The organism is Rubritalea sp. (assembly GCF_051252225.1).
Lineage (GTDB): Bacteria > Verrucomicrobiota > Verrucomicrobiia > Verrucomicrobiales > Akkermansiaceae > Rubritalea.
This window is the reverse complement of record NZ_JBPOGE010000018.1, coordinates 1-57,020: the sequence shown is the minus strand read 5'-3', so window position 1 is coordinate 57,020 and position 57,020 is coordinate 1. Positions and strand designations below refer to the sequence as shown.

Sequence of the window (57,020 nt, the reverse complement as noted above, 5' to 3'; positions counted from 1 at the left end):
CTCAAAAGAATTTTCTAAAAACGCACGAGTCTCGAGCATGGCTCAGTACAAGCGCATGTACGCCGAGTCTATTGAGAAACCACACCTCTTTTGGGCTCGTGAAGCCAAGGAACTTAAGTGGCAAAAAAAGTGGGACAAAGTCCTCGAATGGGAAGCTCCTTATGCGGAGTGGTTTAAAGGCGCTAAACTCAATGTTTGTGAAAATGCTGTCGACCGACACGTAGAAGAAGGCAAAGGAAATAAAGCCGCAATCATTTGGGAAGGTGAACCCGGCGACAAACGCATCATCACCTACCAGCAGCTTCAACGCGAAGTCTGCCGCATGGCTAACGTCCTGATCGCCCAAGGAGTCAAATCTAAAGACTGCGTGCTCATCTATATGCCAATGGTACCTGAAGCTACTATTGCTATGCTCGCATGTGCACGCATAGGAGCAGTTCACACCATCGTGTTCGGTGGATTTTCCTCAGAATCGATCAAAGACCGCTTAGAAGACTCCAAAGCTGTGGCAGTGATTACTGCTGATGGTTCATGGCGCCGTGGAGGTGTAGTCCCGCTCAAGGACAACATGGATGAAGCACTGAAGCACAACAAAGAAGTCAAATCCGTTATCGTTCTTAAACGTTGTGATAACGAAATAGTGATGAAGAAAGGGCGCGATTTCTGGTGGCATAATGAAACAGCTAAAGCTCCTGCGACTCACAAGGCCAAAGGCTTCAAAGCGGAGCACCCACTCTTCATTCTCTACACATCAGGTTCCACTGGTAAGCCAAAAGGAATCCTCCATACATCCGCTGGCTACATGGTCGGCACCTACAGCACCTGTAAATACATCTTCGATATGAAAGATGACGATGTCTACTGGTGCACTGCTGATGTAGGCTGGATCACTGGCCATTCCTACATCACCTATGGCCCTCTCCTCAATGGAGTGACCCAGGTCATGTACGAAGGCGGCCCGAACTTCCCAGACTGGAGCCGCTTCTGGAGTATCATCGAAGAATACGGTGTGACCATTTTCTACACAGCCCCTACAGCTATCCGTGCATTTATCAAAGCTGGCGACGAATTTGTCGATAAGCACGACCTATCTTCACTCCGCTTGTTAGGAACTGTTGGAGAACCTATCAACCCCGCTGCCTGGGCATGGTACTACAATAAAATTGGTGGAGGTCGTTGTCCAATCGTTGACACATGGTGGCAAACAGAAACAGGAGCCATCATGGTTTCCCCACTCCCTGGCTGCACTCCTATCAAGCCTGGTACAGCGACACTTCCATTCTTCGGCGTCGACGCAGCTATTCTCGATGAAGAAGGCAATGAGTGTAAAACAGACCAGCCTGGTCGCCTCGTGATTCGCAAGCCATGGCCATCCATGCTCCGCACTATTTACGGTGATAAAAAGCGCTATAAAGACACTTATTGGAGTGACTACGATGGCATGTACACCGCTGGTGATGGAGCCAAGAAAGACAAGAAGGGCAACATCTACATCATCGGTCGTCTCGACGATGTGCTTAACGTCTCAGGCCACCGTCTTGGCACCGCTGAAATCGAGTCAGCTCTCGTAGCGCACCCAGCAGTCGCTGAAGCCGCTGTTATCGGTAAGCCACATGAAATCAAAGGTGAATCCATCGTCTGCTTCGTCACTCTCAAAGGTGACTATAAGGAGACTGACGCCCTTAAAGTTGAACTCCGTAACCACGTCGGCACTGTCATCGGTGCCATTGCTAAACCTGACGCCATTCACTTCGCACCAGCCGGACTACCTAAGACCCGTTCAGGTAAGATCATGCGCCGACTCCTCAAAGAACTCGTCAATACAGGCAAAGTCACTGGCAATGTGACCACTCTAGAAGACAGCAAAGTCATCGACGCACTTGAGAAGTCCTTGAAAGGCTAATCACTTTCACTATTCTCCAAAGCGGAGGCCAGTGAGGCCTCCGCTTTTTTATTTACACGCACATGTCCACACCGCGATACATCATCGATCTAGCAGCACTGAAAAAGAACCTAGAGATTCTTAGCCAGGTGAAGCAGCTAGCGGACTGTAACATTGTCCTCGCTCTCAAGGGCTTTTCCTTATGGAAAACTTTCCCCCTCATTGCAGAATATCTCGATGGTTGCTGTGCTAGTGGACTCTGGGAAGCGCAGCTTTCTCATCAGGAAATGGGCAAGCACACGCTCACCTATTCACCAGCCTACAAGGAAGCCGAAATTAAAGAACTCGTAGAGATATCAAACCACCTCGATTTCAACTCCCCCAGCCAATGGCTTCGCTTTCGCGAAATGGTCACCAGCCACCCACGCTTCCTCTCCGGAGAACTTAAGTGCGGGATTCGCATCAACCCTGAGCACTCCACTGGAAGCACGCCTATCTATGATCCATGTGCCGCTGGCTCACGACTCGGAGCTACAGCCCAGTCACTCGAAGGAGTAGACCTCACAGGAATCACCGGCCTCCACTTTCACACCCTTTGCGAACAAAACTCTGATGACTTAGAAACGACTCTCGAAGCCATCGACCAAAAGTTTGGCACACTCCTAAATCGACCTGAAATCACTTGGCTCAACATGGGTGGCGGCCACTGGATCACCAAGCCAGATTATGACGTTGATCGCCTCATCCGCCTCATTCAACAAACCCGCGAACGCTACAATCTAGACCAAATATGGCTCGAACCCGGTGAAGCCATCGCCATCCACACCGGCGTTCTCGAGGCATCAGTCGTCGACATTGTCGAAAATGCGGGCCAACAGATTGCCATCCTCGACGTCTCAGCCACCTGCCACATGCCTGACGTGTTAGAAATGCCCTACCGCCCGGATCTTTTTGGTCCAGATGGCACACTCGCTACTGAGAGCGGGCCACACCTCTACCGACTAGGAGGACCAAGTTGTCTCGCTGGCGACATCATTGGCGACTACACCTTTAGCAAAGCACTACAAATTGGCGACACCCTCACCTTCGATGACATGGCCCACTACACCATGGTCAAAACTACTACCTTCAACGGAGTCCCCCACCCAGCCATAGCCCTCAAAAACGAAGATGGAAGCCTCGAAACCATCCGAGAATTCACCTACGAGGATTTCCGAAACAGACTTTGCTAAAAATCCACACCCTGTGCTCTATATCGGCATGACTCAGACTAACCCTTTACCACTCTTTTCTTCTCCATCGTTGAGATGGCCAATTCAGGATTGATACGAGCAACAGCATCGTATTGAGTGAGGTGTACTTCACCTGTTAGCTCCTCTAAGAAATGTGTACCTAACAACCGATCCATCACCGGCCCCTTGACTTCAGCTAGATGTAAATTGACGTCACCTTCCTTCAGTCTTTGGTTGATTGCCTCCAAACTCTCGAGACCAGAGGAGTCGATGGTATTCACTGCTGGACACTCCAAGATGACGTGACGGATTTTAGAATTGGCAGCGACAGCGTCGTTGACCATCTCTTCGATAAATCGTGCGTTAGGGAAGTACAGGCTGGCATCAATACGTAATGAAAGGATTGCGGGATCAGTCACCACCCCATGACGTAGTGTGTTCCGGAAATTCATCGTGCCCGGGAGTTGCCCGACAACGGCAACATGTGGCTTCGATGTCTTGTAAAGATGAAGGAAAATGGAAAGCCCCACTCCGGTAATCAACCCTAGCTCCACGCCTTCAATCAAGGTTAGCAGGATGGTCGCAGCCATAGCTGCGCCGTCAGCTTTCGAATAACGCCACGTGTGTTTTACCGCTCCAAGATCGACCAACGATAATACTGCAACAATGATCGTCGCCGCCAATGTCGCGTTGGGTAGAAAGTACAATAATGGTGTAAGAAAGAGAGTAGCTATAGCGATTCCGATTGCAGTGAATGCTCCAGCAGCTGGAGTTTCAGCCCCGGCATCGAAGTTCACTATTGAACGTGAAAAACCTCCTGTCACAGGAAATCCTCCAGAGACAGCGGAGCCAACATTGGACATTCCTAAGGCGATTAGTTCCTGGTCAGGATCGATACGTTGACGGCGTTTGGCGGCGAGAGTGAGAGCTACCGAAATAGACTCCACGTAGCCAACGATGGATATCAGCAACGCTGGAACGAGAATCTTCAGCCAGAGATCCATCTCAAACGAAGGCATAGCAAGAGTCGGCAAGCCCTTGGGCACAGTGCCCACTACCTTGACACCTTGGTCAGCCAATCCGAAGCTCCAGACTGAAACAGTGGTCAAGCCAATGGCCACAATTGGCCCCAACTTGGCTAGCATTCCGGCACTGCGCTCGCCCATCCCAATTTTTTGTAACAGTGGTTTGAGCCCACTACGTACCCAAAAAAGAAAGACCAGAGATGTGATACCTACCGCAGCAGTTGCTGGATTCACGTCTCCGAGATGTGGCAGCATCGATTGCACCACGTCAAAAAAGCTTTCGCCATGACCCTTGATGCCAATGAGGGGGGCTACCTGGCCCATCGCAATCTGAAGACCTGAAGCAGTGATGAATCCAGAAATCACCGGATGACTTAGAAAATTGGCTAGAAAACCAAGGCGTAACATGCCCATACCAACCAATAACAACCCTGAAACCATAGCCATCGCGATAGCTGCTCCGAGATATTCAGGAGCCCCTTGAGATGCTATTGTCCCAGCCGCGGCAGCCGTCATCAGACTGGCCACAGCCACTGGACCGACAGCAAGTGTGCGCGAGGTGCCGAATATCGCATACATTAACAAAGGTGCCATGGATGCATAGAGGCCGACCTGAGGCGGCAAGCCAGCCAACATGGCGTAAGCCAATGACTGCGGGATCAGCATCACAGTAACAATACATGCCACGATCAAGTCGTTGACCATCGTTTGACGGTTGTATTCGGCTCCCCAAGTGAGGATTGGTAAATATTTTCGAAATAGCTTCATGAATACATTGAGTGAGAGATCAGTGGCCTATCCCTGACTCTTTTGCTTTTTAAATAGACGGCCAGCGAGACGTAAGACGGGACCGCGAACGAGGAAATAGGGTACGATGGCACAAGTGGTGGCAACCAGAAGGAGCTCACCAACGTAAAATGTGTGGAGCACCATAAGCTGATAGATCGTGTCGAGCACACAGGCGAAGATGAACACACGTCCAAAATCCTTAAGGCCTGAGACCAACAGACGTCGACGCTCACGCTTATCCAATAGGAATGCTCCCAAGAATGTGGGGTTGCCCATCTTCACATCCTTCATATGAGCCCGAAATGCCAACGTACTCACAACCAGAGGCATGATAAATAGACGGAAGTTTAGAGGTCCACTTAATCGATCAATAAGGTTTCCACCCCGTGTGGTGAGCATTTCTAGAATCGTATCTATCATCAGTATGATTCTACTTTGTGAGTGAGATCGATTGCATTCATGGAACCGCGAATGTTAGTCTGAAGTAGGGAGAAGCATCCGTTCTGGTGTTAACTTTTTGGTCCATGGGCAATCCGAGTTTTTCCAGCCACCCTGAGGTGTGCTTTCGGAGCTCCCATTACTATCTCCTTCGATACCGTCGACGATACTGTAGACATTGGTAAAGCCAGCCTTAGCTAATAGATTGCACGCGATGGCACTACGTCCACCAGATCGACAAGTGGCCAAAATGAGGTCACCAGGCTGTGCTACTTCACTGACTCGTGAAACGAAATCGGGTAACATTTTCATTGGAAACTGACTTTTCTCAGCATCCCATTCGTATGTTTGGGCAATGACAGGGATTTTCCACGCCATTGTTGGATAGCCAACAAAGAGGAATTCCTCTGGAGTGCGCACATCGAGGATTATCACCTTTTCTGGATCAGCCTGCCACATTTTGAAGGCCTCATCTGCGGTTACATAAAGCCCGAGAGCTGTTTGTTTCCCCTTGGGTAAAGTGCTATTAGAATCAGACATATTAGAGTGCCACATGGGCGGTTAGGTTAAATGCGGAGTCGATCTCATGAGGTCGACTCCGCAAAGTCTGGTTGGTCTTAGCCCAGCATTCCACCGTCAGAGAGCGGTGCTGCGACATCTGGAAGTTTGGCTGTAGTACGTTTCGCCCATTCTTCTTCGAGCAGCTCACGTGCGGCTTGTTCAAGGAACTTAGGTTCGGCCCACTCCTGTACATCGAAGTCATTTTTGATGTAGCCGTTCTTAAACATGAAGTCCTTGCCAATTTCTACAGAAGCCAGGTTCTGAGGTGAAAGGTTTGGAACCATATCGATTTTTTTGATTCCCTCGCAGGTATCGTCCACATCGAGGTAGAATGTTTGCTTATCAAGAATGGCAGCAGCGGCATGCTGATGCTCGTTTGACCAGCGTCCGACCTTGATCATCCCCTTGAGGAAGGCGATGACAAGTTCTGGATGCTCCTCAGCCATGACTCTTGTACAAGTGATCGTGGCGGGGATGTTAGCGACTTGCAGGGTCCAGTCCGGATGTTTGGACAGATCTTCGATCGCCTTCATTTTACCGGTCGCCTCTTGTAGTTTCTGGAAGACGTGGCTTTGGCTGTAGATGGCATCGACTTTACCCTCTAGCAGCGCTGTCTCCAACGGGCGGAATGCAAGATCGCGCTTGTGGTCGCGCTTGAGCCAGAGCTCGGAGGCATTGTCCATAGGGGCTAGCATTTCCTCCTTGTCATACCAATCATCTGGATAAGGAAATTCAACGATCTCCACGTCGTCCATGGTCATGCCATTGATGCGTAGCATGAGCTCGATCTGCATGTGCTCTTGGATGCGCCACCAGTCGTTCTTGATGGTATTGAGGCTCTTGGATAGGCCTATTTTCTTACCTTTGAGTTCGCTCATGCTGTAGATATCATCGCGTGAGCGCACCATCATGCAGCCGCCCTCTTTTGGGGCGTGGGTGACACCTAACAGCACTGTATCACGGAGGTCAGCCTTGACGTGAACCGGCGGAAACAGCCCACCAAAGCGAATCAAGTTATCCATATTATGGATGTAGTGTGGGTACCAATTGTTGCCACGCTCTGAGCGAAGGAAGGCATACTTCACTCCGATTTTCTTGTATTCTTCACGGGTCCATCCGAGTTCTTGGTCCACATTACTCGCGGAAACTAGTGGGCAGTTGGTGTAATAAACTTCGTTCCAGTCCAAAGGAACCGTATCGGATTTTTTTTCTGTAGTGTTCATGGTTTCAGTTAGTTTAGAGAGATCTCCGATGGCACAGCCGCATACTGGAACATCGATTTTATTTTCATTCATAGTTGCTAAAAATTGGGGGTTTCTAGGAGACGACCCTGTATTTAAACTTACTATAATCAGTGCTCATTTGATCGTCTACAGCCCCTTAGGGCAGGTTGTCTCGGGTGGTGGTGACTGCCCCCTTGATAAGATTGATAATCTCTTTTCCTGAGTCTGTTTTCCCAAAATATCCTAAACAGCCAGATACGATTGCCTCTTCTTTCACTTCTGGGCTATCGTGCGCAGTAATGAAGATGACCGGCGTCTTGTCATTGGCGGCAGACAGTTTGTGTTTCAGTTCAAGACCTGAAATGCCTGCCATCTGTATATCCAACAACAGGCAGTCAAATGGCGGACGTTCAGAGTCTGCCAGAAACGCTTCGGCTGAGCTGTAGCTCACAGGAGAGAACCCAACAGCCTTCAGCAAACGACTGAACGAGCGACAGATACTGTCGTCGTCGTCCACAATTGCCACGTAGCGGTTGGGTTTGATATCCATGAGATTGGATAATAAATAACACCCCATCCTCAACTTCGTCTACAGCCCCTTAGGGCAGGAGACTCAGGAGTCTGAGCAAATAATGCTAAATCAAAGTTCTCTAGCTTCCAGAACCAATCGAGTCAGCTCCGCGACAGAAAACACTTGAAGCTTTTTCGTTAGATTGGTGCGATGGAGCTTCACCGTTCTCTCATGGATCCCCAAGTCTGAGGCAATCTGCTTGTTCAGCTTCCCCTCTACCACGTGCATTAACACCTCGCGCTCACGTCCAGAAAGTGAGTCCAAACTCTGCCGAATGGCTTGCAACCGGGCATGCTTTGCATGATCTCGTTGATTGTTAGCCAACGCCCTTTTCATGGCATCTAGAAGATCTTCCATAGGAGATGCTTGAAACTCGAAGTAGACGTGAGAGTGAGCGTAACTGAACTCAGAGGAAATGAAACTGTTAGCCTATGTGGGATCATGATTCTTCAACCACTCCAAATGCCTAAAACGTAAATTCATACCCAAGTACCACGCCGTGATTGATCACGTCGTAAGCGAAGTCTCCATCACTGTAATCAGTGCCGATTCCACGGTAGCCGAGCAATACAGAACCACAGTCGTTGACCCGATAACCAAAGGCGGCCATAGCCTGCCAGGTGAAATCAGAAGCGATGCTAAAGCCGCCGACATCACCCACAGCACGGAATAAAAACTTATCTGAAAATTCATACTGGTAGCGCACACCGATGATAGGATCCACCCAAGTGTTACTGTCGTCAGCACGAAGTGAACCCACTCTCTGAGTCTCTACCTCTACTTCAAGATCCAGTGAGTTAACACGGCCACCAAGATAAATATCAAAATTTGTCGGCTCAGTATCAATCAGGTTTTACGTGACAACAAAATTTCCGATGAACTGGCTGAGATCGACTTTAGTAGTGGTGCGTAGGCCGTTCTTACTGCCACTGAGATCCGCGTAACTCATGTCCGCTAGGAAACTCCAGCGATCATAGCCTACTTCCACAGCGCCCATCACGGCGAAGTCGAGGTTGTCCAAGATATCGTCAAGTCCGAGGTCCACATCGACATCATGCCCGCGCAAACTCACGTCTCCTTCGAGGTTCTCACCCCAAGCATACAGGGCTGCTTTGTAATGCCATCCTGAGTCAGTTGTTGTTTCTTGAATGGTAATCGGAGCCACACTGCTACCAGCAATGGCGGGGATGGAGGATAATAAGATGGCGGATAAGGCGATGGTTTTCACTTTCGTAGTCATGGTCATTATTGGTAGGATTCGATGTCTATCGGAGGAATCTAGCAATAAACTGATGAGCAAAGGACGTCTACAGCCCCTTAGAGAAGGTCAGACGGACTTCATTATCTACACGGAAGTTATGGTTCTCTAGCTTCCAGAACCAATCGAGTCAGCTCCGCGACAGAAAACACTTGAAGCTTTTTCGTTAGATTGGTGCGATGGAGCTTCACCGTTCTCTCATGGATCCCCAAGTCTGAGGCAATCTGCTTGTTCAGCTTCCCCTCTACCACGTGCATTAACACCTCGCGCTCACGTCCAGAAAGTGAGTCCAAACTCTGCCGAATGGCTTGCAACCGGGCATGCTTTGCATGATCTCGTTGATTGTTAGCCAACGCCCTTTTCACCGCATCTAGAAGGTCCTCCTTAGGAGATGTTTTTGTGAGGAAATCTTCAGCCCCTCTTCGCATCGCCTTAACAGAAGTAGGTATGTCACCATGACCTGAGAGAAAGACGACTGGCAATGAGCATCCAGCCTGACCTAACGCTTGCTGAAGCTCTAGGCCGTTCATCCCAGGCATCATTAGGTCGGTAATCACACAACCACGCATAGCATTATGCAGTGTCCCCAAAAAATCGCTCGCGGAATCGTGGATCACAACCTGAAAGCCAGAAACTCGAAGCAGACGCGAGAGTGAGCGTAAGAATGAAACATCATCATCAATCAGATAGATGGTCTCTTCTGGTAAAGTCTCATCACTAAACTGGTCGGCACTGGAAATACTAGAATTCATCGTCATTAACTAAGGCTAGAGTCATCAACTGCCACCGGCAGAGTAAAGCAGAAACAAGCACCACCCTCCGGTCGATTTTCAGCCCAAAGCTTCCCTTGGTGCGCTTCGATGATTGTACGAGACACGGGTAGTCCTACACCCATGCCATTCGGCTTGGAGGTGAAAAATGGCTCGAACAACTTCTCTAGCGAATCGGCTGGAATCCCCACTCCAGCGTCACAGATCCGGACTTCTACGCATTCTAAATTCGGTAGACACACGCTAATCTCCACCCTCCGGTGGTCGAGGGAGCACTGATTCATCGCGTCCATTGCATTGACAATCAAATTAAGCAAAACCTGCTGGAGGTGAATCCTGTCAGCTAATACATTCGGCAAATCTGCTGAAATCGAAGTAGTGATTGTTGTACTTCTATCCACCGCATCGGCTTGCACCAGTGTCAGCACTTCGGTGATCACCTCTGGCATAGAAACAGCTTGGGTATCAATACTGCGTCGCTTGAGAAGCGAGCGAAGTCGGGCGATTACTTGACCCGCTCTTTCATCATCTCTTAAGATATCATCAATGATGGCTCGGAGTTCAATCAAGTCTGGAGCTTCGCTCTTGAGCATGATCTCGGCAGCTTCAGCATTCCGAAGGATAGCGCCCAGTGGTTGGCTAAGTTCATGAGCCAAAGCTGATGCCAACTGCCCCAGCAGAGTCACCCGTCCAGAGTGAGCTAAGTTAGTACGTAACTCCTGCGTTTCTATTTCTGTGCGGCGCTGCTCAGTGATATCTTCTTTGATTCCAATGAAATGCGTGACTTTGCCTTTGGCGTTAATCATAGGAGAGATGATTGCTCGCTCCCAGTAGAGCTCCCCGTTTTTCTTGCGGTTGTGAAACTCTCCGCTCCAGACTTCCCCCTGCAAAATGCTAGCCCATAATTCCTTATACGCTTTGGTCGCATAATCCCCAGACTTCAAAATACGAGGCGTCTTGCCGATACATTCGTCGAGAGAGTATCCTGTGACCTCGGTGAATTTTTGGTTCGCATAAACAATGATCCCAGACACATCGGTGATAACTACCAATACGGGGCTTTGATCTACCACCAGCGACATTTGATGCAGTTGAGATTCAGCCCTCTTTCGATGAGTGATGTCCATAGACAGGCCCAGAATTCGCTCCACTTTACCCTCCGAAGTTAAACAGGGACGCCCCTTAGAGATGACCCAGTGTTCTTCACCATCAGCATGTCGTATCCGGTATTCCACGTTGATGGGGAGCCCTGATTTCACTGCGCCGCTAATGCTCTTTTCCACGGTCGGCCAGTCTTCAGGATGAACCGACGCTTCAAATTTTCTCATTGTTGCCAGCTCATTAGGGGTATAGCCAAAAATAGTCTGCGACTTCTCATTGAGAAAAAAAGTTTGTGAATCCAAGTCAAGTTCCCAGAGTCCGGCGTCTGCTGAGTCCATCGCTAGATTCAAGCGCATGTTACTTTCCTTTTTTTGCTCATCAGATCGTTTACGAGCAAGTGCGTTGGCGAAAATCTGAGCCAGCAACTGCATGCGTTTGACCAATGGATCTGGCCAAGCCCGTTCTCTACGAGTTGTGTTTAAGGTAAGAACCCCCAAAGATTTTTCCCCTCCAACGGAGAGCGGAAGAGTTAGATTTGATTTAATGCCAGCCTGACTAGCAGACTCTCGGTCTTTGGCCCCCTCTTCGGGAATCTCATCTAATGAACGAAGCAAAATAGAGCGCCCAGCAAGAGCCTCAGATCGAACCCAAGGATACGCATCATCACTCCTTTCAAAGGTTGGCTGAACTCCGTCCTGTAGGCTATAGGAATGCGTAGCAATAAATGATCCTGTATTTTTATCAGACCATTGCCAAAGCACCATGAAGTCAATATCTAGCAACTCACAAAGACGACGCTGGGCCTCTGTTATGGCACAATCAACCTCGCAAGACGGCAGGTGCACAAACTTTGACGAGATCTCTACCAATAAAGCGGTTTCACTCTCTTCATGTCGATGTTTACGGCGGTTTAAAAAGAAAGCTACGCCCAAGTAGACTTGGATCAAGACGATGGCTCCAACGACGACTAGCATAGGGAGGGTAATTTCAATTTTTTCAAGTACTGACCCGATAGACATGAGAATGGAGATCATTGTTTATTATTACCTAACGCGCATTGCTACAAGAGATAGCCTTGTTCCTAGCATGCTAGGCTATTGCTCGTTGGCTAGTGCTGGTGGAGCTAAACCTAACTGCTATAATGTATTTAACGACTGTAAAACGAAACCCGCAATCTTTTCTCTTTTGTAAAAATCTGCTCATCTATAAGGCGACTATGCTGAGAGCACAAAATACAAGTCCATCAGAACACTCAAACTAACACCACTTTAGAGTGGTCACTTAATCCCTCAATATGCTTTCTAGACACATGACCGTGACTCAATCATCCGTCGACCTAACGACAAGCACTGGAACCATGCGCTGTAGCGTGATCCGGCCCACCCTTGATGGCGCATTCCCCACTGTCATTTTCTATTCGGAAATTTTCCAAATCACCGAACCCATCGCCCGCACCGCCGCCTATCTCGCAGGTCACGGCTATGTCGTAGTCGTCCCAGAAGTTTTCCATGAACTCAACCCCATCGGCACCGTGCTCGCCTACGATGATGCGGGCAAAGACAAAGGCAACGACGACAAGTTCACCAAGCCGCTCACCGACCACGACACCGACACCGCGGCCATCGTCCAATGGCTAGACGAACAAGAATTCTGCAACGGAACCCTCGGAAGCTTTGGCGTCTGCCTCGGCGGCCACCTCGCCTGCCGCGCCGCTCTCCACCCACGCGTCCAAGCCGCAGCCTGCCTCTACGCCACCGACATCCATTCCTCCACCATGCCGGCCGGCGACCAGCCACAAACCATCGAACAACTCTCCAGCATCGCGGGCGAACTCATGTTCGTCTGGGGCCGACAAGACCCACACGTCCCACTCGATGGACGCAAGCTGCTCTACTCCACCCTCAACGACGCTGAAAACAACTTCACCTGGCACGAACTCAACGGCCAACACGCCTTCATGCGCGACGAAGGCGACCGCTACGACCCAGAGCTAGCCACCCTCTGCCACCGCCTCATCCTCGACCTCTTCCACCGCACCCTCAGGTAACCCCCTCCTCAAACCTCAAAAAGGCAGGGACGATTCCCCAAATCGTCCAGCTCAATACGGAGATCAGAAAGCTCTAAGCTAATGACTCCCGTGAAGCACCTTGATGGGCACCCCCCATGGTAAAGATCGCGACAAGATCCTTACACCGCCGGACGATTTGGAAAATCGTCCCTGCCGAGCCAAACGCCAATCCACGCGCCTAACCAATTCGTGAGATTAGAGAGATCCAAGTTTCATCGTACTGGCATTTTTCGAACCTTTCGCTGTAAAACACCCCCTTTCGGCAAAGCCGAAATTCAAACCAGCCTACTGTGTAGAGCGAAGCTCAAACGGTAGGTCCCCCCCCGAAAAAAACCTTCCCCTTGGCTAAAATCCAAGCTCATAAAGAGCACGTCTTGCCGAAACTTAAGTAACACCGCAGCCCCCCTTCCAACTGGCTACGCCTCTATCCTCAAGAATCCCAACGGGCTTCAGTCTCCAAGCCCAACGGTTGAGCCGCAGGCGATACCTTGAGTCCCTCACCCACCAACATAAAACAACGCTGTAAGTGTTGAGGCAAAACGAGCACACAAGCCCCCGCGACCAAGTCGCCCCGACTTTACAAAACGGCAGCCATTTTCCCATCGCGATATCTCACTGACGGGATTATTGTCTTCACCATGGAAACACTTTCACTCCTAGGTGTAGCGCTGGGATTCGCCACACTCTCCGGTATCAACCTCTATCTGACCACTTTTCTGGCCGGTATGGCTATCCGTTTCAACTGGGTCAATCTGGCTGATAAATACGAAAGCCTGACCATCTTGGAAAACCCGTGGATCATCGGGGTCGCTGGTGTACTTTTCCTTGTAGAATTTTTCGCCGACAAAATCCCGTGGCTGGACAGCGGCTGGGACGCAGTCCACACCTTCATCCGTCCCATCGGCGGCAGCCTGCTTGCTCTGGCCGCACTTGGCGAAATGGATCCCGCCGTCTCCGTAATCGCCGCCCTGCTCGGAGGTGGAGCCGCCCTAGTCACCCACGCCACCAAAGCCGGCGGCAGATTACTCATCAATATGTCACCAGAGCCAGTCTCTAACACTGTAGCCAGTCTTGGTGAAGACGGCCTGGTGTTAGGAGGGCTCGGTCTGATGGCTGGCGCACCCGCAGTGGCATTCTTCGTATTCCTCGCCATCGTCATCTTTGCCGCTTGGCTATTCAGACGCACCTGGGCTGTCATCCGCGAAGGCTGGAAAGCGCGCCAAAACCGCAAAAATAAATCCCAAGCCTGAGGCTTGGCCTTCCCATTATCAGACAGTTTTAGCATCTGCTCCCATCTGCCACAGACCCGACCTTGGCCCACACTTCCGCCAAAATACAACAACTCTGCAGTCGCCCTAGCTAAACGCCCCCCTAACCCATTCGTGAGATCCGAGACACCCATGGTAAAAGCTCCACCATGCTGGCCATTTTCGAACCTTTCACATCTTTCGCGGTAAAACTTCCCCCCCCTTTCGGCAAAGCCGAAATTCAAACCAGCCTACCGTGTAGAGCGAAGCTCAAACGGTACCAGCATCTCCCCTTGGCTGAAAGCCAAGCTCATAAAGCCGCCAGCCGCGTTGAGGCATAAAGAGAAACTACCGCAATAGACACCCCAGCTGTCAAAGGTCTCAAGGTCCAAGGTCGAATCATCATCGCGTGGTCGCGATTTCCTTTTTAAGACCGGAGTCACCAGACTCCGCAAAAGTGACTTTCGACATGCGACCTTCGACACTCAGCACAACCAAAACACGCTACCACATCATTCGCAGTAAAAAGCTTCATCTCCCACCCCGATTCGTGAAATCCGAGGTAAAACTTCCATCGTGCTGGCATTTTCGAACCTTTCGCCTATTTCGCGGTAAAAAATTCCATCGTTCTTCCCCCTATCGCCCACTTGACAAAATCCGTCATAAATGGCGACTTATAATAACTAAATCACACTTATTCGCAACAAAGGGCGACTTAACACAATAAAACAAACCTAACTCATTGCATCTCGTCACTAATTACGATTTAATATACTCAAACCCCATTAGTCGCAACCCATGACGAATAATAACACACTCACCAACGAAACCCTACTCCGCGAACTCGGAACACGAGTCGAGCAATTACGGATTCGTAAAAACCTCACTCAAGCCCAACTCGCCAAAGAAGCCGGCATAGGCAAGCGCACGCTCGAACGTTTCGAAAAAGGCCAAACCGTGCAGCTCACCACATTCGTCGCCATCCTCCGAGTGCTCGATCTTCTCGATCACTTTATTGATCTCGTCCCAGATCAAAGCCAAAGCCCCATGCAGCAGTTGCTCCAAGAAAAGAAAACCCGCTACCGTGCCACCCCCAAAGCCGTCCAAAAGACCGACGACACCTGGACCTGGAACGACTAAGTCATGCTCGCACAAATCAAACTCTGGGGCCGTACCATCGGCGCAGCCAGTCTCGACAACAATGGCATCTGCAGATTCGAGTACGAAACCACCTTCACCCACAGTGGTATCGAAGTCTCACCACTTACCATGCCTCTGTCCTCGGAAATTTATACCTTTCCCAATCTCAGCCCCCAAACCTTCCACGGCCTCCCCGGATTACTGGCCGATTCCCTACCGGACAAATTCGGTAACGCTCTCATCGATGCTTGGCTCGCCACTCAGGGCCGCCCCCCACAGAGTCTCAATGCTATCGAACGTCTCTGTTACACAGGCACCCGCGGCATGGGCGCTCTCGAGTTCGAACCGTCCACGAACACCACGCCAAGCAAGGCGGAAACGCTCGAAATCTCCCACCTAGTCGAACTCGCCAGCAGCGTGCTAAGCCACCGCAGCGAACTCCACACCCACTTCGGAAAAAACGATGCCGCCGCCCTCACAGACATCCTCCGCGTCGGCACCTCCGCTGGCGGAGCGCGCGCCAAGGCCGTCATCGCATGGAACCCCACCAGCCACGAAGTCCGCTCCGCCCAAGCAGACACTGCCAACGGCTTTGAACACTGGCTTCTCAAATTCGATGGCGTCAGCTCGAACAAAGACAAAGAGCTCGATGACCCCAAAGGCTACAGCGCCCTCGAATACGCCTACTACCTCATGGCCACCCACGCTGGAATCGAGATGATGCCCAGCCGCCTCCTCGAAGAAAATGGCCGCCGCCACTTCATGACTCAGCGCTTCGACCGCACACCCAGTGGGAAAAAGCTCCACATGCAGAGCCTCTGCGCCCTCGCCCACTTCGACTTCAACCTAGCCGGCGCCTATTCCTACGAACAAGCCTTCCTCACCATCCGCCAGCTCGGACTCGGCATCGACAGCATCGAGCAGCAGTTCCGCCGCATGGCCTTTAACATCGTCGCACGCAACCAGGACGACCACGTCAAAAACATCGCCTTCCTGATGGATAAGACAGGTAAATGGGCGCTCTCGCCAGCCTTCGATATCACCTACAGCTACAATCCCGATGGCGATTGGACCTCCAGCCACCAAATGACCCTCAACGGAAAACGCGACAACTTCACCCTCGATGACTTCATCACCTGCGGAAAAACCATCGGCTTAAAACGCGGCCGCGCTAAAACCATCCTCAGCGAAGTCATCGACTCCGTCAGCCAATGGACAACATTCGCCCAAGAAGCCAACATCGACAAAAGCTGGGCCAGCGAAATAGCAACAAAGCATCGGCTCAGCCTTTCCAAAACATAGCAGACACTTCCAGTCTACAAGTCCATTCATGCACTCTCCATATACGTGGGATTTTCTAAAACCAGACCCGTAGCAAGTGGCGGGCAGCCTGTAACTAGAACGCACGCTTTCACCTCAAAAAGGCAGTAACTCTGTTTTAAAATTAATTCAGCAAGTTTGTCTCACCCGATGACTGGGAGTATGAAGACCTTTACAATCGCTAAAATGCGTCTGGACCAGCAAGTACTACAAACGCTTAAAACCATCTATTTCCCAATGACATAATTGGGCTCTTAGGCTGACTATCTGAACAACAAAAACTTTTGTTCTTTGCTGAATTCCTGACTATGGGCCCTTTATAAGTTTTTCATTCATTGCCCACCTTATATATTAGGCTGGCATACTATGAAAACTCTATGGTATTTACCCCTCAGTTAAGAATACTTAATTACATTTTATTGTGCCTGTAGCCGTCAAGAAAAAGACAACGCCTTCCACCCAACAAGATCTAGATGATAAAATTGCTACTTCGTATGCTTTTACAGTCATTGACCTCTTTGCGGGCGCTGGTGGATTTTCACTAGCGGCTAAGCAGTCTGGAGCTAAGCTGTTAGCAGCTATCGAATTCGACAAGTGGGCACAGGAGACGTATAAAAGAAACTTCATTGCTTCTCCTAATGGTGAGCACAAGCCCATACTTTATGGGGACATTTGGGGCGTAGCCCCTGGAGACCTCCTGAAAGACACGTCCCTTCAGACAAAAGAACTAGATCTCCTCGTTGGCGGTCCTCCCTGCCAAGGCTTCTCTTCTCACCGGTTAGGTAATGCAGGTGTTGACGACCCACGTAACAGCCTACTCATTCGCTACTTTGATTTCGTAAAAGTTTTAAAACCTAAAGTTTTCCTAGTAGAAAACGTCTCAGGAATGCTTTGGAAGAAACATGCTGACTATGTTCAGAAATTCAAAAACCTAGCTAAGCGACATGGGTACAAGATCGTCACAGGCGACCCGCAAATCATCAATTCCCGTGACTTTGGTGTACCTCAAAGTCGTAAGCGAGTATTCATTCTAGGAGTACGAAGCGATCTTGAACTGCCAACTGATTTCACCTGGCCTCCTGAGCCTACCCATTTCCCTCCTACGTCAAATGAAGTAACAAAGGAGAACCAACCAGCATGGATTCCTGCATCCACTGTATTCAAGAAACGGATCAAAAAATCTGACCCGAACAACATCCATATGCAACCAGGAGCTCCGATGCTTGAACGATTCAAAAAAACCCCTCTCAATGGAGGAAGCCGGCTCGATAGTGGTTTCACCCTCCCTTGTCATGAGATCCACAAAGGCCATAAAGATGTATACGGCCGTATAGACCCAAGCAAGCCAGGTCCGACTATGACTGCTGGCTGCGTCAATCCTTCTAAAGGACGATTCGTCCACCCCACCGAGCATAACGGCATCACAGCGCGACACGCTGCACGTTTTCAAACCTTCCCTGATACTTTCATTTTTGAAGGTGGCCTCGGTGTCACAGGTAAGCAGATTGGCAATGCCGTGCCTGTCGCACTGGGGGTCCACATCATTTCCGAAATCCTCAAAAGTATCCTGAAATATGATTGATGCAATCCCATTCAAAACAAGAGCTCGGACGATCGACCACCTCGGTCGTGAACAAATTGCCGACTGCCCAACAGCCATTTCTGAACTCTGGAAAAATGCCTATGATGCCTATGCCCGTAATGTCAGACTAGATATCTTTAATGGCCCTGAACCTGTCACCGTTATCAGCGATGATGGCCATGGAATGAGTCTCGAAGAAATTCGAGAAAAGTGGCTAGTCGTAGGGACTGAGTCAAAAACCTCCAAACTAAGTACTCCTTCGAAAGACAGAAACGGATTGGCTATTAGACCTAGACAAGGTCAAAAAGGCATAGGCCGGCTTTCGTGTGGATACCTTGGATCATTGTTACTTTTGGTCTCCAAGCGCAAAAATTTCGATTACTCAGTGGTTCTTGTCGATTGGCGCCTTTTTGAAAACCCGTTTCTACTACTTCAGGACATCCAAATCCCCATCGCAACCTTTACGAAAAAAGAAGATATTCTTCCAGCCCTCGATAAAATGCGTGATCACCTGATGAGCAACATTTGGGGGAATAATGACGATGAAACGCGCTCTCTACGTATCCAGGAAGCATGGGCCCAGTTCACACAACTCGAAGAAAGCGATGACAACTCTAAAAAGTTAGGATTCAAAACGACACAACAAGAGCTAGAGGAAACTATTATCTCCAATTCATTTAGTGAACATCATTTCAAGAAGTTCCCAGTATGGAACGGGCGGCACTCATCTGGTACAGCCCTTTTGGTCTCAGCATTAGACGACAGTCTTGAAAATATCCTCCGAAGAGACGAAGACAGTATCAGTAAGCAGACGCACAAGATCTTTTTTGAGACACTTACTGGCTTCGCGGACCCCTTCGTTAAGAAGAATAACGCAGAAGACCAAAAGTTGACTGAATTTAACTATTCCGCCTCATCCTGGGATGGAGAGACACAAGACATATTAGTTGGCCCAAGAAAAGAGTTTTCTCTAGAAGACCTTTTACATCTTGAACATATCATCGATGGAAGGGTCGACGCCAATGGCGTCTTTCGAGGCCGTGTAAAATCATTTGGCAACTGGCTGGAAGGCGAAATCACGATAGATCTCCAAGAGAAAAACATATTGGGAAAGAGAATCGACACTCGATTGGGGCCATTTGATATATTTATTGCAACTGCTGAGTGGGAACTCATGAGCACAACCCACACCAAGGAGGAATTAGGCAAGATACAATCAATGGCTAAACTCTACGCTGGCTTTATGATCTACCGTGATAGCCTTCGGGTGATGCCTTATGGACGACCTGATAATGATTTCTTCGAAATCGAACAACGCCGATCAAAGCGCGCAGGAACAGAATTCTGGAATCATCGACGGATGTTTGGAAAAGTTGCCATTTCTAAATCCCTAAACCCTAATTTACGTGATAAAGCTGGCCGAGAGGGACTGGTCGATAATCGAGCAGCAAAGACCCTTAAGGACATCGTTACTAACATACTAATGGAATCAGCCAGGCGCTTTTTTGGCTCATCATCAGATATCAGGAAAGCAACACTCCCCCTGCTGCAGAAGGCCCATAAAGAAGTACGACTAGCCGAGCAAAACAAAAAACTACGTGCTCAACAGAGAAAGAAGTTCAACGCGAATCTAGGGCGGTTCCTTCGGGACATTTCTAGAGATTATGAAGACCTTCGCGTCTTGGAGGATAAAATAGCTACCCCTCCAGAACTAAACACAACAGAAATAGTAGACGAGTACCGTGAACACCTTCAAGGAATTCGAAACAGGCTAGGAAAATATACCTTAGGCTCTGCTCCCAAAAAGCTTGGCACCAAAGAAGAAGACTATAAAGACTTTCGATATTTGAAGTCCAAATGCCAAAATATAAGTTCAGAATTAACCGTAATTCTAAACACTGCTGTAGAAAAATTGAATCCAAAAAGTGGTAAAGAGATTGCCTACTCAGATTTGCAACGTCAGGCTCGTTTCATCCATCAAAGGACTGGCTTGTGGAACAAAAAAATACAAAAACTCCTTGAACACGAGTCCTCCCGAATTAGTGAATTTGTGAGTGAGCGCAATAAAGCCTTACATAAAGAATTTCTACCTGTTTTAGATGACGTCGAGTCAGGTCGAATAGAACTAGCTAAAGCTCTTGCTCAGATTGAAGATAGGCGTGAAAAACTAGATTGGGAAAACGAAGAGATCTTCGACCCATACATCTCCACCCTCGAATGTTTGCAGGAACGGATAGATTTATCAGGGGTTGCGGTATCAGCGGCCGAAGAAGCTGCTGACCTTCTCAGTCAGCTCAACAATCTTAATGAACTAGCCCAACTCGGCATCACGGTAGAGCTTGTCGGCCACGAGTTAGAAACATTTGATACCACTATTGGAGATGGCCTCAATCGCCTAGATGAAAAGTCTAAAAGCTCAAGTGCATACTCTCAGATAAAACATAGTTACGAGGGGCTAAGTGACCGCCTACGCTTTCTATCACCACTGAAGCTCTCAGGAGACCGGAACCGAACATGGCTATCAGGAAAGGAAATATACAGTTATGTGGAAGATTTTTTCAGCACAGCTTTAAAAGGTTACAATATCAATCTCACAGCTACGTCATCATTCCTGAACTTTAAAGTTTACGATCTCCCGTCGAGAATACTCCCTGTTTTTCTCAACCTCGTAAACAATTCAATCTATTGGGTGAATCAAACCGAAGAAAACCGGCGAATAACACTTGGAGTTTGCGAAGATAAAATCGTTATCGGTGATTCAGGCCCCGGTGTTCACGAAACCGACCAACCAAGACTTTTTACCCTCTTCTTCTCAAAAAAAATCAGAGATGGTCGAGGTGTAGGACTTTACTTATGCCGCGCCAATCTAGCAGCCAGCGGACACAGAATTGAATATATCACCAATAAAAAATCTTCTATCGAAGAAGGTGCAAATTTCGCAATCACATTCAAAGGAGGAATTTATGGAGACCTCTAGCCAACAGAAACCTTATTCCGATTTCATTAATGAAGTTTTCATCACCCCCATCCGTTCGGTACTAATCATTGACGACCAATACCCCACACTTGAAGAGCAATTAAATTCTCACCTAGATCCAGCCGAAAACAAGAATAGTCCAACAAAAAACTGGAGGAAACAATCACGCGATATTTCAGAAATAATACAGCACTTCCGAAAGCGCAAGTGGCTGATAGATATTCACGACGGATCCAATCTCGTTGATCCCGACTGGAAAGACGTATGCGGTCATCTTCACCAGTCTGACCTTCTAATCCTTGACTACCAACTAGACGGCAACCACTCAGGAGGAGATAAATGTATCAAAGTAATTAGACATTTATCAGAGAACGAACAATTTAACTTAACTGTAGTTCACACTGAGCACGAAAGCACGACGGAAGTCTTCAACAACATACTTCTTAGTCTCTTAGTTCCCTGCCCACTTCTAGCTAAGACTAATGCTAAACTTCAACAAAACATTGAAAACTGGGAACTAGAAGACCCTCTCATCGTGGGAAAACTGGTCGAATCAATTGATGATAGTATTTATATCGAATTCCGTGATAAAAAACGCAAGTTAATGAGTGAGTTCAATACTCATGAGGGTGGTCAATTTAGTCAACTTTCTACTTTATTCGACAACAAACCAACTACACTGAAAATTAATAAAACTTCGCTATTACTATGGGTTCTCCGACAATACGAAGTAAAAATAGCAAATAAATTCTCAACCGCTGTGGACTCATCCATACCAACATGGCAGAGAGATGGTGATGAAATAAATTGGATTAGAACTGATAAACTATTCGTAACAGTTAACTCTAAACGTGTGACTAAGGATTTACCAGATGCCTTATTAAAAGCTTTAATTCTATGGGCTCCCAATCCTCCGAGACTTGTCTTATCAAAACTGCGTAGCCAACTTGCTAGCATGGGTGTCGCAGCTGAAGATTCTTTCCTAGGAAACACTGAATTACAGCTTGCCTGGTATCATAAACTTCTTGAGAGCTCTTCTGATGCTCGACGATCGCGTATACAAGAGACCATAATTAACTATTGGAATGGAATTTCACATGGGTTAGAGGGAAACTTAATAGAATTTACTACAGAGCTTCTCTCGAACATCGACGATGCAAGTCTGGATTCTACTACAACCGTTGAGCGACACTTTTCTACTTCGCCATCGCAAATGGCAACACTTCAGCTCAACGCACACAACTGTAGTACGAAACCTACAGGGTTCCATCTAGCTCCAGGACACATCATAAAGAGAAAAGATACTTTTTGGCTTTGCCTCTCTCCTTCCTGCGACTTGGTGCCAGGCCAAAAAGAAGGAGGCCGGTTTGGCAGACTGAAATCAGCAATACCGTTCAAAGCTGTACAGCTAACCAAATGGGCTAACCCAGTTGACGCTCTATCTAAAGTTAACGATAATTGTCAAATTTTTATTGAATTGGACAACAAGATAATTGCTTTCCGCTACCTCCCTGCCGCTAAAGAAAATTCACAAGAAGATAGTATCGCTCCAAACCCCGCTTGGGACGAACTATACGCAAAGAATAAGGGTAAGTTCCCGACGGATGGATCGATGGTTCTCGAGCTTGGACAATTAGAGTGGAACGATAAGGGGGAAGGGAATGTATCTGCAATCTGGGAACAAGGTATAGTCGTAGGGCAACTTCGATACGAGTACGCTATAAATTTAATGCAACGTTTGGGGTATACTCTTTCGCGAGTCGGTTTAGATTTCACGAATTAAGCCACTATGCCTAAGATAATATTCACATCCGGCGTCACTCCTCAATATGACGACATACCCGAAGTCAGATGTGAATTTCCAAAGCGGTACTTAAAAGCGGTAACCGAGGCTATTGGCGACTGGGTAATTTATTACGAACCCAGAAAGAATGGTGGGCGGATGTCCTACTTCGCCTCAGCTCGTGTTCAAAATGTGATCGAGCACCCGACCAAGGCTGAGCATTACTACATGTGTGTTACCGATTACTTGGACTTTCATAAAGCGGTAAAATTCCGAGATGGTCATTCCTATCTTGAGCAAGCTCTCCGCCGTGAGGACGGATTACCTAACCAAGGAATGTTAGGATGGTCAGTACGTCGCCTCCCAGAACATGAGTTTACAGCCATTTTGCAAGCTGGATTTAGCCAACTAACTAAGACCACATTAAGCCCTCGGGCCCTGGCAGAGGAGCCCGCCACATATAACCGTCCAACCATTCAGCAACTCGTCAGTCGCTCCTTTCGTGATAAAGCTTTCCGAGATAACATTCACGATGCTTATGATGAGACCTGTTCCTTCACAGGGCTAAGGTTAAGCAACGGAAAAGGTCGCTATGAGGTCGAAGCTGCACATATTCGTGCTGTAAACAAACAAGGGCCAGACTCTTCGAGAAATGGTTTAGCACTCAACCGCACGATACATTGGTTATTTGATAGAGGTCTTTTGTCTCTCGAAGATGATGGAAAAATTCTACAGGTAAAAGAACTCATTCCCACAAATATTTCAATGTTATTGCATGCAGATAGCTACGCCCGTTTTCCTGAAGAACCTCACCTTAAGCCTCATTCGCAATTCCTCAGATATCACAGAGAAAACTGCTTTGTTGGCTGAGTTATAAAATTAAAAATTGTTCTAAATTAGAACCTTTCAGAAACGGAATTAGACTAGAATGTTCCGATGATTACTCAAAACACAATAGAACTTAGTAAGGAAGAAATCGAAGATCTCCTCTCTGAGACCCAAGTAAAAATCACCTATAATCCAAGATCTAACAAGTGGAGGTATGAAGCTCAATTCAACCACCTTCACATACCTTTTCTAGAAGGTGAATGGCGGCAAGAATATGAAGCAGCCTTATTAGATGGCTACACCTACTACCAAGCAACCTCTTAACACCCACACGACTACATAAGCATTTAAAACACTTAACATTAGGAGTTAAAACACTAATACCTCGAGCTAGATCCCCCAAATCGTCCAGCTGAATACGGAGATCGGAAAGTTGTAAGCCAGTGACATCCGTGAAGCACCTTGAGGGATAATCCCCATGATCAAAACCGAGACAAACCCCTTGCACCGCCGGACGGTTTGGAAAACCGTCCCTGCCGAACCAAACCCACGCCCCTTGCCCATTCGTGAGATTAGAGAGATTCGTGGTAAAACATCCACCGTACTGGCATTTTCCGAACCTTTCGCCTCTTTCGCGGTAGAAAGTTCCATCTCGCACCCCATTCGTGAGATTAGAGCAATTCGTGGTAAAACATCCATCGTGCTGGCCCTTTTCGAACCTTTTGCCTCTTTCGCGGTAGAAAATTCCATCTAGCCCCCCATTCGTGAGATCCGAGAGATTCGTGGTAAAAGCTCCATCGTGCTGGCATTTTCGAACCTTTCGCCTCTTTCGCGGTTCAAAAAAAACTTACATCAATGGCACGCCAAATTTCTTCAGCACCAAGTGCAGCAAGACAAACAAGATAATCGTACCCACACAGTAGGCGCCCATTGCCCAGCCGAAGTGGATTCCTTTTTTGAGCATCCATGGAATCACTAAAAACATCGGAAGTGTCGGAAGGACGTACCAAAATGTGTACCATGCGTGATTGCCAATTTTATCCACCTGTGCGTCACCTTTAAGTTCCACAAACATCCAGATCATCGCTAGAGTCGTTACTAAGGGTAACGATGCAATCAACGCGCCTACTTTATCACTCCGTTTTGCTATTTCAGACACCAGCACTACGAGTCCAGCAGTGATCAGATATTTAAGAAAAATGGGCATGGTGGTTAGATTATTAAATTAGAAATTGTGCATCTATTTCTAACTCCTACATTCTCGATACTCAATTCTAAATAAGTTTATGAAGATTTTCGCTCTGCTCTCCCTCACCATTTTAGGTATTTGCTCTTGTTCCCCTACTCAGGCCACGACACCCGTTCTAGTGAATACCTCTAACACCTCAAACCTCAGCCAAGCGCAGAAAAATAAGATCGGTAAGAAGATCTGGCAAAATGAATGCGCTGGCTCCATCGATGGCCTCACTACTTGGAACAAAGGTGAAGAATTCCCATCCATGGGCATTGGTCACTTCATCTGGTACCCTAAAGGCTTCAATGGTCGCTGGACCGAGTCATTCCCTTCCTTCATCAAGTTCGCCCAAGCTTCAGGCAGAAACGATATCCCCCAGTGGATTCTCGCATCACCAGATTGTCCATGGAACTCCAAAGCTGAATTTCAAGCGGCCTTCCGCGGTCCAGAACTGACAAGCCTCCGTACCTTCCTATCTAACAGTGTAACATTACAGACCGAGTTCATCATTCAGAAATCTCAGGCAGCTCTCCCTAAAATGCTCAAAGCTGCTCCTGCTGCCGAACGCCAGCGCATACAGACAAACTATAATCTCGTAGCTACGACAACTAACGGCACTTACGCCCTCATCGACTACGTAAACTTTAAAGGGGAAGGAATCAGCCCCAGTGAACGCTATAATGGTCAAGGCTGGGGATTACTCCAGGTCCTCTCTAACATGCGCGCTAGCTCTGGCGGCCAAGACTCCGCACGCGCATTTGCAGACAGCGCGAAACGAACTCTCGACCAGCGAATCTCTAATTCTCCATCTGCGCGAGGAGAAAGCCGCTGGCGTGCTGGTTGGCACAATCGCTGCGAAACCTATGCAATGTCGTTTTAGGTTTTACGTTTACTCATTTACGTCTAATAGTGCCGCACCGCTCACGTAAAACGTAAGCCATAATCACGTAAAAAGAATCAATGCACCCTTACGAGACCATCCCACTCAACATCGCAGGCTTCATCGTTGCTGCTTGGTTGATTCTATCCCATCTTTGGATGTTACTGAAATCTGACGATGCCATTGCTTTCCTGCAGAAATTTCCTCGGAATGGCAAAGCGGGCACTATCTTGATGGCTATTGGTATGCTCTGGTTTTGGCTGCTCGTTGTCCCTTTCAAGTCCCCCATTGCGATGGACCTCGGTGAATTCAATGGTGCCAAAAATATTCTCTTAGCTGCGGTACCTGTAGTCGCCTTTCTCATGATCACCCACGTTCGTGAATTCCTCGCAGTTCGTGGACTCGGTGTTGTCTGCCTCATGGCCGCAGCACCACTGCTTGCTGCTGCATTCCAAGAGCCCGCCACAGGAAAGGTGCTCATCCCGCTTTTCGCCTACGGTGTACTCACTGCTGGTTTGTTCTTCGTTGGTATGCCCTACCTCTTGCGTGACGCTATCAACTGGGCAACAGCCTCAGCTGGCCGCTTTAAAGGACTCGTATTTGGCGGACTCGCCTACGGAGTGGCTGTACTAGCCTGCTCCATCCTCTGGTACTAAAGCCAGGCGAGAGCATCCTCGTACTCACTGAAGCTGAAATGCTTCATCTCAGCGGAAACGAAGTGCTTCGCAATTTTTTCACCAATCGATGCGATTTTAGCATCGGTGACGAGAGCAACCTTCTCGATCTCTTCATGGTGGTTTTTCACAAACTTAAAGTGGGAGGCAAAGCCGTCCCAATTTTCCCAACCAGGAAACTCTTTGGTATAGATCATGAGCCCGTGAATCCACGGGTTTTTCTGTAGATACGCGTCCACACTCATTTCTAGTCCCTGAAAGTCTTCAGCCGTAAGCGCAGATTGAGGTTCGACTATCACGATTCCTCTGTCTTCTAAAATTCTGTGGGTAAGCATAGTGCTAACAGATTTAGCTCAACTCACATATGCTAACAACAAAAAACCTCATGAGCAACGAACGCCCATGAGGTTAAAAAAATGTGAGATAGCTTACGTTTTCACGCAGAAGCCAAACGCGCGGTTAACACCTGCGACGTTGCTCAACTTAGCGATAGAGGTAGCTGACCCATGAATCCATCCGAATCTCAAGCTTTCTCAGAAGAACAAGAAAGGCTGGTGCCGACTCTGGATAGATTGCGGAGCGACCAGAAGCTCCAAAGTGTGGAGTGAATCCCTCGGGTAAATTCTTGAGACCCATTTTTACAGCATAGAAGCTCCCTCCGAACTCCCCACCGCCAAGGCTGGCTAGATCTGGTAGGTTCGCTGTCGGTGTGATCTGCGCTTCACCGGTGGCCCATATCACGTCGAGAACTTCAGCCTCAAAAATCATTGAGGGATAAAGCTTCAGCATGACTTCGCCAGTATCTCCCTTCTGAACACGCTGCATACCGAATTGGGGAACACGGCCAATAACCCAGTACTCACCGGGCTCACTATTGACAAAAGTCATCACGCCCTGCTTGAGCCGAATTTCTACTCCCGGCTGGAGATCCATATCAACCACATAGCCATCGGTAGGTGCGACGATTGTGGTGTCGTCGACGATGTACTGATACTTGTCGACTTGAGCTTGGGCTTGGGCAACTTCGGTGAACTCGCCGTTGATCTTCGAGTTATAGGCAAGATCAGCCTTCTCGCGTGTGGCTTCAGCTTGTGGAATTGAGCCAACCTTAAGCTGCGTCAACTGAGCCATTGTAAGAGTTTTCTTAGCCTCCGCACTCTGGAGTTCAGCGGTCTGACTATCGACTTTTTCTTTGGATCTCTCAACTGTGAGCTTAGAAATGCCCCCATTCTTGGCAGCATCCTGATACTGGCTGAGCTCAAGCTGAGCAGTCTTCAGTTCAGCTGTTAGACGCTGAATGTCAGCAGCATCTTCCACCAGGTTCGCGTCTAGGACTTTTTCCTGTTGCTTCACTCCGAGTAAGGCAGCTTCGGCAGCATCAAGCGCAGCCTTATTTTCCTTCACGACCTGTTTGGCGGCAGCTAGGCTCGCCTCAGCTCCATCGAGCTCGGCTTGCCACTGAGTAGGGTCCATCTGATAGAGCTTCTCACCTTTTTTGATCGGGGTGTTTGGCTTTGCATAGACTTCCTTGACCATGCCGCCGTATTCAGGAGCCATCTGATAGACATACGTGGTGATGAATGATTTCTCGCTGTAAGGGCAAAACTGACCTAGGCAAATGAGCTCCAAGGAGATGGCTGCGACCAAAAGTGATGGCCAACTTACTTTCCAAACTATGTTAGGCTTGAGCCATTTAAATTTGTACCAGATGAGCCATATGATCCAAATGTAGATTGCTGTGATTATAAGTTCCATGGTAAATGAATGGTCAGTTTAAAATTAGTTATTCTCAGATGCACCACTATCATCGTCAGTAGATGTAGAAGGAATCATGAATTTAGGTGGGGTGAAGTTCGCCCATACCATGGCAACCATCCAAAAAGGAAAAATGATCAAGCCCATTAGGCTACAGATCTCAATTGCCTTTTGCTGAGGGTGATTCTTCTTCTTTGCAATTTTCCCGGGGAGCATGTGAAGCACCACGATCATGTAAAGCACCAGTACGATGACGAAAAATATCAGGCCTAAAGCCACCCAAGTGAGAGAATCCATGCGCGGAGAATACTTGTTAGGTTATGACTGAACAAGACTGAACAATCTAGAGTACATTATTTTTAATAGCTATGAGATACTCTGGGACCACCTCCCTACAAGAGCCACTTTGAGCTTAATTAAACCAAAGCTCGACCGCAGACTGCGGGGAAGAGCCAGTGCCGCTAGCAACAGCTAACGGCACTGAACCTATTACAATCTTGCCGTGAGGCTCTACTTCTTCGCCCAAGAATCTCGGAGACCTACTGTGCGGTTGAAAACTGCCTTCTCACCCGCCACATGTTCCTCGCTGTCTGCACAGAAGTAACCCACGCGTTCAAACTGGAAAAGAGCTCCCGGTTCAGCGCCACCTAAAGATGGTTCTAACTTCACCGCTGATTTAAGTTCTAAGCTGTCAGGGTTCATACAGCTCATGAAACCACCTTCTGCAGCATCTGGGCTTTCTGCTGTAAAGAGGCGATCGTAAAGTCGCACATCAGCATCCACAGCATGAGCAGCACTTACCCAGTGGATAGCAGCCTTACACTTTACGCCTTCTGGAGGGCTTTGACCCACAGTACCAGGAATATACTCCACATGCACTTCAGTCACATTCCCAGCAGCATCAGTTTGATGGCTTACATACTGAATGATATAGCCTCCACGCAGACGAACTGCACGACCAGGGCCGAGGCGGAAGTATTTCTTCGGAGGATCTTCCATGAAGTCATCGCGCTCGATGAACACCTCTTTACCGAGTGGCACCTTCCGAGTTCCTGCTTCAGGATCTTCTGGATTATTTTGGCATTCCATTTCCTCTACAACTCCGTCTTCCCAGTTGTCGATGACAATCTTGAGTGGCTCTAATACAGCCATACGGCGCTGAGCAATTTTGTTGAGATGCGCACGAAGCTCAAACTCTAACAAAGCTACATCAGTCGTCGCATTGAATTTAGTAACGCCCACTTTCTGAATGAAATTGCGTATCGCCTCAGGAGTGTAGCCACGGCGACGCATGCCTGAAAGAGTCGGGAGACGTGGGTCATCCCAACCACTCACGAGACCTTCTTCTACTAATTGTAGAAGCTTACGCTTGCTCATCACCGTGTAGGTAAGATTAAGACGAGAAAATTCGATCTGACGCGGAGTTGCGGGTGTAGGACAGTTCGATACTACCCAGTCGTAGAGCGGACGATGGTCCTCAAACTCAAGAGTGCAAAGTGAATGCGTCACCTTCTCTTTAGCGTCCTCCAGCGGGTGAGCGAAATCATACATCGGATAAATCTTCCACTTATCTCCAGTGTTGTGATGTCCTACATTGAGCACTCGATAGATAGCTGGGTCACGCATGTTCATGTTAGGAGACGCCATATCGATCTTAGCTCTAAGAACAGCTCCACCAGCTTCGAAACCGCCATCTCGCATTTTCTCGAAGAGTACTAGATTTTCTTCAGCACTCGCATCACGGTACGGGGAATCCGTACCCGGAGTATTCACATTTCCACGGGCTTCACGCATTTCTGCAACAGTCTGAAGGTCGACATATGCCTTGCCTTCATTGATGAGGCTTACGGCGCATTCATAAAAATAATCAAAATAGTCAGAAGCAAAATAAAGGTTATCACCCCATTCAAAACCTAGCCATTCGACATCCTTCTTGATGCTCTCGACGTACTCTACGTCTTCTTTGATTGGGTTCGTATCGTCAAAACGTAGATTACAGCGCCCACCAACTTCTTGATTCTCCTGGGCAATTCCAAAGCTGATGCAGATCGCCTTTGCGTGGCCGATGTGCAGATAACCATTCGGCTCGGGAGGAAAACGCGTGATAATAGTATCGTGTTTCCCGCTCGAGAGATCCTCCGCGACTATCTCGCGGATAAAGTCTTTCTTATCTTCAGAATTACTCATAATTGCTGCCCGCTTCATGCTGCAAATTTCTCGCCCTTGCAACTCCTATTCACGCTTCTTCTTTGCGGATTCAGCAAACTCAACTAGACTTTGTGTCAAGCCCATGCCCGCGCTCAGTTCTTATACTAGTTTCGATTCCACACCATTCCCACTTCAGCATTGGGGAAATACCCAAAACCCTGAAACTATTCTGGTAGGTATTCATGGATTCTGTGGAGCCTGCTACGACTTTACAGGCTTGGCGACTCAACTCACTGAACGCTCAGACAAAATTGGACTCTATGCTTATGACCTCCGCGGTATGGGCCTAGATCCGGTGATCTCCAGAAGAGGGGATATTGAATCCCCGAACTATTGGATTCGCGACTTAAGCTCACTACTCGTCGCTCTAAAGGAGCAATATCCACACGCTCGAATGGTTTGCTGTGGCGAGTCGCTCGGCGCGCTGATCGCACTTCACGCATGTGCTCAGTCTTCAGCGAAGGTTCTGTGCGACGGACTGATCATGCTCTCTCCGGTAGTGAGCGTTCAGCAGCACATCACACCACTTATTCAAAAGCTCGCAGCTGTCGTTGCAAAGTTATTCCCAGAAAAACGTATCCCGATGCACTTACTGACGCGGAATCAATCCATCAAAGTAACCCAAGGCTCCGATGACCATCTCGCTCAATCCATGACGAACAGCTGGCATGTCGAGAGCTTCACGCTTCGACTGTTAGACTCAATTATGAGTCTGATTCAATCCTCGCCACTGGTACTTCAACAGCTCACCCACCCCAGCCTAATCATCTATGGCGGAATGGATTTCTTCACCACACCTCAAGCGATTGAAACATTTCTAAACAGCGCACCTCAGTCCCAGCAGCCTGAAACAGCATATTTCCCTGAAGCACACCACCTCATGCTCTATGATGCGCAAGCTCCCGAGATTTTTCGAGTCATTGGCGACTGGATCGAACTTTCCTATTGCCAGTGAGGCTGAATCTCGCAATCTTTTCCCACCTATGAATCTGCGCCCATTCATCCTCGTTCCTTTACTCGGTCTCAACGTGAGCTGTGACACACTCAACGAACCGATCTATTACGATACCGCTGGGCAAGCGATACCGAAACCCAGTGTAGCTCAGGCTCCTATTGCTCCCATACAGCAAACATCTGCACAGCTTCCTAATCACACAACTCCAGCTCCTACACCAGCAGCTAGCGTGCGTAAATCACCTCCGAGCAGCCCGTTCATGCAGCCAGACGTCCTCGGCCTACCAGCCAGAGACGTACTCAAGGAAACATCTGCATCTACTCCTAGCAGCGGTGGCTCAAGCGGCCTTACAGTCCCTAGCCGCTAGATATTGCCTTCCTGCTTTAGTTGCCAATTCGAATACCCCAGTTCCCAGAACTAGAATAGTATCCCCGGAACCCATAGTTAGTCCTTTGGAATTGATGATAGCGATACGGTGAATAATACCCTGTGCCGCACCCAAAACCAGAGCGATAATAGCTTGGATAACCAAGATAAGGGCGCGCCGACCGCACGTAGGGACGCCGCGTATTCCAAGTAAACTTCTCTGAATCATCTTTAGCAGTCATTTGCCAATGTGGCTTCCATTCATTTACTGGCTCAGATGCTGGTAGCACCCGTACTAGATTCCCATTCGCATCGTACCATTCCTCATCTTCCGCGTAGGAAGAAATGGCTAAAGCGATGCTAATGTATGAAATAAAGGCTTTCATTCCTGACTAAGTTACACCATTTCCTCTTTAAACAAAATCACTTTTAACGCATGCGCCCACACAAGAAATTTGTCCCGTTTCCATTCGAATACCATCAGGAAATCGAAGTAACTATTGAATCCCTCTCTAACCTTGGCGTGGGTATTGCAAAAGTAGATATTCCTTCCCCTGAGAATGAGGAAGAAATGACTAAATGGGTCGTCTTCGTCCCCTTCTCTCTTCCTGGTGACAAAGTCCGTGCACGCATTTTCCGTAACGACAACAATTGCTCACAAGGTGACTTAGTCGAAGTAATCGAGCCATCCCCACACCGTATCGAACCCAAGTGCGAACTCTTTGGCGAATGTGGCGGCTGCCAGTACCAGCACCTCGATTATTCCACTCAACTAGAGTGGAAAACTCAGCAAGTCGGTGAACTGCTCAAGCACATGGCGAACATCGATCACGATGTGCAGCCCGCCATCGCATCACCACGCCAGTGGAACTACCGCTCTAAACTCACCCCGCATTTCAATAAGCCAAAAAATGGGCAGATCGAAGCTATTGGCTTCCTCCGCAATGGCCGCCGCAACTCTATACTCGATGTACCGCAGTGTCCTATCGCCATGGAGGAGATTAATGATGCTCTGCCGCACCTCCGTAAGGAAGCTCAGCTGAATGCTAAGCAATATAAAAAAGGTGTCACCATGCTCATGCGTGTCACGGAAGGTCGCGTAGAAACGAACCACCGCGCGATTGCTACCGAGCAAGTCGGCGACCTCTCTTTCAACTTCCTTGCAGGTGATTTCTTCCAGAACAATCCCTTCATCCTACCAGCATTCACCGAGTACGTAGCGAAACAAGCCTCCATGAATGGAGCTAAGTACCTCGTCGACGCTTACTGTGGCTCAGGTCTCTTCGCTCTATCCTTAGCCTCATCATTCGATAAGGTGGCGGGCGTAGAAGTGTCCGAGACATCCGCAGACTGGGCCCGAGCCAACGCTCGCCAAAATAATATAGGAAACGCGACTTTCATGGCATCCAGTGCCGAAGCTATTTTCGAAGACATCGACTTCCCAGCAGACGAAACTGCAGTTGTAATCGATCCACCACGTAAAGGGTGTAATGAGGAGTTCCTCTCACAGCTCTTTGCATTCGGCCCATCACGTTGCGTCTACGTTTCCTGTAATCCATCTACCCAGATGCGTGACCTCCAAGAGTTCATCAAAGCTGGATATATCTTAGAAGAAGTCCAACCATTCGATCTCTTCCCACAAACCCGCCATCTCGAATGTGTCGCGGTCTTGAGAAAAGGCAAATAAGCTAATCTTCCGATAGAGCAAAACCCTCAATCTTCTATGGAAGCTCTTTAGGCGCTTAGTCCCACAAAAAAAGCGAAGGGATATCTCTTCGCTTTTTACATTCATTCATCTACATTAACCTCTAACAAATTAGAGTTAGAATGCCTAAAAATCCTACTAAAGCAGAAACAGCCCTTTTACCACCTTTCCAAGGAATAAGCTCGGAACACATCTACGTTCCAGAAACCGAATCTGAATGCCAAGCCGCAGTCGATGCCATCCTCAGTGCTGGAGTAGCCGGGTTCGACACCGAGGCAAAGCCAACATTTCGCAAGGGGCAGAAAAGTGAAGGTCCTCACGTAGTACAGTTCTCCCTCACTGATAGAGCGTATATATTTCAACTGTATCATGACGCATGTGAACAGGCTTCAGCCAGACTCATCACTTCAAAGCATGTGCTTAAAGTGGGCTTCGGCTTAAGCAATGACCATGGACAGATTAGAAGTAGGCTAGGAGTAGCTCTCAATAACGTCCTCGATCTAGACCAAACTTTTTGCAAGTTAGGCTATCAAAGACATATCGGGGTGAGAGGTGCAATCGGGGCAATGATGCAACAATGCTTCAAGAAATCGAAAGCGATATCTACCAGCGACTGGGCTATCCATGAACTAAGTCAGCGCCAATTGCTCTACGCAGCTAACGACGCCTACGCAGCTCTTAAAATCATGGAAGACCTTCAAGAAAAAGGTCATCTTTAAGCATCTTTTTTAGACAGCGCCTTCAGCAAAATACATCGAACCCTATGAACATTCTCTTTGTCTGCCTCGGTAACATCTGTCGCTCGCCTGCGGGTGAAAACATTTTTCGTCATGCGGTGAAACAAGCTGGAGTCGCGGATCAATGGGAAATCGATTCCTCGGGTACGGAAGCTTGGCACACGGGAAAAGGACCAGATGCGCGCATGACTAAAACACTCGAATCACGTGGAATCGAGGTAACAGGAAAAGCCCGCCAGATAAGTGAGCAAGACCTGCAAGACTTCGATCTCATCCTCACCATGGATAATGAGAACTTCGCCAATGTCTGTAAGCTCGACACAAAGGGTCACTACGGCGGCAAAATCAAAAAGTTTACCAGCTTCTGTAAACAGCACACGGAAACTGAGGTCCCGGATCCCTACTACGGTGGACAAGACGGTTTTGAGCTCGTAGCCGACATGCTCGAAGACGGTTGCACCTCGATTATTGAGACATATTCGCAATAATCAACTTGCGCTACTACGCAGCCCGCACATTATTAGCAGTGATGCGCACCCTATTGTTTTTCTTACTACTCATTCATAGCTGCGTCCTCGCTGAGCCTACGCCGTTGCCTGAGGTCAAGAAAATCAGCGAGACGTTCTACCAACTCGGTGAGGTCGAAATCGATAGTGAAAAGCGTACCATCACCTTCCCCGCGACTGTCGAACAAAATGAAGTCTTAGTAGAGTACCTTCTCGTTACAGAAAAAGGCAAAGTCCACGAGTCTGTTTTCAAAACCCAGATCGATCCGCTTCAGTTAAACATAGCGATGAAACTTCTTGGCTATCAAGAATCCAAGGAGCTCATTCAAGTCTTAGACGAAAACTACGAACCAACAGGTCACTACTTTAAAGCTAACAGCGAGCAACAAAGGAGTCTATCTCGGCTGAGTATTTTAGTTCATTGGAGTAGTGAGGGAAAGCTACACAGCTACCACCCCTACCAACTCATCGATGTGGAATCCACTGGCTCTCACATGCCACAATCTCCATGGATATATTCAGGCTCCTTGCTCAACAAAGGCCAACTCCAAGCAGCAATCACTGGTGACATCATCGCGATCTACACCGACCGCACTTCCCTCATCAATTACTCTGGCGAAGGGCGTGAAGACGACACCATCTGGCTCCCTAACAAAAAGCTCTTACCGCCAATAGGCACTGCAGTCACCATTACTCTCACTCAGACTAACAAACCAGCACAACAACCATGAAATTAGTCACACTTTTCGCTACCTGCTCCGCAATCGCCTTAAACATTTCAACACACGCGGCTGAAAACGCTAAAGCCCCCTATCTCTCGCTTAAACTCGAGATGGAACACTCCATCACCAAGGGGAATGCTTTTCTAACATCCACTCAGAACGAACTGGGCTTTTGGAAAAATGAAGAAATCCCAGCCTACACAGCTCTCGCCTTAACCGCCGCCAGACGCTCACCTAACACCGCTAACTCAGAAGCTGCTCACCTCAAAAAAGGCTACGAATGGCTCGTTGGCACTCAACACAATGATGGTGGCATCTACGTCAAAGGGCTTGCCACCTACAATACCTCATGCGGGCTTATGGCTCTCGCTGCATCTGGTGACCCCGCTCATAAAGATCCCATTCTTAAAGCGCGTAAATTTCTCATCAACCTCCAACAAGATTGGGATTTGAAAGGAGAGTCAGACAACCCCAATGATGGCGGAATAGGATACGGTGGCAGCTACCCACATTCGGATATGTCTAATACCTATCTGGCAATTGAAGCTCTCAAACTTACGGAACCAATTGCAAAAGATTCTGGAACCCGCCAACCAAGCCTCAACTGGGACGCAGCCATCGACTTCATTTCTCGCTGCCAAAATCTTGAAAGCACCAATGACCAGCCGAAAAGTGGGAACGATGGCTCCTTCGTCTACTTCCCTGGTAATTCGAAAGCTGGTACTGAAGTCGACAAAGAAGGTCGCGAGACTCTCCGCGGCTACGGCTCAATGTCCTACGCTGGCCTGCTATCACTCATTTATGCTGATCTTAATGAGAACGATCCTCGGGTGAAAGCTGTGAAGCAATGGCTCGACACCAACTACACCCTCGCTGAAAATCCAGGGCTAGGCCAACAAGGGCTCTATTACTATTACCAAGTAATGGCTAAAGCGCTCACCGCTTCAGGCATTGACATCATAGTCACCGAAGATGGTCAAAAACACGATTGGCGCAAAGAGCTCGCGGGCCAGTTACTCAGCACCCAGAAAGCCGACGGTTCTTGGATTAATGAAAATTCACGTTGGTGGGAAAATGAAGCGGAACTAGTGACCGCCTACGCAGTTCTCACATTAGAGCAAATTTATTACTCAATCCCGCACTAACCAACTTTTGCCAAAGTATAGACATGCACTATTCGATTAAAATCTCCGGATGTTTGGATGGGTTTAGAGCGATTGCTCACATGAAGATTCTCCAGAAAGATTTTTCCTACCCTATTTTCAAATCTAAACGCGTCACGAATAGTGTCACGGCTGGTGAGGAAGTTATTCTACGAATCCCAGAAGGAAAAAACCAGTCAACTTTGCTTAGGAAAATCAAAGAAACGGGAGCCCGCGCTGAACTAGCCGAACAGCGTAGAGTTCGCCCATCTCTCAAACCAAAGCACGGACGGTACTAAAACCACAAAGTTCGCGTTGATAAAGTATTGAACATTCCCCACCGCTTGCTCATCTTCCCGCCATGGCAACTGAACATATCGACGTCAACTACGTGGCTAATCTAGCACGTGTCGAGCTCACAGCAGAGGAAGCTGAAACCTTCGGTAAACAGCTCGACGAAATTCTTGGCTACATAGATAAACTTTCTGAGCTCGACGTAGAAGGCATCGAGCCTACTGCGCATGCATCCCCAGTTTTTGACCGCATTCGTGAAGACGTCGCCAAGCCTGGTCTTGAGCGCGAAGCTTTCCTTAATAATGCACCAGACACAGCTAACGACCAACTACGCGTTCCTAAGGTCATCGAATAACTTCACTGACTACTAGCCTCTTGTTACCAGCTACTAGCCACTTAAATAACATGCTTTCCACAGAATCTATCACCTCACTCCGCGCCAAGCTCACAGCGGGTGAAATCACACCCTTTGACATTATCGACTCACTCGAGTCAGCCATTCTCGAAAAAGACGAAGCCATTGGAGGTTATCTCTCTTTCGACTTTGACGCAGCTCGTGAAGAGGCAAAAAATGCCGATCTCAGCCTGCCGCTCGGCGGCATCCCGATTGCCATTAAGGACAATATCAATGTCAAAGGCCAACCATTGACCTGCGCGTCCAAGTTCCTTGAAGGTGCATTCATCTCTCCTTACGATGCCACAGTCATCAGTAAACTTCGTGAAGCTGGAGCGATCCCACTCGGACGCACCAACCTCGATGAATTTGCCATGGGTTCTACCTCTGGTAACTCAGCTATCAAGCCGACTAACAACCCAGCAGACCTCAGCCGTGTTCCTGGTGGTTCCTCCGGTGGTTCTGCCGCAGTAGTCGCAGCTGACACTGCTATCGCAGCTCTCGGATCTGATACTGGTGGATCTATCCGCCAACCAGCATCCCACTGTGGTATTGTTGGCCTCAAGCCTTCCTACGGTCGTGTTTCACGCTACGGCCTAGTAGCATTCGCATCCTCACTCGACCAGATCGGGCCAATGACAAAAACTGTCGATGATGCAGCCCTACTTCTGAACGCCATCACTGGCTATGATGCTGCTGACTCGACTTCGCTCGAGGATGACAACACAGACTTCACTGCTGACCTTGACTCTGGTGTATCCGGGATGAAGCTCGGTGTACCGAAAGAATACTTCAGTGACTCCATTGATCCATCAGTGAAAGCGGTCTTCGATGAAACTGCTGCCAAACTAGAAGCAGCTGGCGCTGAGCTCGTACCTATTTCACTTCCCCACACGGAATACGCAGTAGCCACTTACTACATCATTGCTCCTGCTGAGGCTTCTTCTAACCTTTCTCGCTTCGACGGAATCCGCTACGGTAACCGAGCAGAAAACCCTGAGAACCTCATCGACCTCTACCGTAAATCACGTGCGCAAGGATTTGGTGCAGAAGTGAAACGCCGTATCATTCTCGGTACCTATGTTCTATCATCAGGTTACTACGATGCCTTTTACACCAAGGCGCAGAAAGTACGTACTCTCATCCGTAAGGACTTCACTGACGCATTCGAATCCGTCGATGCTATCCTCTCTCCAGTAGCACCAACTGCGGCTCCTAAGCATGGAGAGAATGCAGATGATCCACTTCAGGAATACCTCGCAGACATTTGCACTATCGCTGCAAATCTAGCAGGCATCCCTGGGATTTCAGTACCTGCTGGCACCGTTGATTCTGACTCAGGAACCAAGCTTCCTGTCGGGCTTCAGATCCTAGGACCTGACCTCGGAGAATCTACTATTCTCAAAATAGCCAAGGCTGTAGAGGGATTCTAAAGGATAGAAGTTAATCCATTTTAAAAAGCGAAGGTCTATTCACCTTCGCTTTTTTTGTTTTTGGCAGTCCAGATTGGGAAATGCCTACGATAGCTGATCCTCCCGACCAAATGCGCGGCAATCGGGGCTGTGAGGTAAAAGAAGAAGAGAATCGCTAAACTCTCAATAATCACACGCGGAGTAGGAATGCTCAACATCACGGCTATCAAAATAAGCGCGCAACCGAAAGCACCGGCCTTGGTCGCTGCATGCATCCTAGTGTAAAGGTCAGGCATTCTCACCACTCCAACCGCTGCGAGCAATGCAAACAACGACCCAGTGAGAAGAAAAAAGCTAATGATATAAGTCATCATATTAGACATCATTGTGTTCGAGATAACGGACTAGAGCCACGGTGGCTATAAAGCTGATCAGCGCTATGGCCATCGCAATTTCAAGATAAGGCACGAAGCCTCCTATCAGACAAAGTAAAACACACTGGGCCATCGTCAGAGCAGCCAGTAAGTCGAGCGCTACCACTCTATCAAGAAAGCTAGGGCCTTTGATCACTCGGATAGTTGAGAGAACCACCGCTGCTGCCAGCATCCACTGACAAACCTCTAACACCCAGGCTGGTATTATTGTAATTTCAAAAAACATCGCAGACTTTATTTATATAGTTTTCCACCAACTCTTGAGCCTCTTTCTTGGGATCCTCAGAGTACATGCTATGAATAAATAGCATCCCATCACTTACATCTAAACTGAGCGTCCCAGGAGTCATCGTTATCAAGTTCGTCACTACCAGTAACTGGCGCGGTGTGAGATGCTCTACATCGATAGTCAGAATAGCCGGTTTCATCAAATGCTGTGGCGTCATAATATCGATCGCCACGCGCACATTACTCACCACTACCTCTTTGAGATAAAATAAACCAAAGGCTATTATCTTTATGATTTTACTGATCATTTCCCTCCTTCAGTTTCATGACGTTCTCAATGTAGGCTTCGGGATTCGTCAACTGCTCGCTCGCGATAGTCGACCACTCTAATAATTGTTGAGGGAACAGGCTGATCCAGACAGTCATTGCAGCCATCGCTATACATGGCCAAATCATTACCCATGGAATATGCTTATGCGTAGCATCCGTATGCGCTGGCTCCTTTTTCCAAAATGCCTCTGCCCAAATTTTCGTCATGGAATACAGAGTCAAAATACCAACAAATAAAGCACAACCAACGAGCCAATAATGCCCAGTGTCGATGCCAGCTCTAATCACGCCCAATTTAGCCCAAAAACCTGAGAGTGGTGGAATCCCACCCAGTGAGAATGCCGGCAGGAAAAAGAGTAAGGCCAAGCCGGGCATCGCTTTGTACAGCCCACCTAACGCTTTCAAATCAGTTGTCCCTGAGCGTTTTTCTATCAAACCAGCAATCAGGAATAGATTAGTTTTCACCAGAATATGGTGAATCGTATAGAAAATAGCCCCAGCAATCGCCAATGGCGTGCCAATCGCTAATCCCATCACGATGTAGCCAATCTGACTCACGATGTGGAATGATAAGATTTTCTTAATATCGAAATGCGATGCAGCTCCAAACACCCCAGTAAGCATAGTCATGCCTGCTAAAAACAATAACACGTCTTGAACAATGTCGAACTGGCTGTGAAACAAGAGAGTGTAGGAACGAATCATGGCGTACACACCCACTTTCGTCAGCAAGCCAGCAAACAGCGCAGATATAGAAACTCTCGGCGTGTGATACGATGCCGGAAGCCAGAAGAAAAAGGGAAAGAGCGCTGCCTTAATACCGAATGCCACAAGCAGCAGCATCGCACTACTATTCACCAGAAGCGCATCTTCATGCGTATCGAGACGATACGCTATATCAGCCATATTCAGTGTCCCTAATTTGCCATAAATCAAGCCGACGCCACAGAGGAAGATGAAGGAAGACAGGACATTAATAAGTAGATACTTCACACCACCTTCCAGCTGATCCTTTGTCCCAGAAAGAGTAATCAGTACAAATGAGGAGAGAAGCATCACCTCAAACCATACATACAGGTTGAATAGATCACCTGTTAAGAAAGAACCATTCACACCCATCAGCAGCATATGTATCAAGCTGTAGTAATGCTTCCGCGTATGAAACTCATCTATATCTCCTAGTGAATAGACGGCTATAGCAACTGCTATCACACCAGTGATAGCCACCATCATGGCACTGAAAAGATCACAAACGAGAGAGATACCAAACGGAGCTTCCCACGCGCCCACTTGTATCACAATCATCCCATGTTCTAATACATGACGAGTGAGCATCACCGCAGAGCCCAGCTGGGCGACTGCACCCACTATGCTAATCTGAGGAGCAAAGCTTTTTGTATAATCCCTACGCAGGCAGGTAACCGCCGTTAGAAATGGCAGGATTAAGGATAGAACTAACCAAATCATGGTAGGGCATCTGTATGGTTAAATTCATTCACGTCGTCGCTTTTCAATACTTTGTGCGCACGCATAAGCAGCGTGATTGTAAAAACCATGAGCCCAAAGCCGATAACGATAGCAGTCAGGACAAGCGCTTGAGGAATAGGGTCAGCATGTCCAGCTGCTACTTCGCCAGTCTTAGAATCAGCAAAGACTGGCTCATGAGCGATCACTCCTCCCATGGTAAATACCAAAAGGTTGGCCGCTTGGCTCAACAGAATAATACCAATGATGATCTTGGTCATGTTACGCCTCAACAGACAGTATACTCCTGCCGTAAACAGGATCCCCGCCATTATGGTTATTAAAAGTGACATCGTTAGTTGTTATTTGAATCAAGTGATTTCGCACAAAGCACAGCGAAGCCGAGCACTGTCATGTACACGCCAATATCAAAAAGAATCGGTGTCCCTAGCTTGAGTTTCCCCAGCACAGGTAAATACCAAGTAGGAGCCCAGACTGCCTCCATGAATGTGTGTTTTACAAACAGTCCCACAAATGCGCTAGCACATGCGACTAGCAGCCCGACTTTGATCAGTTTAAATGGATCGAGCCACCTACTGCCTTTTATTCCGTCCCACCCCACTGAGAGAGCTCGCAACATCACAGCTGACGCAGCAATCAAACCACCAATAAATCCACCACCAGGAAGATTGTGTCCTCGGTAGAGTACGATAAGTGACAGCACTATTAGCACTGGATAGATGTAACGCGTCGCGGTTTTAAGAATGATTGAATCCATTACTTATTTCTCCTCCTTCTTTTTCACTCTATCCACCAGAGCCCAGACTCCGAGCGCGGCAACAGCTAACACACAAATCTCTCCAAAAGTATCGAGAGCTCGGAAATCAACCAAAATGACATTCACCACATTAGCTCCATGGCCCAGAGGATAACTCATCTGTGTGAGAGTGTCAGAAATACGCTCTCCCATTACAAGATTTTGAGACTTCAGCATCAGCACAGTCATCACCCCTCCCGTAATGACCGCTAGGCCGGAATCCATGAAGCGCTGGAATTTGGTTGAAAGCTTGCGGTATTTCGGCAGATGACGAACAACCCAGGCGAACAACACCACCGTCAGAGTCTCTACTAGAACCTGTGTAATAGCCAAATCTGGTGCGCTATACTTCGCATAAATCATCGCGATACCGTAACCAACCACTCCTAGTGAAATTACTGCAGTCAGCCTGTGTTGAGAAAAGACAGCAAAGACAGTCGCCATTGTCATAGCCAGTAAAAGCAACACCATAAATGGGTGCACAGTCCCGATGCTTTCCATAGATGGCCAACCGCCAAACAAGACCAGCTTGTACAGAATTAGAGCACAGCTACTCACTAAAATAATGATTACATAAGAGCGTAATCGCCCAGTCTGGAGAGTCTTCGTACAGAGGTAGGCAAGATGAAGAACCTTCTTAAACACATGGTCATAAACGCTATCTGCCGAAGTCGTCTCATTCACCATCACCCCCTTATCTGTTGGTCTCAAAAATGCAACCAATGAGAAACCAATCGCAAAGGTGATCAAACTCAGAATAAGCGGTAAATTAATCCCGTGCCATAAGTGGACTTCTATCCCAGGCCCATTCAGAGAAAGTTGCTTATAGCACGACTGAAGAACCGGCTCGAATAATCCTGGCACACAGCCGAAAAGCGTGCCGAGCGTAGCTAATATGGCGGGACCAGCGGTCATCCACAGTCCCATTTCGTGAGGAGTTTTTGGGGTAGCATCCACACGCTTGCGGAAAAATGGAATCACTCCAGCCCGTGCGGCAAGCACCATCATCAGAGCATTACCTATCACCAAAACTCCCGTCACTATCCAGGGAGCATAGAGACTAGCCTTGTAAGCATATTCCTTACCGAGAAACCCCAAGAATAAGGGTAATCCCATCATCGAAAGAGCGGCAAATCCAGCAGTCAATGCAGTGACCGGCATTGACCTTTTCAAACAACCTAGGATCCGTATATCCCGAGTCCCAGTAGAATGATCCACTGCACCAGCAGTCATAAATAAAGTCGCTTTATAGAGAGCGTGGCCCAATAGGAAAATTACTGCCGCGAAGATAGCAGCGGGCTTATCAATACCTATCAAGAGAGTTAAAATGCCAAGAACAGCGAGTGTCGTTGCCGCGAGAATTTTCTTAAGATCAACTTGGCGTAGACCGAAAATAAGAGCCAACACCATTGTTAGACCACCAGCGATCATCAAGGTATTCGACCAAAGCGCCGTACCCCCAAGCATCGGCTGCATCACCAGCATCAAGAAAATACCAGCCTTCACCATTGTAGCGGAGTGAAGGTAGGCACTCACAGGCGTCGGCGCTGACATCGCATTTGGTAACCAGAAATGGAACGGAAACTGTGCAGACTTAGTAAATGCGCCTAACAACACAGTGATCACACAGCCAATATATAAAGGGTGCGAGGACAGATCAAAATCTCTGCTCAGCATCTCTGAAAGCAACCAAGTCCCCGTCATGCTCTGTAACATGATGACACCCGCGAGTAGAGCTAGCCCACCAAGCCCGGTAACAACCAGTGCTTGCAGAGCATTCCTTCGAGCTGAAGTATCTTCGTGATTAAAACCAATCAGGAGATAGGAACTAATACTCGTGAGCTCCCAAAAAATAAATAAAATCAACAAGTGGTCAGAAAGCACCACTCCTGTCATAGCGAACATGAAAAGGTAGAGTAATGCACACAAGCGCATAGTACCTGACTTCCCTCCCATGTATCCTAAAGCGTACGCGATGATACATGTCCCTATGCCAGTCACTAACAGCGCCATCAGCATACCTATGCCATTAAGCTGCAGAGCTAGGTCGATCCCAAATTCAGGTACCCAAGGGACGGACCAATAAAGCCCGCTACCAGATGTTAATACCCACCACGATGCTATCGCTATGGAACAAAAACTAAATAGAGCCGGAAATACAATTGCCGCTTTTACCAGAAAAGGACTCTTTTCCCGACTCATCAATGGTATGAGAGCTCCTATCAAAAGAAGGCATAGTGAAATGGGTAAATTCATGCGTGCGCCCCATCCATACGCTTAAGTGCCGTGTCTGTCAAACTAGCCAGAACGATATTCTTGATTTTTGTTAGTAGACTCATTCCTAGCCTTTCAGCCATGCCCAAGCTGGCTCAATTTGCTCTACAGGAAAGTGTCGTTCCTGTATTCCCACTAACTTTGCAAATTGGCTATCTACACTGATTAACCATTTCCAAACCTTCTCATCAGTCACTACAGCAATTTTTTCTAACTTAGACATATGGGATAACACCCACTTAATGTCAGAAACTCCTGCATGCACTCCCCACTTAGCCCCTACATCTAGCACTAAAAGCACACAAACCTTTTTATGCAGCTCAAGGGCCGCCTCCAAGTCTGCTATCCAGAGCCTTTCTTGATCTGAACCGATGGTTCCAGAAATCTCATAACCGAGATACCGGCCTTCGCTCGTTGATAATTTTTTAACCATATTTCACTCTAAATCAATCAAGTAGTCGAGGTCGATCAATTTCAGATCATCATACCCACTGAATACGTAAATGCTCCCAAATTTGGATCAAAATACGACGACGAAAAAGCTCGAAGCCAGCCAGATAGTCAAAAAAACATCCTCACCAGCAAAGATTCAATCAAACCATCTCGATCTATACTTCTGTAAAAAAAGAATGGCGCACCTGAATGGTGCGCCATGCTAAAAAGATTTATTTAGGACTAGAATGTGCAGGCTCTTATCGACGCCTTCTGACCAAACCAAAACTAAGACCTAAGCCCAGAAGTATAGCTGAACTCGGCTCTGGCACCGCTGCTGTTACAGCAGTGAAAGAATCTATCGAGTAGTCAGCTCCACTAGGTGCAGTTATAACTAGATCAATCTGATCTACATCGGAAAAATCAGCACCACTGAATTCGGAGAAATTGTAACTTAATAGTCCCCCATTTGTCGTTAAGCTTTTACTCACAGATGTAGAAGAACCGCCACTTGTAACGCTAATAGCCACAGTTAAGAGATTACCTCCAGGTAAATCATAATCCACAAAATTGATATCGAATGCATACGCACTAGATAAATTAAAACCAGCTAATGAGGCGTCAGTTCCTTGGCCGTAGCTTAAAGTAGTTGATCCTGAAGCACCTGAAGTGGATGAATACTCAAAGTAAGAATTCCCTGTATTTTCTACGGTTGTCGTCACCTGTCTTCTGCCAGATCCTGTTGCTGTGATACGAGTAAGCGTAATATTACGCTGACCTCCGATTACGCCAGTGAGTCCAGTCCCAACAGTTGAAATGGTCGTGGGTGTGGCTGGTGTTGGAGTTGAATAGATATCGATAACATTAGAACCAGTCACAGCAGTCGAAAAATCGTCGATTGTGATGGAAGCATTCCCGCTCACGTTCAGCGTCAATAATAAGGACGCGACGAGGGGAGAGTAGTTTTTAGTTTTCATTTTTTTGGCGCTATTTTTACTTAGCGAACTATGCACTCAAGTATGTCAAAAGCGGACAAAGTCAACTACTTCCATTCCTCATAAGTCATTTTTTTTTAGGAGGTAAAACACATTAACACCCTTCCCTATAGCTTCAATACTCCCCATGTAGAAATGATCCATATAGAATCTTGAATAAGACTTCTATTGAGTCATCACTTTAGGAATAAATGAAGAGCATAACGATGCACTTAAACTAGCAGACTACTAGGCTTCGCCACTCGGTAGATCGCAAGAAACTCTTCCGCTTGCGCTGGATCATTGAGCACGTAAGTTCCCGCAGTTAAACCTGTTTGTATCCCGCCCTCTTCTATAGGACCAAACTCAGGCAAGACCTCTAATTGAGATTTACGCAGAATCTCATACTGCCCGCCTAAACCTGGAGCCGTTTTTTTAAGTAACTCCACAGCGACTCTCCCCATCGTATGGCGGACATTGACCTCCACTACAGGACGAAAAACATACGTACCATTAGTGTCTTTATGGACCATTGAGTCCACTCCGAGCGCCCCCACATAGTTACTGCCCGCCAGAAGCTCCTTCAGAATCCCTGGCATTTCATACTTATAAAACGTATGTGCTCTACTATCTCTGAACAGGAATGTACTGAGACCTTCATCCAAACCTTGCGCCCACTTTGGAAGCACTAGCGATCCCCTAAAGCGCCCGAGCTCGTCATTCAATACGCGTGTCATTCCTACGAGTTTAATCTCACCACTGGCAGCCACTTCGTATTGCGCTGAAAAATCAAGCACACGGTCTAACCAAGGCTCGGCCAGCACCGCGCCATGTTCCTTCAAAACTCTTCTGAGCCAGCCTTGAGCACTCTTAGTCCATTTCCCATCAAGCAATCGGCAATGCCCTCTACCTGCATTCGAGTAAGCAGCTTTCAATAAAACGTCACCGCTGGCTCTCTGCAGATAGTCCTCCACTTCATCTAGAGTGGTGCACCATTCCCCGACAGGCTCACCTAGCTGCTGCTCTAGTTCGAACCCCATTCGCTTAGACATCCACTTAGACTCAGAATGCGCACGCCATTTTTGAGAAACATTTGCATTCATGTTTGAGGAATAGGGCTCGAGCACATCTGACGCCTTTTGCTGCCACGCCCATGGACGCATCCCGCCGATCCTGCGTTCCTTCAAATCTTTCGTATTAGTGACCGCTACGCATTCAGGCATAGGAAACCCCCAGGCTCGAATATTTCGAAGGTGTTCTCGACTAGGCTCCTTACGCAAAATCAACACATCGTCTCTTCGCGCCCACGCTAGCGGCACCATGTCTAAGTCTTCCTCTAACAGGCTAACATTACGCTTCGGAGAAAATGACTGTTTGTTGATGCGAGCAAGCTCTTCCCCCTCAGCATTGGGATTAAACCAATGCAGCACAGGTGTTCGTCCACGCGACTGCTCTTCAACTTCAAGAAATTCAATCCAGTCATTATCAATACCCGCCAGCTTTCTGCCCTCAGCATTATACGGAGCCACCCCCTTCGCCCGTACCGGAGCAAGAGGGAAATGTAGCTGAGTCTGAAATGCTTCCCAGTCTGACTTCGATTGGTCTTTCCACTTCCTGAACCATTTCAGGCCATGACCCACATGCTCAATCTCATCTTCATAAATTTTCTCTAACACAGCAGCAGTACCACCATCTCCCACCTCACGAAACAGTTTTGCGTAATGTACTGAGTAATCGAGATTAGCCTGTTCAAAAACCAAACTCAAACGACTCACGAAATCCATTGGCTGCTCCATCGGCGCCACCGCTCGCCAGAAATAATCATTCACGGGGAGTTCACCGAACTCCACTCCACACTCTTTCATCCTGCGCATGTACATCAGCGTGTGCGCTTGCTCTTCCTTCAGAGTCTCATACACGCCGAGTCGAAACTCCTTAGGCGCATTAGGAAATTTTAATAAGACAAGAGCCATCAACTCCGTCGCTAATAGTTCGTGGTTAGCAAGGAAATGCAGCATCTTCCCGCGCTCGCGGTCATCATCCAAACGGTTCGTCCCCGGAAAGTCGGCCTTTACGCCGCGCTCAGAAATTTTCAGTTCAATGGGCCGTCCTGGGCCATCAGGCATGGTAAACGCCGCAGCGGGAGCATCATCGGTGATAAGCTTAGGCTTAAGCAAAAGCTTCTCCTCCAAGCTTTTACCATAGAGCACCTGCTCTGCGAAATCGCGTAATTCCATGCCACGCCTTAGCCCCCTTACTCCAAATTTACAAATCTCACTTTCAAAAATTAGAAATCACAGTAGTTTAAACCACAACCCATGAAGATCCTTTCAAGTCTCGCTCTCATCTCTCTTTGTACATCACTCTGCGCACAAGATGCAGTCCAACCACCTGAGCAGCCAAATGACCAAATGGTCGTCGCCCCAGGTCTTTCAGATATCTACAAATCCGTTGTTCGCATCGAAGTAGCCTCCCAAGTTCCCGACTATAAAACCCCATGGAATGCTGGCCGTTTCTCGGGTGGTACAGGCACCGGCTTTCTCATTGGGAAAAACCAATTTCTCACCAACGCGCATGTTGTGTCCAATGCTCGCCGAGTGCTCATCACCATGCACGGCTCATCTCGTAAATTTCCCGCTCGCGTCGTACATATTGCCCATGACTGTGATCTCGCACTCATCGAAGTAGAAGACTTTTCCTCCTTCGAGAACCTTCCGCACCTCAGTATTGGTAGCATTCCCCAACTCGAATCAGAAGTCCGCGTGATTGGTTACCCGATCGGTGGTGAGCGTATCTCGGTCACTCGCGGAGTTGTCTCTCGTATCGACTTCGCTCCATACTCACATTCGCGTGCCGATTCTCACCTCGTGGTACAGATTGATGCAGCCATCAACCCTGGCAACTCTGGTGGACCAGTACTCCAAAAGGGCAAAGTCGTCGGTGTCGCTTTCCAAGGACTGCGCCAAGCAGACAATACTGGCTATATGATCCCCACTCCGGTCATCAAACGCTTCCTTAAAGATATTGAAGACGGAAAGTACGACAAATACGTAGACCTCGGGATTTCCTCTTTCGCCATTTTCAACCCTGCCATGCGCGAGGTGCATAATCTCGAACCAAACGCCCCAGGCGTGCTCGTTGCAGATGTGGTTGCAGGCAGCTCATCAAGCCCAGCTCTGCAAACTGGTGACATCCTTACAGCGATAGATGGTCATGCCGTAGACTCCTCTGGTAGCGTTGTCATTGCTGGCGAACGCGTCGATATGAATGAAATTGTCGAACGAAAATTCGCAGGTGAAACGGTGAAGTTAGATTTTGTTAGAGACGGCAAAGAAATGTCTGAAGAAGTTGAGCTTAAGGGTTTCCCTCCAGCACAGATGGTGGCGATCCAATACGGAAAGAAACCGCGCTATACCATTCAAGGTGGACTGGTTCTCCAGCCTCTCAACATCAACCTCTATTCAGCGCATAAACTCAACAACCCACGCGTACGCCGCCTCTTCAACGACTTCGTATCAGAAGGCCTCTACAAAGAACGTAAAGACATACTAGTCCTCACTCGAGTGTTAGATGACCCCATCAACTCCGGACTCTCAGAGTTTGTCGGCAACGCTATCAAATCCATCAACGGAGTAGATATCACAGATATGAAGCAAGCACATGACCTGCTCAACCCTACTGAAATGCCAGAATTTTTTGAGATTATGTTAGACGGCTCTGACCGCCCACTCATTTTACCAAGCGAAGGACTATCAGCGGCCAATGGTCGGATCAGTACCAGCTATGGTGTTCACAAATCCTACAACCTCGAAAACTAAGCTACGTACCTTACATACCATGAAATTATTTCTTACTATCGCCGTAGCTGCATCCACCTCTCTAAGCCTTCTTGGTGCCGATCTCTCTGATTCTGTCATTCGCGTAGCGTCTACCATCCAGAGCTATAACCCATCTCAACCATGGGATAAAAATGCGACATCTAAACGGAAGGCTCTAGCTGCAGTTCTTGCTAACAAGCAAGTCCTCACTACCGCTGAAATGGTGGCTGACGCAAACTTCATCCAGCTAGAAACAACCAATGGTGAAAGCCTAATTCCTGCACATGTGGTAGCTGTCGATTATGAGGCTAATCTAGCCCTCGTCGAGCCCTCCACTGAGTTGGGGGTAGCCACACTTGCGGAAATGCCAGGGCTTGAGCTTTCTGGCCCCGCTCACTTAGGTGACTCCGTAGACATTATCCAAGTACAGGACAATGGCATGCCGCTCATCACTGAGGGTAAAGTTCAAGGAGCTGAAGTCACATCAAGCTTTGTCCCTGGACATTTTTTCCTCACCTACGTGGTCAAAGCCTCGATGCAAAGTGCTGCGAACAGCTTCACACTCCCTGTCGCTAAAGACGGGAAACTTATTGGTATCCTCACTAGCTATTCAGCAAAAGATCAGCTCACCGACATCATTTCTCCTGAAATCATTACAGCATTCCTCAAAGATGCTGCAGATGGTAACTACGCTGGCTTCCCTACACTCGGTATTGCCACCACACGCACCACTGATGTCCACTTCCGCGATTGGCTCAAGCTCCCCACTGACAAGGGAGGCCTCTATATCACTAGGATCTTAAGAAACTCCGCTGCAGAAGCTGCGGGGCTCAAACAAGGTGACGTCCTCATTTCAATCGACGACAAACCGCTCGATCGCCGAGGCAACTACCAAGCAAATGGCTACGGTCAACTCTACTGGAGCAACCTCATCCGCGGATCTCAAGCAGTCGGCTCTACGATCAAACTTGGCATTCTACGCGACGGTGAAGAACTCGAAATTGAAGCCGCACTCGCACGTTCACCAGAGGGTATCATTCCTTCACATACGTATGACAAGGCACCTCGCTACCTAGTCAAAGGTGGACTTGTCTTCCAAGAGCTCACCAAGTCTTACCTCGAAGCCTTTGGCGATGATTGGGTGACTCGAGCCCCTCTCAACTTGTTAGATGCCCTCAACCACCCTGAAGACTATGAAGAAGGCCGTAAGCGTTTAGTATTTATCAGTGCTGCGATTCCAACTCCCGCTACCCTCGGTTACGAATCACTCCGCAGTGTCATTGTTGAAGAGGTGAATGGCAAAAAAATCGAAGATATCCCCTCACTCATCGCCGCGTTCGAAGAGGTTCCAGAAAATGGGATCCACGTACTCAAAATCGACGAGAAGCCAGAAACCATCTACCTCGACGCCAAGGCATCCGATGAAGTCGACAGCCAACTCCTCCAACGCGGTCTCCCATCGCTCTCAAGAGATTCGGAGTAGTTGAAATAGGAAATAGCCGCTCGCGGCTCAGCCACTGAAACAGCACTCACATCCACTCTGTAATAACGCAGACTGTGACACAGCAATGGCGCGGCTAACAACCTGTTAGAGTTCACCCATTCTATCCAGCGGACTAGGTGCCTTCCCCTGAATCGCTGACACCACATGTGTGTATATTTCTGTTGTTGTAATATTACTGTGACCTAGCGCCTCCTGGATCGTCCTCAAGTCCACACCAGTCTGCAATAAATGAGTGGCATAGCTATGCCTGAACGTATGTGCGGTCACACGTTTGTGGATGCCAGAAGCTGCCACCGCTTGCCGTATCCATTTACTCACAGCACCAGGCATCAGATGATACCTTTTCTCTCTACCGTCGCGCGGATCGACAGCACGACCCGCTGCCGGAAATACCCAATACCACGTTAGACTCTTCGCTATACCTCCACCTGACTTGCGGTTCAATGCCACCGGCACTGATACTAAATGGTCTCCAAAATGCTCTAAATCCTCGGCATGCAGTAAAGCACACTGCTCTAACACCCTTTCCAGCTGCGAGCTCAACGAACGCGGTAAACTGAGCGACCTATCCTTCCCGCCCTTGCCATCTCGCACCCAGATCAAACCATTCGAAATGTCCACATCCTTCACCCGAAGAGACAACACCTCATTCACGCGCAACCCACACCCATACAGCAACGACACCACTAACCTCGGAAGCCCAGGAGTTAGCTCCCTCAGCACCATCTCCACCTCCTCACTCGATAACACCACCGGAAGCCTACGCTTCGTCTTAGCTCGCTTAGCATTAAATGTTCCAAGCTCAATTTCGAGCACCTTCCGATACAAAAAAATCAAAGCACTCAACGCCTGATTCTGAGTCCCTGCTGACACCTCACGATTCACCGCCAAATGATTCAAAAATGCTTCTACTGCTTCTTCTCTCAGTTCACTAGGGTGCACTAAGCCGTGAAATTGCACATAGCGCTTATACCATGACACATAGACCTTCTCTGTCTGATATGAGAGCCCCAATCGCTTTGCCTTCATACGGATCAACTCCTCCAACTCACCTTTTTTAGCCATACTCCCAGTGAATCAATAGTTTACGTTATTTTCCATAGTGAATTTAGCCCAAAGCTTTTACACCACCCTCTCCCCATCATTACCCCCTCTCCCCACGTTCTACAGCACGCTTACCCCACCTCTACATACCCCCCTGAAACTCATACATACCATACCAGTACTAGGCTGGCATGCCGCCACCGCCCCCAATCACCCCACTAGCTTTGATAACTATGTTAACTTCCTTAATAAAAGAGATGTCACGAAATTGAAGTAACCCACTTAGTCAACAAGTACCAAGTATCGTGAATTTCACGCATTTTTTCCTTCACCTTAATCAACTACTATTTTACACATCAATGGTCGATTTTCTCTTTTAGAAACAACTATTGGTTATCATGTCTAACACTTCATACCTCCTCCATCGAAATTTGTTATTTTCCCACCGTGAATTTCTCCCTGATTATCTGCCCTCAGGTCAAATATAGGACTATTGAAGGAATTTCCGCCGTATATATAACTACTAGTTAGCGTAAATTTAGGTGGTTAGGTTTTAGCATTCGTTTCACATTCCATCACTTCAGGTAGTTCCGAATCGCTGATCCCCGTTTTCTGAATTTTATGTTTTCACATCATTCGTCTCAGTATGTCGCTTTCTGAATTCCACGGTTTTCTCTAATAACCTCTCCAGATGATCCAGATTCCCCTTTTCACATTCACCTACGTTTCCTAGATTCGTCTCATCCAGATTAGGTTCACGCAACCAGCACATCTAAAGCATCGCTTTCGCTAACAAGACGCTGCACCCAACCTCGTACCGCGGTTGAGCGCGACTCACCTTCCTCTACATTCACACTTAAATCTTAATCCAAAGCTTTCTGGCCGAGTACTCGGTTGGTGTGCTTTACGTTAGCTTAAATATACAAGTGCAACGAATCTCCATACTCGGTTGCCCTGGAGCTGGTAAATCTACCCTATCTCGGCAACTTTCGGATATATTCCATCTACCTGTAATCCATATCGACAAGGAGTTTTGGAATGAAGGCTGGACTCCTTCAGATCAGGATGAATTCAGGCTGCGAATGAAAAGCATCTACGAAACACCGACTTGGATTATTGATGGACATTACTACTCCACTCTCGCCGAGAGGTTAGCACATACAGAAGTTGTTTATCACTTAGACTACCCTACTCACATTTGTTTGTTTCGAGCCTTAAAGAGAATCATCACAAGCTACGGTCAAGTTAGAGAAGATATCGCAGAAGGTTGTCCAGAGCGTCTAGATTTTGAATTCATCACCTATCTATTAAGGTTCAAGAAATCATTCCGAGAAAGTACCTTGTCTCTTATTCGTGAGAATCCTAATTTGACTGTCCACACATTCAAACATCCACGCGAACTTCGATCTCACATAAATCAACTTAGCTAACAAGACGCTGCACCCAATCCCCTCACCGTCGAGACGCGAACCATTTTCACAATTCAAACATTAACCAAAAACCAAAGCACGCTGAGAGTTCGGTGATTGGTGTGCTTTACGTTAGCTTAAATATGAAAACCCTATACATAGCACTATCTTTAGCCTGTTTGTTTTTAGCTCATTGTAGCGATAGCAAATCAAATTCGAATACAGGATCAACAAAGAACGAGAATTCGATACACGTAATTTTCCCATATAATATAAAAGGCGTTTGGCTTTTTGATGATGAGTCTAAGAACATCGAGAGAGAACCATTTGTAACAGGTGTTCCGGCAATAATAGACGAACTCGTCTCAAACACACCTAATGCAGAAAAGGGTTTTCGTTTAACATTTTCAGCTATTGCATTTCCTGGTCATCAGATGACCGCTACACGTGAAAAAGAGGAAAATGGAGGCTGCTGGTATACGATTGTAAATACTTCACATCGAGGTTGGCTATGTCCAGCAATGTTCAAATATTTTGATGAAGCTCCAGAGAAGATATATCTCAAATCTGACCCAATCCCATAAACTGCTTTAGCTAACAAGACGCTGCACCCAACCTCGTACCGCGGTTGAGCGCGACTCACCTTTCACTACATTCACACTTAAATCTTAATCCAAAGCTTTCTGGCCTAGTACTCGGTTGGTGTGCTTTACGTTATGCTAAAAACATGAGTCAAGACCTCGACACTACAGACTTTCCTCCTATCAGATTTGAACACGAACTTCTTCCTCAAAGCGTTAGTGGTATTTCTATCCTCATGAATTACGAGTTTACCGAAACCACAGGTGATTGGATTTGGAAACTTCCACATTGTAAGAACACTTGGAAAGAAGGCGATTCTACATGGTGTATTTCATCCTGCTCAGAAATCATCAGTTTCCTTAACTCCAACAAAGAACAGGTCATAGAAGACATTAAAGAACGTCTCTCCCCTCACGGATTTGACCCTAACATCACACTTAATGAATGGTTGTCTTCACTCGCACGTATTAAAGAAATTTGCCAACTAGGTAACAAAACTTGTCGCTGGATAGCACTTTAGCGAGATCTTTCCAGATACCACACTTCGACATGAAACAAACTGCCTTTGCATAACAAGACGCTGCACCCAATCCCTTCACCGTCGAGAAGCGAGCCATTTCCAATCTTCAAACATTAACCCAAAACGAAGCGCGCTGAAAGTTCAGTGATTGGTGTGCTTTACGTTATGCTAAAATGAAGGCACTTTCCCTATATTTGCACCTTACTCTTTCTACTCTGGTTTTAGCAGAGGACAATTCAGGCCTATTGGAAATGCATTTGCAGCGTTTCGAGACGGGGCCTATTGAAAATATCTCAGAGTGGCCGAATCAATTATTCAACGGCTACAAAAAGAAGGTTAGCTCTGAAATCAAGACTGCTTCAGTCCACGATAAATTCGTTTCTCTTATTCCTAACAAGCTTCTCAAAGATTACCGTTTAGGAACTACCGTGACTCACAAAGGTTGGTTCTTCACCCCAGTCGAGCCTAAGAATTCAGATTCAAAACAAAATAGTTGGATTCTACTCATTGCCAGTAGGAAAGGAGACGACTATCTTTATTTCAACAGTGTTTGGTAACTCTAAATCGACTTGCATAACAAGACGCTGCACCCAACCTCGTACCGCGTTTGAGCGCGACTCACCTTTCTCTACATTCACACTTAAATCTTAATCCTAAGCTTTCTGGCCGAGTACTCGGTTGGTGTGCTTTACGTTATGCTAAAATGAAACGCTCAGTCTTACATAAATCCTTTGTCACTACGTTTGATTCATCTGACACCACGTGTTCACTACCGACAGTAGGAGAACTTGAAGCTATTGAGGCTTCTCTTGGGATCACTTTCCCTAAGTCTTATGTGGAGTTTATTACTAACTTTGGAGCCATTTACACTCCATCAATTCTAGACCTTGTAACTGGAGGAGAGAGTGAGGAAGCTCCTCCAGGTGCTAGCTTTGATATACAGAATTTCCTCAAAATCGACGAGATAGAAGATACATCGAATTCATATTGGGACGCTGGCATGGAGAACACAATAGTTCCCATCGCTTCAGACTCTATGGGTAACTTGTTTTGCTTTGGACGTGTTGTTAGCTCGAGACGATCTGACGATTCAAAGGTGTTTGTCTTTGATCATGATTATTGCGAAGTCGAAGAAGAATATTCAACTTTTGATGGTTGGCTCAGCTCATTCCTAACGATGAAAACTGCTCTTGCATAACAAGACGCTGCACCCAACCTCGTACCGCGTTTGAGCGCGACTCACCTTTCACTACATTCCAACTTAAATCTTAATCCTAAGCTTTCTGGCCGAGTACTCGGTTGGTGTGCTTTACGTTCGGCTAAATATGCACAGTTCTCAGGACATTCTCGATACTTACATCACAGTTCACGTCACTAGGACTTGGAAAGACACTACTTTTGATTTCAACACAGTAGAAGAACTCAAACCTATCATTGCTACTCCTCACACATGGGGCGATGCTCCAGAGAACTATATAAAGATCGAGCGCAAGTGGTTCTTTATTCGTTCTAAGCGTCTCTACCACATAAACTCCAATCTAGTCTTTAAGCATGACTTTCACTTCAAGAGCACATTTAAAACCTTGAGTGGCACGTACAAAAACAAACATGCAAATCCTCCTGTAGAGATCATCCCTAAGTCACAAGTCCACAGATATCAGAACTCCAGAGTCTGCAATCACATGGATTTCCACACTGACAACAACGTTTCTCACTTCTTAGCACAAGATACACAGGTCATTGGAGTCGTTTATCTTCCATATGAACACAACCCAAGTAAAAGATATCCTATAGCTAAGATTAGCCCAGACACGGTCATTCAGGATATTGCTCCGCCTCTCATAGCTTTCTGTTTAGGTGAAGACTACGGTCAGCTTAACTCTTCAGGCCATCACATATAAACTGCCTCTGCCGAACAAGACGCTGCACCCAACCTCGTACCGCGGTTGAGCGCGACTCACCTTTTACTACATCCAAACCTTAAATTTTAATCCAAAGCTTTCTGGCCCAGTACTCGGTTGGTGTGCTTTACGTTCTGCTAAATTTGAACATTTCCCAAATACGCACTCCTCAGCTTGTTCAACTTTGATCTCAGCATAGAAAAGCTCCATTCGGACATTCAATCACGCCAGTTAGCTAAGTTCCGGTTTCTAAAGACAGTTGATTCACGGAGAATTATTCATTCCTGATATTTTCCAAAGATCCACTTTGGCATTTCCATTCACTGTAATCACCGTTTTCAGTTTCGATCCTTCACATTCCAGATTCTCAGCTTGTGTGCTCAATTCTCCGTGGCAAATCCACTGCTCTCTATTCTCTGCTTTTCAACACGACGTTTTCACTCATATTCATCCTGTTCCTTCACTAGATCGACTTGCAGAACAAGACGCTGCACCCAACCTCAGACCGCG

At 47.6% G+C, this 57,020-nt stretch carries 59 protein-coding genes (1 of these 59 running past the window's edge); 32 read left to right on the top strand and 27 right to left on the bottom strand.

What is annotated here, in order from left to right:
- Together acs and nspC are read left to right on the top strand one after the other, a co-directional pair.
- Positions 1 to 1,903 carry the 3' portion of an acetate--CoA ligase gene (gene acs / locus ACSHX2_RS13440; RefSeq protein ID WP_435693465.1) on the top strand. The gene continues 53 nt to the left of window position 1, outside the view, so the window shows 1,903 of its 1,956 coding nt (coding positions 54-1,956); its start codon lies off the left edge, out of view; the stop codon is at positions 1,901 to 1,903.
- 62 nt (positions 1,904 to 1,965) lie between these two features.
- On the top strand, positions 1,966 to 3,114 hold the full coding sequence (gene nspC / locus ACSHX2_RS13435; protein WP_435693464.1) for a carboxynorspermidine decarboxylase: 1,149 nt from the start codon (positions 1,966 to 1,968) through the stop codon (positions 3,112 to 3,114).
- Between the two features lie 38 nt (positions 3,115 to 3,152).
- Here the strand turns inward: nspC and ACSHX2_RS13430 are convergent, their stop codons facing one another.
- From ACSHX2_RS13430 to ACSHX2_RS13385, 10 genes are all read right to left on the bottom strand, one after another.
- On the bottom strand, positions 3,153 to 4,907 hold the full coding sequence (locus ACSHX2_RS13430) for a SulP family inorganic anion transporter (protein WP_435693463.1): 1,755 nt from the start codon (positions 4,905 to 4,907) through the stop codon (positions 3,153 to 3,155).
- 27 nt (positions 4,908 to 4,934) lie between these two features.
- Positions 4,935 to 5,348, bottom strand: a complete 414-nt coding sequence (locus tag ACSHX2_RS13425; RefSeq protein ID WP_435693462.1) for a hypothetical protein — start codon at positions 5,346 to 5,348, stop codon at positions 4,935 to 4,937.
- Positions 5,349 to 5,402: 54 nt separating this feature from the next.
- Positions 5,403 to 5,906 carry a rhodanese-like domain-containing protein gene (locus ACSHX2_RS13420; RefSeq protein ID WP_435693461.1) on the bottom strand — a complete coding sequence of 168 codons (504 nt, stop codon included), beginning with the start codon at positions 5,904 to 5,906 and terminating at the stop codon, positions 5,403 to 5,405.
- A gap of 77 nt (positions 5,907 to 5,983) precedes the next feature.
- Positions 5,984 to 7,222 (bottom strand): ABC transporter substrate-binding protein, encoded by a 1,239-nt coding sequence (locus ACSHX2_RS13415; RefSeq protein WP_435693460.1) that lies wholly within the window; start codon positions 7,220 to 7,222, stop codon positions 5,984 to 5,986.
- Positions 7,223 to 7,307: 85 nt separating this feature from the next.
- The gene (locus ACSHX2_RS13410; protein WP_435693459.1) at positions 7,308 to 7,700 is read right to left on the bottom strand and encodes a response regulator transcription factor; all 393 of its coding nucleotides are present in this window, start codon (positions 7,698 to 7,700) and stop codon (positions 7,308 to 7,310) included.
- A 90-nt stretch (positions 7,701 to 7,790) separates the two neighbouring features.
- Complete coding sequence (locus tag ACSHX2_RS13405) at positions 7,791 to 8,078, bottom strand: response regulator transcription factor (protein WP_435693458.1); 288 nt, start codon at positions 8,076 to 8,078, stop codon at positions 7,791 to 7,793.
- A 109-nt stretch (positions 8,079 to 8,187) separates the two neighbouring features.
- The gene (locus ACSHX2_RS13400; protein WP_435693457.1) at positions 8,188 to 8,481 is read right to left on the bottom strand and encodes a hypothetical protein; all 294 of its coding nucleotides are present in this window, start codon (positions 8,479 to 8,481) and stop codon (positions 8,188 to 8,190) included.
- Between the two features lie 93 nt (positions 8,482 to 8,574).
- Complete coding sequence (locus tag ACSHX2_RS13395) at positions 8,575 to 8,961, bottom strand: hypothetical protein (RefSeq protein ID WP_435693456.1); 387 nt, start codon at positions 8,959 to 8,961, stop codon at positions 8,575 to 8,577.
- A 116-nt stretch (positions 8,962 to 9,077) separates the two neighbouring features.
- A complete protein-coding gene (locus ACSHX2_RS13390) occupies positions 9,078 to 9,731 on the bottom strand; it encodes a response regulator transcription factor (RefSeq protein ID WP_435693455.1) in 654 nt (217 codons plus the stop codon).
- A 5-nt stretch (positions 9,732 to 9,736) separates the two neighbouring features.
- On the bottom strand, positions 9,737 to 11,884 hold the full coding sequence (locus tag ACSHX2_RS13385; protein ID WP_435693454.1) for a PAS domain S-box protein: 2,148 nt from the start codon (positions 11,882 to 11,884) through the stop codon (positions 9,737 to 9,739).
- A gap of 275 nt (positions 11,885 to 12,159) precedes the next feature.
- Here ACSHX2_RS13385 and ACSHX2_RS13380 point away from each other — a divergent pair, with 275 nt between their 5' ends.
- The 10 genes from ACSHX2_RS13380 (at position 12,160) to ACSHX2_RS13335 (ending at position 24,549) form a co-directional block, all read left to right on the top strand.
- Positions 12,160 to 12,897 (top strand): dienelactone hydrolase family protein, encoded by a 738-nt coding sequence (locus ACSHX2_RS13380; protein WP_435693477.1) that lies wholly within the window; start codon positions 12,160 to 12,162, stop codon positions 12,895 to 12,897.
- A gap of 659 nt (positions 12,898 to 13,556) precedes the next feature.
- Positions 13,557 to 14,168: a DUF4126 domain-containing protein gene (locus ACSHX2_RS13375; protein ID WP_435693453.1), complete on the top strand. Its 612-nt coding sequence runs from the start codon at positions 13,557 to 13,559 to the stop codon at positions 14,166 to 14,168.
- Positions 14,169 to 14,963: 795 nt separating this feature from the next.
- Positions 14,964 to 15,305 carry a helix-turn-helix domain-containing protein gene (locus ACSHX2_RS13370; RefSeq protein ID WP_435693452.1) on the top strand — a complete coding sequence of 114 codons (342 nt, stop codon included), beginning with the start codon at positions 14,964 to 14,966 and terminating at the stop codon, positions 15,303 to 15,305.
- 3 nt (positions 15,306 to 15,308) lie between these two features.
- Positions 15,309 to 16,607 carry a type II toxin-antitoxin system HipA family toxin gene (locus ACSHX2_RS13365; protein WP_435693451.1) on the top strand — a complete coding sequence of 433 codons (1,299 nt, stop codon included), beginning with the start codon at positions 15,309 to 15,311 and terminating at the stop codon, positions 16,605 to 16,607.
- 439 nt (positions 16,608 to 17,046) lie between these two features.
- Positions 17,047 to 18,207 carry a DNA cytosine methyltransferase gene (locus tag ACSHX2_RS13360; RefSeq protein WP_435693450.1) on the top strand — a complete coding sequence of 387 codons (1,161 nt, stop codon included), beginning with the start codon at positions 17,047 to 17,049 and terminating at the stop codon, positions 18,205 to 18,207.
- Positions 18,200 to 21,184 (top strand): ATP-binding protein, encoded by a 2,985-nt coding sequence (locus ACSHX2_RS13355; RefSeq protein ID WP_435693449.1) that lies wholly within the window; start codon positions 18,200 to 18,202, stop codon positions 21,182 to 21,184. Before ACSHX2_RS13360 ends, ACSHX2_RS13355 begins: the two co-directional genes overlap by 8 nt.
- Positions 21,171 to 22,967, top strand: coding sequence for a response regulator receiver domain (locus tag ACSHX2_RS13350; protein ID WP_435693448.1), 1,797 nt, complete (start codon positions 21,171 to 21,173; stop codon positions 22,965 to 22,967). The genes ACSHX2_RS13355 and ACSHX2_RS13350 overlap by 14 nt, the downstream gene beginning before the upstream one ends.
- Positions 22,968 to 22,973: 6 nt before the next feature.
- Entirely contained in the window at positions 22,974 to 23,837 is an 864-nt protein-coding gene (locus ACSHX2_RS13345; RefSeq protein WP_435693447.1) for an HNH endonuclease, read from the top strand.
- A 66-nt stretch (positions 23,838 to 23,903) separates the two neighbouring features.
- On the top strand, positions 23,904 to 24,119 hold the full coding sequence (locus tag ACSHX2_RS13340; RefSeq protein WP_435693446.1) for a hypothetical protein: 216 nt from the start codon (positions 23,904 to 23,906) through the stop codon (positions 24,117 to 24,119).
- Between the two features lie 154 nt (positions 24,120 to 24,273).
- Positions 24,274 to 24,549 carry a hypothetical protein gene (locus tag ACSHX2_RS13335; protein ID WP_435693445.1) on the top strand — a complete coding sequence of 92 codons (276 nt, stop codon included), beginning with the start codon at positions 24,274 to 24,276 and terminating at the stop codon, positions 24,547 to 24,549.
- A 93-nt stretch (positions 24,550 to 24,642) separates the two neighbouring features.
- Here ACSHX2_RS13335 and ACSHX2_RS13330 read toward each other — a convergent pair whose 3' ends face one another.
- Positions 24,643 to 25,002 carry a DUF3147 family protein gene (locus tag ACSHX2_RS13330; protein ID WP_435693444.1) on the bottom strand — a complete coding sequence of 120 codons (360 nt, stop codon included), beginning with the start codon at positions 25,000 to 25,002 and terminating at the stop codon, positions 24,643 to 24,645.
- Positions 25,003 to 25,081: 79 nt separating this feature from the next.
- Here ACSHX2_RS13330 and ACSHX2_RS13325 point away from each other — a divergent pair, with 79 nt between their 5' ends.
- Positions 25,082 to 25,909, top strand: a complete 828-nt coding sequence (locus ACSHX2_RS13325) for a hypothetical protein (RefSeq protein ID WP_435693443.1) — start codon at positions 25,082 to 25,084, stop codon at positions 25,907 to 25,909.
- 80 nt (positions 25,910 to 25,989) lie between these two features.
- Positions 25,990 to 26,565: a hypothetical protein gene (locus tag ACSHX2_RS13320; protein WP_435693442.1), complete on the top strand. Its 576-nt coding sequence runs from the start codon at positions 25,990 to 25,992 to the stop codon at positions 26,563 to 26,565.
- Here ACSHX2_RS13320 and ACSHX2_RS13315 read toward each other — a convergent pair.
- The 4 genes from ACSHX2_RS13315 to ACSHX2_RS13300 form a co-directional block, all read right to left on the bottom strand.
- Entirely contained in the window at positions 26,562 to 26,918 is a 357-nt protein-coding gene (locus ACSHX2_RS13315; protein ID WP_435693441.1) for an STAS/SEC14 domain-containing protein, read from the bottom strand. The genes ACSHX2_RS13320 and ACSHX2_RS13315 overlap by 4 nt on opposite strands.
- A 148-nt stretch (positions 26,919 to 27,066) precedes the next feature.
- The gene (locus ACSHX2_RS13310) at positions 27,067 to 28,338 is read right to left on the bottom strand and encodes an HlyD family secretion protein (RefSeq protein WP_435693440.1); all 1,272 of its coding nucleotides are present in this window, start codon (positions 28,336 to 28,338) and stop codon (positions 27,067 to 27,069) included.
- Positions 28,339 to 28,362: 24 nt separating this feature from the next.
- Complete coding sequence (locus ACSHX2_RS13305; RefSeq protein WP_435693439.1) at positions 28,363 to 28,635, bottom strand: DUF3302 domain-containing protein; 273 nt, start codon at positions 28,633 to 28,635, stop codon at positions 28,363 to 28,365.
- Positions 28,636 to 28,848: 213 nt separating this feature from the next.
- Complete coding sequence (locus tag ACSHX2_RS13300; RefSeq protein WP_435693438.1) at positions 28,849 to 30,543, bottom strand: glutamine--tRNA ligase/YqeY domain fusion protein; 1,695 nt, start codon at positions 30,541 to 30,543, stop codon at positions 28,849 to 28,851.
- An 85-nt stretch (positions 30,544 to 30,628) separates the two neighbouring features.
- Here ACSHX2_RS13300 and ACSHX2_RS13295 point away from each other — a divergent pair, with 85 nt between their 5' ends.
- Positions 30,629 to 31,501, top strand: a complete 873-nt coding sequence (locus ACSHX2_RS13295) for an alpha/beta fold hydrolase (protein ID WP_435693437.1) — start codon at positions 30,629 to 30,631, stop codon at positions 31,499 to 31,501.
- A gap of 28 nt (positions 31,502 to 31,529) precedes the next feature.
- Positions 31,530 to 31,868 carry a hypothetical protein gene (locus tag ACSHX2_RS13290; protein ID WP_435693436.1) on the top strand — a complete coding sequence of 113 codons (339 nt, stop codon included), beginning with the start codon at positions 31,530 to 31,532 and terminating at the stop codon, positions 31,866 to 31,868.
- Between the two features lie 16 nt (positions 31,869 to 31,884).
- Here the strand turns inward: ACSHX2_RS13290 and ACSHX2_RS13285 are convergent, their stop codons facing one another.
- A complete protein-coding gene (locus ACSHX2_RS13285; RefSeq protein ID WP_435693435.1) occupies positions 31,885 to 32,253 on the bottom strand; it encodes a hypothetical protein in 369 nt (122 codons plus the stop codon).
- A 50-nt stretch (positions 32,254 to 32,303) separates the two neighbouring features.
- Between ACSHX2_RS13285 and ACSHX2_RS13280 the strand changes: the two genes are divergently transcribed.
- The 8 genes from ACSHX2_RS13280 (at position 32,304) to gatA (ending at position 38,800) form a co-directional block, all read left to right on the top strand.
- The gene (locus tag ACSHX2_RS13280; protein ID WP_435693434.1) at positions 32,304 to 33,554 is read left to right on the top strand and encodes a class I SAM-dependent RNA methyltransferase; all 1,251 of its coding nucleotides are present in this window, start codon (positions 32,304 to 32,306) and stop codon (positions 33,552 to 33,554) included.
- Positions 33,555 to 33,694: 140 nt separating this feature from the next.
- Complete coding sequence (locus tag ACSHX2_RS13275) at positions 33,695 to 34,291, top strand: 3'-5' exonuclease (protein WP_435693433.1); 597 nt, start codon at positions 33,695 to 33,697, stop codon at positions 34,289 to 34,291.
- Positions 34,292 to 34,335: 44 nt separating this feature from the next.
- A complete protein-coding gene (locus ACSHX2_RS13270) occupies positions 34,336 to 34,797 on the top strand; it encodes a low molecular weight protein-tyrosine-phosphatase (RefSeq protein ID WP_435693432.1) in 462 nt (153 codons plus the stop codon).
- 5 nt (positions 34,798 to 34,802) lie between these two features.
- Entirely contained in the window at positions 34,803 to 35,546 is a 744-nt protein-coding gene (locus tag ACSHX2_RS13265; RefSeq protein ID WP_435693431.1) for a YdjY domain-containing protein, read from the top strand.
- Positions 35,543 to 36,682 (top strand): prenyltransferase/squalene oxidase repeat-containing protein, encoded by a 1,140-nt coding sequence (locus tag ACSHX2_RS13260; RefSeq protein WP_435693430.1) that lies wholly within the window; start codon positions 35,543 to 35,545, stop codon positions 36,680 to 36,682. Before ACSHX2_RS13265 ends, ACSHX2_RS13260 begins: the two co-directional genes overlap by 4 nt.
- A 23-nt stretch (positions 36,683 to 36,705) precedes the next feature.
- Positions 36,706 to 36,978 (top strand): hypothetical protein, encoded by a 273-nt coding sequence (locus ACSHX2_RS13255; RefSeq protein WP_435693429.1) that lies wholly within the window; start codon positions 36,706 to 36,708, stop codon positions 36,976 to 36,978.
- 62 nt (positions 36,979 to 37,040) lie between these two features.
- Positions 37,041 to 37,328, top strand: a complete 288-nt coding sequence (gatC, locus tag ACSHX2_RS13250) for an Asp-tRNA(Asn)/Glu-tRNA(Gln) amidotransferase subunit GatC (protein ID WP_435693428.1) — start codon at positions 37,041 to 37,043, stop codon at positions 37,326 to 37,328.
- A gap of 50 nt (positions 37,329 to 37,378) precedes the next feature.
- Positions 37,379 to 38,800 carry an Asp-tRNA(Asn)/Glu-tRNA(Gln) amidotransferase subunit GatA gene (gene gatA, locus ACSHX2_RS13245; RefSeq protein WP_435693427.1) on the top strand — a complete coding sequence of 474 codons (1,422 nt, stop codon included), beginning with the start codon at positions 37,379 to 37,381 and terminating at the stop codon, positions 38,798 to 38,800.
- Between the two features lie 35 nt (positions 38,801 to 38,835).
- Here gatA and mnhG read toward each other — a convergent pair whose 3' ends face one another.
- The 10 genes from mnhG to ACSHX2_RS13195 form a co-directional block, all read right to left on the bottom strand.
- A complete protein-coding gene (gene mnhG / locus ACSHX2_RS13240; protein ID WP_435693426.1) occupies positions 38,836 to 39,153 on the bottom strand; it encodes a monovalent cation/H(+) antiporter subunit G in 318 nt (105 codons plus the stop codon).
- A 1-nt stretch (position 39,154) separates the two neighbouring features.
- Entirely contained in the window at positions 39,155 to 39,439 is a 285-nt protein-coding gene (locus tag ACSHX2_RS13235; RefSeq protein WP_435693425.1) for a monovalent cation/H+ antiporter complex subunit F, read from the bottom strand.
- Entirely contained in the window at positions 39,429 to 39,749 is a 321-nt protein-coding gene (locus tag ACSHX2_RS13230) for a Na+/H+ antiporter subunit E (protein ID WP_435693424.1), read from the bottom strand. Before ACSHX2_RS13230 ends, ACSHX2_RS13235 begins: the two co-directional genes overlap by 11 nt.
- On the bottom strand, positions 39,739 to 41,238 hold the full coding sequence (locus tag ACSHX2_RS13225; RefSeq protein ID WP_435693423.1) for a Na+/H+ antiporter subunit D: 1,500 nt from the start codon (positions 41,236 to 41,238) through the stop codon (positions 39,739 to 39,741). Before ACSHX2_RS13225 ends, ACSHX2_RS13230 begins: the two co-directional genes overlap by 11 nt.
- A complete protein-coding gene (locus ACSHX2_RS13220; protein ID WP_435693476.1) occupies positions 41,235 to 41,567 on the bottom strand; it encodes an NADH-quinone oxidoreductase subunit K in 333 nt (110 codons plus the stop codon). The genes ACSHX2_RS13225 and ACSHX2_RS13220 overlap by 4 nt, the downstream gene beginning before the upstream one ends.
- 23 nt (positions 41,568 to 41,590) lie before the next feature.
- Positions 41,591 to 42,013 (bottom strand): MnhB domain-containing protein, encoded by a 423-nt coding sequence (locus ACSHX2_RS13215; protein ID WP_435693422.1) that lies wholly within the window; start codon positions 42,011 to 42,013, stop codon positions 41,591 to 41,593.
- Positions 42,014 to 42,016: 3 nt separating this feature from the next.
- Positions 42,017 to 44,254 (bottom strand): hydrogen gas-evolving membrane-bound hydrogenase subunit E, encoded by a 2,238-nt coding sequence (gene mbhE / locus ACSHX2_RS13210; protein ID WP_435693421.1) that lies wholly within the window; start codon positions 44,252 to 44,254, stop codon positions 42,017 to 42,019.
- Positions 44,255 to 44,393: 139 nt separating this feature from the next.
- Positions 44,394 to 44,759, bottom strand: a complete 366-nt coding sequence (locus ACSHX2_RS13205) for an STAS/SEC14 domain-containing protein (protein WP_435693420.1) — start codon at positions 44,757 to 44,759, stop codon at positions 44,394 to 44,396.
- Positions 44,760 to 45,018: 259 nt separating this feature from the next.
- Positions 45,019 to 45,735, bottom strand: a complete 717-nt coding sequence (locus ACSHX2_RS13200) for a PEP-CTERM sorting domain-containing protein (protein ID WP_435693419.1) — start codon at positions 45,733 to 45,735, stop codon at positions 45,019 to 45,021.
- Between the two features lie 230 nt (positions 45,736 to 45,965).
- Positions 45,966 to 47,969, bottom strand: a complete 2,004-nt coding sequence (locus tag ACSHX2_RS13195; RefSeq protein WP_435693418.1) for a DUF455 family protein — start codon at positions 47,967 to 47,969, stop codon at positions 45,966 to 45,968.
- An 81-nt stretch (positions 47,970 to 48,050) separates the two neighbouring features.
- On the opposite strand from ACSHX2_RS13195, the gene ACSHX2_RS13190 reads away from it, so the two are divergent.
- The gene (locus tag ACSHX2_RS13190) at positions 48,051 to 49,550 is read left to right on the top strand and encodes a trypsin-like peptidase domain-containing protein (RefSeq protein WP_435693417.1); all 1,500 of its coding nucleotides are present in this window, start codon (positions 48,051 to 48,053) and stop codon (positions 49,548 to 49,550) included.
- Positions 49,551 to 49,569: 19 nt separating this feature from the next.
- Entirely contained in the window at positions 49,570 to 51,033 is a 1,464-nt protein-coding gene (locus ACSHX2_RS13185; protein ID WP_435693416.1) for a PDZ domain-containing protein, read from the top strand.
- A gap of 105 nt (positions 51,034 to 51,138) precedes the next feature.
- On the opposite strand, the gene ACSHX2_RS13180 is transcribed toward ACSHX2_RS13185, so the two are convergent.
- Complete coding sequence (locus ACSHX2_RS13180) at positions 51,139 to 52,119, bottom strand: integron integrase (RefSeq protein ID WP_435693415.1); 981 nt, start codon at positions 52,117 to 52,119, stop codon at positions 51,139 to 51,141.
- A 905-nt stretch (positions 52,120 to 53,024) separates the two neighbouring features.
- On the opposite strand from ACSHX2_RS13180, the gene ACSHX2_RS13175 reads away from it, so the two are divergent.
- The 6 genes from ACSHX2_RS13175 to ACSHX2_RS13150 all read left to right on the top strand — a co-directional run bounded on the left by ACSHX2_RS13175 (position 53,025) and on the right by ACSHX2_RS13150 (position 56,510).
- The gene (locus ACSHX2_RS13175) at positions 53,025 to 53,528 is read left to right on the top strand and encodes a topology modulation protein (RefSeq protein ID WP_435693414.1); all 504 of its coding nucleotides are present in this window, start codon (positions 53,025 to 53,027) and stop codon (positions 53,526 to 53,528) included.
- Positions 53,529 to 53,650: 122 nt separating this feature from the next.
- Positions 53,651 to 54,091: a DUF6717 family protein gene (locus tag ACSHX2_RS13170; RefSeq protein WP_435693413.1), complete on the top strand. Its 441-nt coding sequence runs from the start codon at positions 53,651 to 53,653 to the stop codon at positions 54,089 to 54,091.
- Positions 54,092 to 54,234: 143 nt separating this feature from the next.
- The gene (locus tag ACSHX2_RS13165; protein ID WP_435693412.1) at positions 54,235 to 54,609 is read left to right on the top strand and encodes a hypothetical protein; all 375 of its coding nucleotides are present in this window, start codon (positions 54,235 to 54,237) and stop codon (positions 54,607 to 54,609) included.
- Positions 54,610 to 54,782: 173 nt separating this feature from the next.
- The gene (locus tag ACSHX2_RS13160) at positions 54,783 to 55,166 is read left to right on the top strand and encodes a hypothetical protein (RefSeq protein ID WP_435693411.1); all 384 of its coding nucleotides are present in this window, start codon (positions 54,783 to 54,785) and stop codon (positions 55,164 to 55,166) included.
- Between the two features lie 146 nt (positions 55,167 to 55,312).
- Entirely contained in the window at positions 55,313 to 55,807 is a 495-nt protein-coding gene (locus ACSHX2_RS13155; RefSeq protein ID WP_435693410.1) for an SMI1/KNR4 family protein, read from the top strand.
- A 127-nt stretch (positions 55,808 to 55,934) separates the two neighbouring features.
- Positions 55,935 to 56,510: a hypothetical protein gene (locus ACSHX2_RS13150; RefSeq protein WP_435693409.1), complete on the top strand. Its 576-nt coding sequence runs from the start codon at positions 55,935 to 55,937 to the stop codon at positions 56,508 to 56,510.
- Positions 56,511 to 57,020 lie beyond the last annotated feature (510 nt).

Bases quoted from the DNA above. Each gene is read 5' to 3' on its own strand.
- ACSHX2_RS13190 (WP_435693417.1), top strand. From the start codon at position 48,051: ATGAAGATCCTTTCAAGTCTCGCTCTCATCTCTCTTTGTACATCACTC.
- ACSHX2_RS13225 (WP_435693423.1), bottom strand. From the start codon at position 41,238: ATGATTTGGTTAGTTCTATCCTTAATCCTGCCATTTCTAACGGCGGTT.
- gatC (WP_435693428.1), top strand. From the start codon at position 37,041: ATGGCAACTGAACATATCGACGTCAACTACGTGGCTAATCTAGCACGT.
- ACSHX2_RS13185 (WP_435693416.1), top strand. From the start codon at position 49,570: ATGAAATTATTTCTTACTATCGCCGTAGCTGCATCCACCTCTCTAAGC.
- ACSHX2_RS13270 (WP_435693432.1), top strand. From the start codon at position 34,336: ATGAACATTCTCTTTGTCTGCCTCGGTAACATCTGTCGCTCGCCTGCG.
- ACSHX2_RS13315 (WP_435693441.1), bottom strand. From the start codon at position 26,918: ATGCTTACCCACAGAATTTTAGAAGACAGAGGAATCGTGATAGTCGAA.
- ACSHX2_RS13150 (WP_435693409.1), top strand. From the start codon at position 55,935: ATGCACAGTTCTCAGGACATTCTCGATACTTACATCACAGTTCACGTC.
- ACSHX2_RS13180 (WP_435693415.1), bottom strand. From the start codon at position 52,119: ATGGCTAAAAAAGGTGAGTTGGAGGAGTTGATCCGTATGAAGGCAAAG.
- ACSHX2_RS13350 (WP_435693448.1), top strand. From the start codon at position 21,171: ATGGAGACCTCTAGCCAACAGAAACCTTATTCCGATTTCATTAATGAA.
- ACSHX2_RS13195 (WP_435693418.1), bottom strand. From the start codon at position 47,969: ATGGAATTACGCGATTTCGCAGAGCAGGTGCTCTATGGTAAAAGCTTG.
- ACSHX2_RS13305 (WP_435693439.1), bottom strand. From the start codon at position 28,635: ATGGATTCTCTCACTTGGGTGGCTTTAGGCCTGATATTTTTCGTCATC.
- ACSHX2_RS13370 (WP_435693452.1), top strand. From the start codon at position 14,964: ATGACGAATAATAACACACTCACCAACGAAACCCTACTCCGCGAACTC.
- gatA (WP_435693427.1), top strand. From the start codon at position 37,379: ATGCTTTCCACAGAATCTATCACCTCACTCCGCGCCAAGCTCACAGCG.
- ACSHX2_RS13205 (WP_435693420.1), bottom strand. From the start codon at position 44,759: ATGGTTAAAAAATTATCAACGAGCGAAGGCCGGTATCTCGGTTATGAG.
- ACSHX2_RS13220 (WP_435693476.1), bottom strand. From the start codon at position 41,567: ATGGCGGGGATCCTGTTTACGGCAGGAGTATACTGTCTGTTGAGGCGT.
- ACSHX2_RS13215 (WP_435693422.1), bottom strand. From the start codon at position 42,013: ATGGATTCAATCATTCTTAAAACCGCGACGCGTTACATCTATCCAGTG.
- ACSHX2_RS13355 (WP_435693449.1), top strand. From the start codon at position 18,200: ATGATTGATGCAATCCCATTCAAAACAAGAGCTCGGACGATCGACCAC.
- ACSHX2_RS13300 (WP_435693438.1), bottom strand. From the start codon at position 30,543: ATGAAGCGGGCAGCAATTATGAGTAATTCTGAAGATAAGAAAGACTTT.
- ACSHX2_RS13325 (WP_435693443.1), top strand. From the start codon at position 25,082: ATGAAGATTTTCGCTCTGCTCTCCCTCACCATTTTAGGTATTTGCTCT.
- ACSHX2_RS13385 (WP_435693454.1), bottom strand. From the start codon at position 11,884: ATGATCTCCATTCTCATGTCTATCGGGTCAGTACTTGAAAAAATTGAA.
- ACSHX2_RS13410 (WP_435693459.1), bottom strand. From the start codon at position 7,700: ATGGATATCAAACCCAACCGCTACGTGGCAATTGTGGACGACGACGAC.
- ACSHX2_RS13280 (WP_435693434.1), top strand. From the start codon at position 32,304: ATGCGCCCACACAAGAAATTTGTCCCGTTTCCATTCGAATACCATCAG.
- mbhE (WP_435693421.1), bottom strand. From the start codon at position 44,254: ATGAGTCGGGAAAAGAGTCCTTTTCTGGTAAAAGCGGCAATTGTATTT.
- ACSHX2_RS13275 (WP_435693433.1), top strand. From the start codon at position 33,695: ATGCCTAAAAATCCTACTAAAGCAGAAACAGCCCTTTTACCACCTTTC.
- ACSHX2_RS13340 (WP_435693446.1), top strand. From the start codon at position 23,904: ATGATTACTCAAAACACAATAGAACTTAGTAAGGAAGAAATCGAAGAT.
- ACSHX2_RS13405 (WP_435693458.1), bottom strand. From the start codon at position 8,078: ATGGAAGATCTTCTAGATGCCATGAAAAGGGCGTTGGCTAACAATCAA.
- nspC (WP_435693464.1), top strand. From the start codon at position 1,966: ATGTCCACACCGCGATACATCATCGATCTAGCAGCACTGAAAAAGAAC.
- ACSHX2_RS13290 (WP_435693436.1), top strand. From the start codon at position 31,530: ATGAATCTGCGCCCATTCATCCTCGTTCCTTTACTCGGTCTCAACGTG.
- ACSHX2_RS13395 (WP_435693456.1), bottom strand. From the start codon at position 8,961: ATGACTACGAAAGTGAAAACCATCGCCTTATCCGCCATCTTATTATCC.
- ACSHX2_RS13200 (WP_435693419.1), bottom strand. From the start codon at position 45,735: ATGAAAACTAAAAACTACTCTCCCCTCGTCGCGTCCTTATTATTGACG.
- ACSHX2_RS13415 (WP_435693460.1), bottom strand. From the start codon at position 7,222: ATGAATGAAAATAAAATCGATGTTCCAGTATGCGGCTGTGCCATCGGA.
- ACSHX2_RS13320 (WP_435693442.1), top strand. From the start codon at position 25,990: ATGCACCCTTACGAGACCATCCCACTCAACATCGCAGGCTTCATCGTT.
- ACSHX2_RS13420 (WP_435693461.1), bottom strand. From the start codon at position 5,906: ATGTCTGATTCTAATAGCACTTTACCCAAGGGGAAACAAACAGCTCTC.
- ACSHX2_RS13295 (WP_435693437.1), top strand. From the start codon at position 30,629: ATGCCCGCGCTCAGTTCTTATACTAGTTTCGATTCCACACCATTCCCA.
- ACSHX2_RS13365 (WP_435693451.1), top strand. From the start codon at position 15,309: ATGCTCGCACAAATCAAACTCTGGGGCCGTACCATCGGCGCAGCCAGT.
- ACSHX2_RS13255 (WP_435693429.1), top strand. From the start codon at position 36,706: ATGCACTATTCGATTAAAATCTCCGGATGTTTGGATGGGTTTAGAGCG.
- ACSHX2_RS13310 (WP_435693440.1), bottom strand. From the start codon at position 28,338: ATGGAACTTATAATCACAGCAATCTACATTTGGATCATATGGCTCATC.
- ACSHX2_RS13335 (WP_435693445.1), top strand. From the start codon at position 24,274: ATGATCAAAACCGAGACAAACCCCTTGCACCGCCGGACGGTTTGGAAA.
- ACSHX2_RS13430 (WP_435693463.1), bottom strand. From the start codon at position 4,907: ATGAAGCTATTTCGAAAATATTTACCAATCCTCACTTGGGGAGCCGAA.
- ACSHX2_RS13380 (WP_435693477.1), top strand. From the start codon at position 12,160: ATGACCGTGACTCAATCATCCGTCGACCTAACGACAAGCACTGGAACC.
- ACSHX2_RS13235 (WP_435693425.1), bottom strand. From the start codon at position 39,439: ATGTTTTTTGAAATTACAATAATACCAGCCTGGGTGTTAGAGGTTTGT.
- ACSHX2_RS13375 (WP_435693453.1), top strand. From the start codon at position 13,557: ATGGAAACACTTTCACTCCTAGGTGTAGCGCTGGGATTCGCCACACTC.
- ACSHX2_RS13165 (WP_435693412.1), top strand. From the start codon at position 54,235: ATGAGTCAAGACCTCGACACTACAGACTTTCCTCCTATCAGATTTGAA.
- ACSHX2_RS13425 (WP_435693462.1), bottom strand. From the start codon at position 5,348: ATGATAGATACGATTCTAGAAATGCTCACCACACGGGGTGGAAACCTT.
- ACSHX2_RS13160 (WP_435693411.1), top strand. From the start codon at position 54,783: ATGAAGGCACTTTCCCTATATTTGCACCTTACTCTTTCTACTCTGGTT.
- ACSHX2_RS13170 (WP_435693413.1), top strand. From the start codon at position 53,651: ATGAAAACCCTATACATAGCACTATCTTTAGCCTGTTTGTTTTTAGCT.
- ACSHX2_RS13260 (WP_435693430.1), top strand. From the start codon at position 35,543: ATGAAATTAGTCACACTTTTCGCTACCTGCTCCGCAATCGCCTTAAAC.
- ACSHX2_RS13345 (WP_435693447.1), top strand. From the start codon at position 22,974: ATGCCTAAGATAATATTCACATCCGGCGTCACTCCTCAATATGACGAC.
- ACSHX2_RS13330 (WP_435693444.1), bottom strand. From the start codon at position 25,002: ATGCCCATTTTTCTTAAATATCTGATCACTGCTGGACTCGTAGTGCTG.
- mnhG (WP_435693426.1), bottom strand. From the start codon at position 39,153: ATGATGACTTATATCATTAGCTTTTTTCTTCTCACTGGGTCGTTGTTT.
- ACSHX2_RS13285 (WP_435693435.1), bottom strand. From the start codon at position 32,253: ATGAAAGCCTTTATTTCATACATTAGCATCGCTTTAGCCATTTCTTCC.
- ACSHX2_RS13230 (WP_435693424.1), bottom strand. From the start codon at position 39,749: ATGATCAGTAAAATCATAAAGATAATAGCCTTTGGTTTATTTTATCTC.
- ACSHX2_RS13155 (WP_435693410.1), top strand. From the start codon at position 55,313: ATGAAACGCTCAGTCTTACATAAATCCTTTGTCACTACGTTTGATTCA.
- ACSHX2_RS13390 (WP_435693455.1), bottom strand. From the start codon at position 9,731: ATGAATTCTAGTATTTCCAGTGCCGACCAGTTTAGTGATGAGACTTTA.